At 68.5% G+C, this 53,977-nt stretch carries 57 protein-coding genes and 1 tRNA gene (1 of these 58 cut by a window edge); 33 read left to right on the top strand and 25 right to left on the bottom strand.

What is annotated here, in order from left to right; translation table 11 throughout:
• The 10 genes from glpK to rsmD form a co-directional block, all read right to left on the bottom strand.
• Positions 1–1,410, bottom strand: partial view of a glycerol kinase GlpK gene (glpK, locus tag BM172_RS16155; protein WP_026636776.1) — the 5' portion only. 90 nt of this gene lie to the left of the window's left edge; 1,410 of the gene's 1,500 nt are visible here — the first part of the coding sequence; the start codon lies at positions 1,408–1,410; the stop codon falls past the left edge of the window.
• 12 nt (positions 1,411–1,422) lie between these two features.
• Positions 1,423–2,271 (bottom strand): MIP/aquaporin family protein, encoded by an 849-nt coding sequence (locus tag BM172_RS16150; RefSeq protein ID WP_035324195.1) that lies wholly within the window; start codon positions 2,269–2,271, stop codon positions 1,423–1,425.
• A 57-nt stretch (positions 2,272–2,328) separates the two neighbouring features.
• Positions 2,329–3,828, bottom strand: a complete 1,500-nt coding sequence (gene glpD / locus BM172_RS16145; RefSeq protein WP_026636778.1) for a glycerol-3-phosphate dehydrogenase — start codon at positions 3,826–3,828, stop codon at positions 2,329–2,331.
• A gap of 43 nt (positions 3,829–3,871) precedes the next feature.
• Entirely contained in the window at positions 3,872–4,900 is a 1,029-nt protein-coding gene (locus tag BM172_RS16140; protein WP_026636779.1) for a TMEM43 family protein, read from the bottom strand.
• Positions 4,897–5,751: an MBL fold metallo-hydrolase gene (locus BM172_RS16135; protein ID WP_026636780.1), complete on the bottom strand. Its 855-nt coding sequence runs from the start codon at positions 5,749–5,751 to the stop codon at positions 4,897–4,899. The genes BM172_RS16140 and BM172_RS16135 overlap by 4 nt, the downstream gene beginning before the upstream one ends.
• A gap of 69 nt (positions 5,752–5,820) precedes the next feature.
• Positions 5,821–7,557, bottom strand: a complete 1,737-nt coding sequence (gene ggt, locus BM172_RS16130) for a gamma-glutamyltransferase (protein ID WP_035324197.1) — start codon at positions 7,555–7,557, stop codon at positions 5,821–5,823.
• Positions 7,554–7,811 (bottom strand): YfhL family 4Fe-4S dicluster ferredoxin, encoded by a 258-nt coding sequence (locus BM172_RS16125; RefSeq protein WP_026636782.1) that lies wholly within the window; start codon positions 7,809–7,811, stop codon positions 7,554–7,556. Before BM172_RS16125 ends, ggt begins: the two co-directional genes overlap by 4 nt.
• A 131-nt stretch (positions 7,812–7,942) precedes the next feature.
• Positions 7,943–8,446: a hypothetical protein gene (locus tag BM172_RS16120; RefSeq protein WP_026636783.1), complete on the bottom strand. Its 504-nt coding sequence runs from the start codon at positions 8,444–8,446 to the stop codon at positions 7,943–7,945.
• Positions 8,447–8,599: 153 nt separating this feature from the next.
• On the bottom strand, positions 8,600–9,103 hold the full coding sequence (gene coaD, locus BM172_RS16115; protein ID WP_026636784.1) for a pantetheine-phosphate adenylyltransferase: 504 nt from the start codon (positions 9,101–9,103) through the stop codon (positions 8,600–8,602).
• A 69-nt stretch (positions 9,104–9,172) separates the two neighbouring features.
• Positions 9,173–9,733 (bottom strand): 16S rRNA (guanine(966)-N(2))-methyltransferase RsmD, encoded by a 561-nt coding sequence (gene rsmD / locus BM172_RS16110; RefSeq protein WP_026636785.1) that lies wholly within the window; start codon positions 9,731–9,733, stop codon positions 9,173–9,175.
• A gap of 104 nt (positions 9,734–9,837) precedes the next feature.
• On the opposite strand from rsmD, the gene ftsY reads away from it, so the two are divergent.
• The 11 genes from ftsY (at position 9,838) to BM172_RS16055 (ending at position 18,126) form a co-directional block, all read left to right on the top strand.
• A complete protein-coding gene (ftsY, locus tag BM172_RS16105; RefSeq protein WP_081805321.1) occupies positions 9,838–10,980 on the top strand; it encodes a signal recognition particle-docking protein FtsY in 1,143 nt (380 codons plus the stop codon).
• A gap of 14 nt (positions 10,981–10,994) precedes the next feature.
• Positions 10,995–12,080, top strand: coding sequence for an AsmA family protein (locus BM172_RS16100; RefSeq protein WP_331279780.1), 1,086 nt, complete (start codon positions 10,995–10,997; stop codon positions 12,078–12,080).
• On the top strand, positions 12,077–13,123 hold the full coding sequence (mutY, locus tag BM172_RS16095; RefSeq protein ID WP_026636787.1) for an A/G-specific adenine glycosylase: 1,047 nt from the start codon (positions 12,077–12,079) through the stop codon (positions 13,121–13,123). The genes BM172_RS16100 and mutY overlap by 4 nt, the downstream gene beginning before the upstream one ends.
• 11 nt (positions 13,124–13,134) lie before the next feature.
• Positions 13,135–13,413, top strand: coding sequence for an oxidative damage protection protein (locus BM172_RS16090; protein ID WP_026636788.1), 279 nt, complete (start codon positions 13,135–13,137; stop codon positions 13,411–13,413).
• Positions 13,414–13,485: 72 nt separating this feature from the next.
• Positions 13,486–13,561, top strand: a tRNA-Phe gene (locus BM172_RS16085).
• Positions 13,562–13,955: 394 nt separating this feature from the next.
• Positions 13,956–14,132 (top strand): type II toxin-antitoxin system HicA family toxin, encoded by a 177-nt coding sequence (locus tag BM172_RS16080; protein ID WP_081805322.1) that lies wholly within the window; start codon positions 13,956–13,958, stop codon positions 14,130–14,132.
• Positions 14,133–14,150: 18 nt separating this feature from the next.
• Positions 14,151–14,579, top strand: a complete 429-nt coding sequence (locus tag BM172_RS16075) for a type II toxin-antitoxin system HicB family antitoxin (RefSeq protein ID WP_026636789.1) — start codon at positions 14,151–14,153, stop codon at positions 14,577–14,579.
• Between the two features lie 55 nt (positions 14,580–14,634).
• Positions 14,635–14,880: a hypothetical protein gene (locus BM172_RS16070; protein ID WP_035324200.1), complete on the top strand. Its 246-nt coding sequence runs from the start codon at positions 14,635–14,637 to the stop codon at positions 14,878–14,880.
• A gap of 347 nt (positions 14,881–15,227) precedes the next feature.
• Positions 15,228–15,656, top strand: a complete 429-nt coding sequence (locus BM172_RS16065) for a PepSY domain-containing protein (protein ID WP_026636790.1) — start codon at positions 15,228–15,230, stop codon at positions 15,654–15,656.
• Positions 15,657–16,046: 390 nt separating this feature from the next.
• On the top strand, positions 16,047–17,699 hold the full coding sequence (locus BM172_RS16060; protein WP_026636791.1) for a M28 family metallopeptidase: 1,653 nt from the start codon (positions 16,047–16,049) through the stop codon (positions 17,697–17,699).
• Between the two features lie 163 nt (positions 17,700–17,862).
• Positions 17,863–18,126: a hypothetical protein gene (locus BM172_RS16055; RefSeq protein ID WP_026636792.1), complete on the top strand. Its 264-nt coding sequence runs from the start codon at positions 17,863–17,865 to the stop codon at positions 18,124–18,126.
• Between the two features lie 120 nt (positions 18,127–18,246).
• Here BM172_RS16055 and ybaL read toward each other — a convergent pair whose 3' ends face one another.
• The 3 genes from ybaL to BM172_RS16040 form a co-directional block, all read right to left on the bottom strand.
• On the bottom strand, positions 18,247–19,905 hold the full coding sequence (gene ybaL / locus BM172_RS16050) for a YbaL family putative K(+) efflux transporter (RefSeq protein WP_026636793.1): 1,659 nt from the start codon (positions 19,903–19,905) through the stop codon (positions 18,247–18,249).
• Positions 19,906–20,243: 338 nt separating this feature from the next.
• Positions 20,244–22,055 (bottom strand): DNA helicase RecQ, encoded by a 1,812-nt coding sequence (gene recQ, locus BM172_RS16045; protein ID WP_026636794.1) that lies wholly within the window; start codon positions 22,053–22,055, stop codon positions 20,244–20,246.
• Between the two features lie 175 nt (positions 22,056–22,230).
• A complete protein-coding gene (locus BM172_RS16040; RefSeq protein ID WP_026636795.1) occupies positions 22,231–22,572 on the bottom strand; it encodes an MGMT family protein in 342 nt (113 codons plus the stop codon).
• 111 nt (positions 22,573–22,683) lie between these two features.
• Here BM172_RS16040 and BM172_RS16035 point away from each other — a divergent pair, with 111 nt between their 5' ends.
• Positions 22,684–23,088: a hypothetical protein gene (locus BM172_RS16035; protein ID WP_026636796.1), complete on the top strand. Its 405-nt coding sequence runs from the start codon at positions 22,684–22,686 to the stop codon at positions 23,086–23,088.
• A gap of 4 nt (positions 23,089–23,092) precedes the next feature.
• Here the strand turns inward: BM172_RS16035 and BM172_RS16030 are convergent, their stop codons facing one another.
• Both BM172_RS16030 and BM172_RS16025 read right to left on the bottom strand, forming a co-directional pair.
• Positions 23,093–24,211, bottom strand: a complete 1,119-nt coding sequence (locus BM172_RS16030; RefSeq protein ID WP_026636797.1) for an inorganic phosphate transporter — start codon at positions 24,209–24,211, stop codon at positions 23,093–23,095.
• 10 nt (positions 24,212–24,221) lie between these two features.
• Positions 24,222–24,851 (bottom strand): DUF47 domain-containing protein, encoded by a 630-nt coding sequence (locus BM172_RS16025; RefSeq protein WP_026636798.1) that lies wholly within the window; start codon positions 24,849–24,851, stop codon positions 24,222–24,224.
• Positions 24,852–25,005: 154 nt separating this feature from the next.
• Here BM172_RS16025 and BM172_RS16020 point away from each other — a divergent pair, with 154 nt between their 5' ends.
• Positions 25,006–26,328 carry a hemolysin family protein gene (locus tag BM172_RS16020; RefSeq protein ID WP_026636799.1) on the top strand — a complete coding sequence of 441 codons (1,323 nt, stop codon included), beginning with the start codon at positions 25,006–25,008 and terminating at the stop codon, positions 26,326–26,328.
• A gap of 9 nt (positions 26,329–26,337) precedes the next feature.
• Here the strand turns inward: BM172_RS16020 and BM172_RS16015 are convergent, their stop codons facing one another.
• Positions 26,338–27,099, bottom strand: a complete 762-nt coding sequence (locus tag BM172_RS16015; protein WP_026636800.1) for an RNA methyltransferase — start codon at positions 27,097–27,099, stop codon at positions 26,338–26,340.
• Positions 27,100–27,246: 147 nt separating this feature from the next.
• Between BM172_RS16015 and BM172_RS16010 the strand changes: the two genes are divergently transcribed.
• Entirely contained in the window at positions 27,247–28,050 is an 804-nt protein-coding gene (locus BM172_RS16010; RefSeq protein ID WP_026636801.1) for an inositol monophosphatase family protein, read from the top strand.
• Between the two features lie 116 nt (positions 28,051–28,166).
• Here the strand turns inward: BM172_RS16010 and hda are convergent, their stop codons facing one another.
• The 4 genes from hda to BM172_RS15990 form a co-directional block, all read right to left on the bottom strand.
• Entirely contained in the window at positions 28,167–28,877 is a 711-nt protein-coding gene (gene hda / locus BM172_RS16005; protein WP_035324202.1) for a DnaA regulatory inactivator Hda, read from the bottom strand.
• Positions 28,874–30,049: an AI-2E family transporter gene (locus BM172_RS16000; RefSeq protein WP_026636803.1), complete on the bottom strand. Its 1,176-nt coding sequence runs from the start codon at positions 30,047–30,049 to the stop codon at positions 28,874–28,876. Before BM172_RS16000 ends, hda begins: the two co-directional genes overlap by 4 nt.
• 88 nt (positions 30,050–30,137) lie before the next feature.
• Positions 30,138–30,701 (bottom strand): CDP-alcohol phosphatidyltransferase family protein, encoded by a 564-nt coding sequence (locus tag BM172_RS15995; RefSeq protein WP_026636804.1) that lies wholly within the window; start codon positions 30,699–30,701, stop codon positions 30,138–30,140.
• 26 nt (positions 30,702–30,727) lie between these two features.
• The gene (locus BM172_RS15990; protein WP_026636805.1) at positions 30,728–31,705 is read right to left on the bottom strand and encodes a DUF2066 domain-containing protein; all 978 of its coding nucleotides are present in this window, start codon (positions 31,703–31,705) and stop codon (positions 30,728–30,730) included.
• A 94-nt stretch (positions 31,706–31,799) separates the two neighbouring features.
• Between BM172_RS15990 and purM the strand changes: the two genes are divergently transcribed.
• The 3 genes from purM to BM172_RS15975 all read left to right on the top strand — a co-directional run bounded on the left by purM (position 31,800) and on the right by BM172_RS15975 (position 34,334).
• Positions 31,800–32,828 (top strand): phosphoribosylformylglycinamidine cyclo-ligase, encoded by a 1,029-nt coding sequence (gene purM, locus BM172_RS15985; protein ID WP_026636806.1) that lies wholly within the window; start codon positions 31,800–31,802, stop codon positions 32,826–32,828.
• Positions 32,829–32,906: 78 nt separating this feature from the next.
• Positions 32,907–33,572, top strand: a complete 666-nt coding sequence (gene purN, locus BM172_RS15980) for a phosphoribosylglycinamide formyltransferase (protein ID WP_026636807.1) — start codon at positions 32,907–32,909, stop codon at positions 33,570–33,572.
• 48 nt (positions 33,573–33,620) lie between these two features.
• Entirely contained in the window at positions 33,621–34,334 is a 714-nt protein-coding gene (locus tag BM172_RS15975; protein WP_026636808.1) for a DUF3108 domain-containing protein, read from the top strand.
• A gap of 75 nt (positions 34,335–34,409) precedes the next feature.
• Here BM172_RS15975 and murA read toward each other — a convergent pair whose 3' ends face one another.
• Together murA and BM172_RS15965 are read right to left on the bottom strand one after the other, a co-directional pair.
• Positions 34,410–35,669, bottom strand: coding sequence for a UDP-N-acetylglucosamine 1-carboxyvinyltransferase (gene murA, locus BM172_RS15970; protein WP_026636809.1), 1,260 nt, complete (start codon positions 35,667–35,669; stop codon positions 34,410–34,412).
• 40 nt (positions 35,670–35,709) lie between these two features.
• Complete coding sequence (locus BM172_RS15965) at positions 35,710–35,949, bottom strand: BolA family protein (protein ID WP_026636810.1); 240 nt, start codon at positions 35,947–35,949, stop codon at positions 35,710–35,712.
• 260 nt (positions 35,950–36,209) lie between these two features.
• On the opposite strand from BM172_RS15965, the gene BM172_RS15960 reads away from it, so the two are divergent.
• From BM172_RS15960 to ptsP, 12 genes are all read left to right on the top strand, one after another.
• The gene (locus tag BM172_RS15960; RefSeq protein WP_026636811.1) at positions 36,210–37,223 is read left to right on the top strand and encodes a KpsF/GutQ family sugar-phosphate isomerase; all 1,014 of its coding nucleotides are present in this window, start codon (positions 36,210–36,212) and stop codon (positions 37,221–37,223) included.
• A 112-nt stretch (positions 37,224–37,335) separates the two neighbouring features.
• Positions 37,336–37,881 carry a KdsC family phosphatase gene (locus tag BM172_RS15955; RefSeq protein WP_026636812.1) on the top strand — a complete coding sequence of 182 codons (546 nt, stop codon included), beginning with the start codon at positions 37,336–37,338 and terminating at the stop codon, positions 37,879–37,881.
• Positions 37,878–38,480 carry an LPS export ABC transporter periplasmic protein LptC gene (gene lptC / locus BM172_RS15950; protein ID WP_026636813.1) on the top strand — a complete coding sequence of 201 codons (603 nt, stop codon included), beginning with the start codon at positions 37,878–37,880 and terminating at the stop codon, positions 38,478–38,480. Before BM172_RS15955 ends, lptC begins: the two co-directional genes overlap by 4 nt.
• A 4-nt stretch (positions 38,481–38,484) precedes the next feature.
• The gene (lptA, locus tag BM172_RS15945) at positions 38,485–39,054 is read left to right on the top strand and encodes a lipopolysaccharide transport periplasmic protein LptA (RefSeq protein ID WP_231504259.1); all 570 of its coding nucleotides are present in this window, start codon (positions 38,485–38,487) and stop codon (positions 39,052–39,054) included.
• 3 nt (positions 39,055–39,057) lie between these two features.
• Positions 39,058–39,777, top strand: coding sequence for an LPS export ABC transporter ATP-binding protein (gene lptB / locus BM172_RS15940; protein ID WP_026636815.1), 720 nt, complete (start codon positions 39,058–39,060; stop codon positions 39,775–39,777).
• Positions 39,778–39,929: 152 nt separating this feature from the next.
• Complete coding sequence (locus tag BM172_RS15935) at positions 39,930–41,390, top strand: RNA polymerase factor sigma-54 (protein WP_026636816.1); 1,461 nt, start codon at positions 39,930–39,932, stop codon at positions 41,388–41,390.
• 158 nt (positions 41,391–41,548) lie between these two features.
• Entirely contained in the window at positions 41,549–41,875 is a 327-nt protein-coding gene (gene hpf, locus BM172_RS15930; RefSeq protein ID WP_026636817.1) for a ribosome hibernation-promoting factor, HPF/YfiA family, read from the top strand.
• Positions 41,876–42,029: 154 nt separating this feature from the next.
• The gene (gene hprK, locus BM172_RS15925) at positions 42,030–42,980 is read left to right on the top strand and encodes an HPr(Ser) kinase/phosphatase (protein WP_026636818.1); all 951 of its coding nucleotides are present in this window, start codon (positions 42,030–42,032) and stop codon (positions 42,978–42,980) included.
• Positions 42,981–42,985: 5 nt separating this feature from the next.
• Complete coding sequence (gene rapZ / locus BM172_RS15920; RefSeq protein ID WP_051549192.1) at positions 42,986–43,888, top strand: RNase adapter RapZ; 903 nt, start codon at positions 42,986–42,988, stop codon at positions 43,886–43,888.
• A gap of 37 nt (positions 43,889–43,925) precedes the next feature.
• The gene (locus tag BM172_RS15915; RefSeq protein WP_026636820.1) at positions 43,926–44,318 is read left to right on the top strand and encodes a PTS sugar transporter subunit IIA; all 393 of its coding nucleotides are present in this window, start codon (positions 43,926–43,928) and stop codon (positions 44,316–44,318) included.
• Positions 44,311–44,580: an HPr family phosphocarrier protein gene (locus BM172_RS15910; RefSeq protein ID WP_026636821.1), complete on the top strand. Its 270-nt coding sequence runs from the start codon at positions 44,311–44,313 to the stop codon at positions 44,578–44,580. Before BM172_RS15915 ends, BM172_RS15910 begins: the two co-directional genes overlap by 8 nt.
• Before the next feature lie 102 nt (positions 44,581–44,682).
• On the top strand, positions 44,683–46,413 hold the full coding sequence (gene ptsP / locus BM172_RS15905; RefSeq protein WP_026636822.1) for a phosphoenolpyruvate--protein phosphotransferase: 1,731 nt from the start codon (positions 44,683–44,685) through the stop codon (positions 46,411–46,413).
• Between the two features lie 150 nt (positions 46,414–46,563).
• Here the strand turns inward: ptsP and BM172_RS15900 are convergent, their stop codons facing one another.
• The gene (locus BM172_RS15900) at positions 46,564–47,445 is read right to left on the bottom strand and encodes a LysR family transcriptional regulator (RefSeq protein ID WP_026636823.1); all 882 of its coding nucleotides are present in this window, start codon (positions 47,443–47,445) and stop codon (positions 46,564–46,566) included.
• Between the two features lie 89 nt (positions 47,446–47,534).
• Between BM172_RS15900 and BM172_RS15895 the strand changes: the two genes are divergently transcribed.
• A complete protein-coding gene (locus tag BM172_RS15895) occupies positions 47,535–48,560 on the top strand; it encodes a YeiH family protein (protein WP_026636824.1) in 1,026 nt (341 codons plus the stop codon).
• 3 nt (positions 48,561–48,563) lie between these two features.
• Here BM172_RS15895 and tsaB read toward each other — a convergent pair whose 3' ends face one another.
• Entirely contained in the window at positions 48,564–49,253 is a 690-nt protein-coding gene (tsaB, locus tag BM172_RS15890; protein ID WP_026636825.1) for a tRNA (adenosine(37)-N6)-threonylcarbamoyltransferase complex dimerization subunit type 1 TsaB, read from the bottom strand.
• 227 nt (positions 49,254–49,480) lie between these two features.
• Here tsaB and BM172_RS15885 point away from each other — a divergent pair, with 227 nt between their 5' ends.
• From BM172_RS15885 to BM172_RS15875, 3 genes are all read left to right on the top strand, one after another.
• Positions 49,481–49,912, top strand: a complete 432-nt coding sequence (locus BM172_RS15885) for a YciI family protein (protein WP_026636826.1) — start codon at positions 49,481–49,483, stop codon at positions 49,910–49,912.
• Between the two features lie 29 nt (positions 49,913–49,941).
• Positions 49,942–50,364 carry a VOC family protein gene (locus BM172_RS15880; RefSeq protein ID WP_026636827.1) on the top strand — a complete coding sequence of 141 codons (423 nt, stop codon included), beginning with the start codon at positions 49,942–49,944 and terminating at the stop codon, positions 50,362–50,364.
• Between the two features lie 228 nt (positions 50,365–50,592).
• Positions 50,593–51,852, top strand: a complete 1,260-nt coding sequence (locus tag BM172_RS15875) for an RNA polymerase sigma factor (protein ID WP_026636828.1) — start codon at positions 50,593–50,595, stop codon at positions 51,850–51,852.
• Between the two features lie 66 nt (positions 51,853–51,918).
• Here the strand turns inward: BM172_RS15875 and BM172_RS15870 are convergent, their stop codons facing one another.
• Positions 51,919–53,844 (bottom strand): DNA repair helicase YoaA, encoded by a 1,926-nt coding sequence (locus BM172_RS15870; protein WP_026636829.1) that lies wholly within the window; start codon positions 53,842–53,844, stop codon positions 51,919–51,921.
• Positions 53,845–53,977: the final 133 nt, after the last annotated feature.

Raw genomic sequence — 53,977 nt, 5'->3', positions numbered from 1 at the left:
GAACTCCCGGTCCACCGCCCAGCGCCGGGCGATCTCCTCGCGGCTCTGCCAGAAGCCCACCGCCAAGCCAGCCAGATACGCCGCGCCCTGCGCGGTCGTCTCCTGCACCTTCGGCCGCAGCAGGGTCACGTCGAGGATGTCGGCCTGGAACTGCGCCATGAAATCGTTGGCGATCGCACCGCCGTCGGCGCGCAGTTCCTTCAATTCGATACCGGCGTCGTTCTGCATCGCTTCGAGCACATCGCGCGTCTGGTAAGCCATCGATTCCAGCGCGGCGCGGATGAACTGCTCTTTCGTGGTGCCGCGCGACAGGCCAAACACCGCGCCACGCACGTCGCTGCGCCAATACGGCGCGCCAAGGCCGACGAACGCCGGCACGAAGTACACGCCGTCGCTGTCGCGCGCGCGCTCGGCGTAATCCTGCGAGTCGCTGGCCTTGCCCAGCATGCGCAGGCCGTCGCGCAGCCACTGGATCACCGAGCCGGCGACGAAGATGCTGCCTTCGAGCGCGTACTCGACCTTGCCGTCGATGCCCCAGGCGATGGTGGTGAGCAGGCCGTTCTTCGACGGCACGGCTTTCTCGCCGGTGTTCATCAGCATGAAGCAGCCGGTGCCGTAGGTGTTCTTGGCCAGGCCCGGTTCGAAGCAGGCCTGGCCGAACAGCGCCGCCTGCTGGTCGCCGGCGATACCGGCGATCGGCACTTCGCGGCCGAAGAAATGCTTAGGTAACGTCTGCCCGTAGATCTCGCTGGAAGACTTCACCTCCGGCAGCATCGCGCGCGGGATGTCGAGCATCTTCAGCAGCTCGTCGTCCCATTGCTGTTTGTAGATGTCGTAGATCAGGGTGCGCGAGGCATTGGTGTAATCGGTGACATGCACCTTGCCGCCGGTGAGGTTCCAGATCAGCCAGGTATCGATGGTGCCGAACAGCAGCTCGCCGCGCTCGGCGCGTGCCTGCGCGCCGTCGACGTGGTCGAGGATCCAGCGCACCTTGGTGCCGGAAAAGTACGCATCGATCAGCAGGCCGGTCTTGCCGCGCACCAGCTCGTCGTAGCCTTCTTGCTGCAGCCGCGTGCAGATCTCGGAAGTCTGGCGCGACTGCCACACGATGGCGTTGTGGATCGGCTGGCCGGTCTCGCGGTCCCACACCACCGCGGTCTCGCGCTGGTTGGTAATGCCGATGCCGGCGATGCGCGCGGGATCCACCCCGGCCTGGTTGATCGCCTCGGTCATGGTCACCAGCACGCTGGTCATGATTTCGCGCGGGTTGTGTTCCACCCAGCCGGGCTGCGGAAATACCTGCGGGAATTCGCGCTGCGCCGTGCCGACGATATGGCCGTCATGATCGAACAGGATGGCGCGCGAGCTGGTCGTGCCCTGGTCGATCGCCAGGATGTAGGTCTTGTCCATGAAGCGCCTCGCTCAGGCCGCAGGGTTGGAAGGAGCAGCCGGCTCGCCCTTGGCCTGGGCCATGCGCGCCGCCTCCAGCTCGCGCAGGCGGGCCGGCAGGAAGGGATGCACCAGCAACTGATAGGCACCGGCACCGACCACGCCGCCGATCAGCGGACCGACGATGGGTATCCACCAGTAGTTGTCCGGACTGGGCAGGGCGGACTGGCCCCAACCGGCGAAGAAAGCGAACAGCCGCGGGCCGAAGTCGCGCGCGGGATTGATCGCCCAGGCTTCGAGATAACCCATGCAGGCGCCGATGGTGGCGACCAGCAGGCCGATCATCAGCGCACCGGAGTTGGCGCCCGGCGCCATCTCGTTGAAGCGCTCGGTGATGGCGAAGATGCCGAACAGCAGGAAGGCGGTCAGGATCACCTGGTCCAGCAGCGCATGCATCGGCGTGACCGCCAGGCCCGGATGGGTGAAGAACACGCCCGCCGCGCCGCCCGCTTCGCGAGTCAGGCCGTGGGCCTGGTTGTAGTGGTCGATCACCGGACCGAACAGCACGTAGACGATGGCCGCGCCGAGGAAGGCACCGATCACCTGCGCGACCGTGTACGGCAATACCTTCTTCCACGGAAAACCACGGAAAATCGCCAGCGCCAAGGTCACCGCCGGGTTGGCATGGGTGCCGGAGATCGAGGCCGTCGCGTAGATGGCGATCGTCACCGCCAGGCCCCAGGCGATGCACACGCCCCAGTAGGCGTTCTGGTAGGGACTGGGGTCGTACAGCACGTACATGCAGGCGACCGAGTCGCCCAGGCCGATGATGATGAACATCGCCAGCGCTTCCGAAATCAATTCACCGATCGCTTGCCGCATGCCTGCCCTCTCCTGGATGGCACCGCGGCGCCCGCGCCCGGTGCGTGTATCGAAACCTCAGTCCGCGCCGGCAGCCTTGGCGAAATAGGCCGCCAGGCGCGCCGCGCCTTCCCCGCCGATATGCAGGCCCAGCTTGGTCCGCCGCCACAGCACATCCTCGGCGCTGCCCGCCCATTCGTAGCGGCGCAGGTAATCCACTTCGCTGGCGTAGAGATCGGCGCCGAAGTGCTCGCCGAGTCCGGTCAATGAAGCAGCATCGCCGAGCACGCGCACCGACTGGCTGCCGTAGGTATGCGCCAGCCGCCACGCCATCGCCTCGCCCAGCCATGGACGCGTGGCGCGCAGCTGTTCGGCGAGCCGTCCGGGGTCCTGGATATCGCCGCCGGGCAAGGGATGGCCCTTGCCGGTCCAGGCCGGCTCCCGGTTGCCGAGCAGGGGCGCGAGCCGGTCCACTGCCTCCTCGGCCAGCTTGCGGAAGGTGGTGAGCTTGCCGCCGAACACATTGAGCAGCGGCGCGCCCCTGGCCTGTTCGAGCTCGAGCAGGTAATCGCGCGTCACTTCCGAGGCCTTGCCGCTGTCGTCGTCAAGCAAGGGGCGCACGCCGCTGTAGCTCCACACTACGTCGGCGGGCACGATACCGCGCTTGAAATAGCGATTGACGGCATCGCACAGATACGCGGTCTCCTGCGTATCGATGCGCGGATGCGCGGGGTCGCCGCGGTATTCGACGTCGGTGGTCCCGATCAGGGTGAACTCGCGCTCGTAGGGAATGGCGAACACGATGCGCCGGTCAGGTTGCTGGAAGATGTACGCATAGCGATGGTCGTACAGCCGGGGCACCACGATATGGCTGCCCTTGACCAGGCGCAGGCCGTGGTCGTGGCCTTCGGCGGCGACTTCGTCGAGGAAATCGACCGCCCACGGCCCGGTGGCATTGACCAGGGCGCGCGCCGCCACTTCGGTGACCTGGCCGTTCGAACTCTGCAGGCGAGCCAGCCAGCGCTCGCCGCTACGCCGGGCGCTGACGCAGCGCGTATGCGTCATCACGCGCGCGCCGCGCTGCACCGCGTCCATCGCGTTGAGCACTACCAGGCGCGCGTCCTGTACCCAGGCATCGGAGTAGACGAAGCCGATCGGGAACTCGTCGCGCAGCGGCTGCCCGACCGCATGCCTCGACAGGCGCACGCGGCGCGAGCCGGGCAGGCTGCGGCGGCCGCGCTGCAGATGATCGTAGAGGAACAGGCCAAGCCGGATCATCCAGGCCGGCCGCAGATGCGACTGGTGCGGCAGCACGAAGCGCAGCGGCCAGATGATGTGCGGCGCGACGCGCAGCAGGATTTCGCGCTCGGCCAGCGCCTTGCCGACCAGGGCGAACTCGAACTGCTCCAGATAGCGCAGGCCGCCGTGAATCAGCTTGGTGCTGGCGCTGGAGGTGTGCGACGCCAGGTCGTCCTGCTCGCACAGCCAGACACTGAGGCCGCGCCCCACCGCATCGCGCGCGATGCCGGTGCCGTTGATGCCGCCGCCGACCACCAGCACATCCACTTGCTCGGTCATTCCTTGATTCCCATCAGGCCTGGTTCGCGTCAGCGACTTGGGATCAGTGATGAGCCGCCCTCGCGTGCAGGCGCCACACCACCACGGCCAGCCCCGCCACCGCCAGCACGAACCAGTAGGCGCTGGCCTGCAGGTCCTTGCCCAGCCACATCACGCCGGCCACCGCGCCGGCCAGCAGCAGGCCCGCGCCCAGCGCGATCAGCGGCGCGTGGTGATCGGACATGCGGCTGCGCAGCAGCAGGAACACGCCCAGGCTCACCAGCAGCACGGCGAGCACGCGGCGCGCGACGGCGAATACCGGCGGTTCCGGCACGTCCGGCAGCACGTCGACCAGGCGGCGGTCGCCGACCTGCACGTCGTAGCCCTTGCCGTCCGCGGCATCGCTGGCGGGCACCAGCAGGTCGCCCTGCGGGCGCGCGAACACGGTGAGCACCTGCACCGGCACGGCTTCCCAGCTGACGCGCAGGTCGCCCAGGCGCGGATGTTCGGGGTTGGCGCTGGTGAGCAGGTAGTCGCCGTGGCTGGCGAAGCTGGCGGCGAGATTGGCCGGCAGCGTCTTCAGGTCCGGACCGACCAGGTCGCCGCCGGGCAAGGCATGCAGCAGCGCCGGGGCCAGCGCATAGCCGCCGATCCTCACCAGGCCGGCATCGAACTGCTTGCCCTGGATCGGAAAGGCGCCGGGATTGGCGTGGCCGGCCGGCTTCTCGAAACGGCTGGCGTCGATCGGGCGGTCCACCCAGTCCTGCTCGTAGTGCACGTCGCTGCCGACGCGCACTTCGCGCCACTGGAACATTTCCACGTGGCGGATCAGCACCGGCGTGGACATGCGCTGGTTGAACTCGGGATCCAGCGGCGCATCCACCACGTTGAGCTTGCCGCTGACGCGGACCATGTAGCGGTGCTTGCCGATGTCCGGACGCGTATCGCCCTGCACGTCCAGCACCTGCCCGCCGTGGCGCTCGGCCGCGACGTTGTGCTCGACCGCGGCCTGCTCGGTCATCGCCACCAGCCCCAGGCCGGCCAGCACCAGCACGGCGCCGGCAAGGCCGGCCAGCCACTGCCGCGCGCTCATGGCCGCACCAGCCCGGCGACGTCGCGTCGCTCGTCGGCGGTGCCGTAGCGGCCGCGCTCGTCGCGCACCACGCGCGCCAGGGCGCAGTCGTGGTCGTGGGTGAAGAACAGTTCGATGCCGCGGGCGAGCTTGTCTTCCAGGAACGTCCGCTTCTCTTCGATCAGCGCCTCGGGAAAACGGTCGTAGCCCATGGTGATCGGCAGGTGCACCCAAGAGCGCCCCGGGATCAGGTCGGCACAGAACACCACACCGCCCACTTCGGCCAGCATCAGTCCGGGCGTATGGCCGTCCGAATAGCTGAAGCGCACGGAGCGGCCCAGCGCCTTGGCGTATTCGCCGTCGACCAGTTCCAGCCGCCCGCTGTCTTCCAGCAGTGCCTGCAGCTCGGGAATGAATGAAGCGCGGTCGCGCGGATGCGGCTGCTGCGCGCGGCGCCAGTGCCCGGCGCCGACCACGTAGGTGGCCTTGGGGAACAGCAGGCCCGGCGGCTCGCCTTCTTCCCACGCGGCGAGCAGGCCGCCGGCGTGGTCGAAGTGCAGGTGCGAGAGCACCACCACGTCGATGTCCTCGTGCGAGAGACCAGCCTGCGCCAGCGACTCGAGCAGCACGTGGCGCTCTTCCACCACGCCGTAGCGTTCGCGCAGGGCGGGCTCGAAGAAGGCGCCGATGCCGGTCTCGAACAGCACGTTGCGGCCGTCGAGATCCTTGGCCAGCAGGCAGCGGCAGGCGAGCGGGATGCGGTTCTGTTCGTCTGGCGCGATCCAGCGCGACCACAATGCTTTCGGCGCGTTGCCGAACATCGCGCCGCCGTCCAGCTGCTGAGAATTACCGGTGATCGACCACAACTGCATGGGAATCCCCTGCCCTACAACTTGTCTCGTGGCGCCGGTACGCCCCCTTGCAGCGCACCGGCAATCTGCTTACTGCACCTTGCCCAACCCAGACGGGCGGCGCGGATCGCTGGCCGCGTCGAGCCTGCCGTTCTTCAGGTCCCAGGTGACCACGTTCATATAGCCCCAGGGCGAGCGCTGCTTGAGCGTATAGCCCATGCGGGCCAGCGCGTCGGTGGTGGCGGCGTCGAATGCGCCATCCTCGACGTCGACGCGGTCCGGCATGTACTGGTGGTGGAAGCGCTTCTGTCCGGCGATGCCGAGCGCGTCCTTGCCGTCGATGAAGGCCATGATGCCTTCCAGCACCTGGGTGATGATGGTGGAGCCGCCGGGCGAGCCGATCACGCCGACGCGGTCGGCGCCGAACACGATGCTGGGCGTCATCGACGACAGCATGCGCTTGCCCGGCGCCGGCGCATTCGCCGCACTGCCGAGCAGGCCATAGACATTGGGCTTGTCCGGCACCAGGGCGAAGTCGTCCATCTCGTCGTTGAGCAGCACGCCGGTGCCGTCGGCGACGAAGGTGGAACCTAGCGTGTAGTTCACCGTCAGCGTGATCGAGACGATGTTGCCCTCGCGGTCGATCACCGAGAAATGCGTGGTGTGCATGCCCGGATCGACGCCGGTGCTGGCCGGCAGCATTGCCGAGGGCGTGGCCTTGTCCGGCAGGATGGTCTGGCGCAGGCCGGCCGCGTAGTACGGCGACAGCAGCATGTCCAGCGGCATCTTCACGAAGTCCGGATCGCCAAGGTAATCGTTGTGGTCGCGGAAGGCGCGGCGCATCGCCTCGATCACCAGGTGGGTGCGGTGCGCGTCGTCCAGCTTGGTGAGGTCGAAGCCGGAAAGAATATTGAGGATCTCGGCCACGGCCACGCCGCCCGAGGACGGCGGCGGCGCGGTGACGATGCGGTAGCCGCGGTAGTCGACCACGATCGGCGCGCGCTCCTTGACCTGGTAACTCTCCAGGTCCTTGGCGGTCCAGTGGCCGCCGGCGGCCTGCACGGCGGCGACCAGCTTCTGCGCGACCTCGCCGCGATAGAAGCCGTCGTGGCCCTGCTCGCCGAGCAGCTCCAGCGTGCGGGCCTGGCCGGGATCGCGCCAGGTCTCGCCCTTGGCCGGCAGCTTGCCGCCGGGCAGGAACTTGGCCACCGAGGCGGGCCAGCGCTGGATGTCCTTCTGGCGTTCCTCGATCGCGTTGAGCAGGCGGCTGTCCGGTTCGAAGCCATCGCGCGCGATGCGCACGGCCGGGGCCAGCGACTCCTTCAGCGGCAGCTTGCCGTAGTGCTTCGCTAGCCAGGCCAGGCCGGCCGGCTCGCCGGGGATGCCGGCGGAGAGCGGACCGTTGAGCGCGGCGTCGCGGTTGGGCGAGCCGTCGGCAGCGAGATAATCCTTGGCGTTCACCGCGGCCGGCGCGGTCTCGCGCGCGTCGATGAAGATCTGCTTGCCGTCGGCGGCGCGATGCAGCACCGCCATGAAGCCGCCGCCGATGCCGGAGCTTTCCGGCTCGACCACCGACAGCGTGGCCGCCACGGCGATCGCCGCGTCGAACGCATTGCCGCCCTTGGCGATCACTTCGAGGCCGGCCTCGGTGGCGTGGAAGTTGGCGCTGGCGATGGCGGCCTTGCCCGGGCCCTTCTGGGCGGTCGCGGCCTTGGCTGCAGCGGGAACGGTACGCGGACTGTCAGCACAGGCGGCACCACTGACCAGCAGCAGGCCCAACAGCACGGCGCGGGCGCGCAGCGCCGGCAACTTCACCAAAAACCTCATGCCTGCCCCTCTTTCATCAACTGGCGGTACTTGAGTTCGAGCTGGTCGCGCGTCTCGGTGTGCTCCGGGTCGACCAGGATGCATTCGACCGGACACACTTCGATGCACTGCGGTTCGTCATGATGCCCTACGCACTCCGTGCACAACGCCGGATCGATCACGTAGTACTCCTCGCCCAGCGAGATAGCCTTGTTCGGACAGACCGGTTCGCAGACGTCGCAATTGACGCAGGTGTCGAGGATTTTCAGGGACATCGGCCGAGTTTACACGGTAACGCCGGTTGCCGCGGCGCAACAATCGGCCGCCGGCCGGCGCTTTCGCCCCATAAAAAAACCCGCGGCGCTCGCACGCCGCGGGTTCTTGCAGCGGGACGGACTGCCTTGGCTTACATCGCCACGAAGCGCAGGTTGGCGCCGGTCGGCTGCAGCGCGGTGGTCACGCGCTCCTGGTCGGCCTTGTCGCCGATGAACAGCACGATCACGTCCTTGAACGAGCCCGGCTTGGCATCCTTGAAGGCTTCGATGATCAGGTCGGCGGTCTTGGCCGACTCGGGACCGGCGAACACCAGCATGTTGCCCGGCAGCACGCCGCGGGCCACGGTGTCCTGCACGTTCGAGAGCTGGCGGTCGCGCTTGGCCTTGTCGTCGTCGCTGTCGCCGGCGTTGACCAGGTAGGGGTACGGGCGATCGGCGGTCATGCCCTGCATGTTCTTCTGCACGATCTGGCCGAGGTACGAGTTCCATGCCTTGGCGTCGTTCGGATCCGTCGGCTTGGACACCTGCGCGGCCTGCGCGGTGGCCTGGCCGGCATTTTCGTCTTCGCCCTTGTTGCAGCCGGCGAGCGCCAGCGAGCCGAGCGCGATGGCGGCAAGGAGTGCGTACTTGTACATGGTGGTCACCCTGGAAGTCTTTGGAAGTCTGGACGTGGATCCCCGCAGGACGGGACCCTCCGGCGCCGCCGACGGGAGCCGGCACGGCATGCCTGTCCTGTCCGCAGGATGGCCGGGAGCATACACGAGCGGCCCCGGCAAACTACAGCGCCCTCAGATGCGGCGCTGGCGCATCGCCTGCTGCACGGCCGGATGCACGAAGCCGGAGATGTCGCCGCCGAGGCGGCCGATCTCGCGCACCAGCGAGGAGGAGATGAAGCTGTACTGCTCGGCCGGGGTGAGGAACAGCGTTTCCACGCCGGGGATCAGGTGGCGGTTCATGCTGGCCAGCTGGAATTCGTATTCGAAATCCGACACCGCGCGCAGGCCGCGGATGATCACGCCGGCGTGGATCTCGCGCACGAAGTCCGCCAGCAGGCAGTCGAAGCCGCGCACCTCCACGTTGCGCAGGTCGGCCAGGGCCAGCCGCGCCAGCGCGATGCGTTCGTTGAGGCTGAAGCCCGGGCCTTTGCCGCCCTTGTTCTGGCTCTCGGCCACGGCCACCACCACGCGCTCGAACAGCGGCGCGGCGCGCGCGACCAGGTCGGCATGCCCGTTGGTGATCGGATCGAAGGTGCCCGGATAGACGGCGAGACGCGTATTGACCGGCGGATTCACGTGGGCTTCGGCGCTGCGGCGAAAAGGACCGGTAGCTTAGAGCCGTGCGCCGGCCACGCCTAGTCCGCGTCAGGCCACCCGGCGATGCAGCGCGTAGCGCACTTCGCCGGCCTGTCCCTCGCGGTGCAGACGCCAGGCGGGCGGCAGCGCCAGCGCCTTGCCGCGCGGCGATTCGACGTAGATCCACGCCGACGGCGCCAGCCAGCCGCCCTCTTCCAGCCGCCGTGCCAGCGCCTCCCACAGTTCGAGCGCGAACGGCGGATCGAGGAAGACCACGCCGTACGGACGCGCGGCGCCGTGCAGATAGGCGCCGGCATCCGCGGTCGCCACCTCGCCGCCGGCTGCCTTCAGCCGGACGAGGTTGTCGCGCAAGGCCTGCGCGGCACGCGGATCGCGTTCGACGAATTGCGTGCGCCCGGCGCCGCGCGAGAGCGCCTCGATGCCGAGCGCGCCGGTGCCCGCGCACAGGTCCAGGCATTGCGCGCCGGCGATCACCGGCGCCAGCCAGTTGAACAGGGTCTCGCGCACGCGCTCGGCGGTGGGGCGCAGGCCAGGCAGGTCGGGCACGTCGAGGCGCGAATTGCGCAAGGTGCCGCCGATGATGCGGATGCGCCCGGATGCGCCGCTCATATGAACCGCCGCCGCGCCAGGACCTGCCGGGCGGTGGCTGGGAGTCGGGGAGGAAAAGTCCGGGGTGGTAGCATGGGCGGCATTGTCTTCGAATCCCCAACGCAATGCTCAAGTTCTGGAAGAAGAAACCCGCCGAGACGCCACCGCAGCCGCCGGCCGGCGAGGCCGCGCCCGTTCCGGCGGAGCTCCCGGCGGCGGACATGCCGCACGACGCGGATGCCGCTTCGCTGGACAACCCCGCGCTCGGCGAAGCGCTGTCGGAAGCCTCGCCGCCGGCCGAAGCCCAGACCGAAGAGCAACCCTTTGAAGTCCCGGCCGCCGCAGCGGCCCCGGCCAGGCGCAGCTGGCGCGAGCGCCTGTCCGGCAGCTCCTTCGCGCGCGGCCTGAGCTCGCTGTTCAGCCGCAATCCCAAGCTCGACGACGCGCTGCTGGACGAGCTGGAAACCACCCTGATCACCGCCGACGTCGGCATCGAGGCCAGCACTTCGCTGGTCGAAGACCTGCGCAAGCGCATGCACAAGCGCGAGTTCGCCGACGCCGCCGCGCTGCTGGCCGCCCTGCGCAAGGAACTGGTGATGCTGCTGGCCCCCGTGCAGCGGCCGCTCGACGTCAGCGGCCGCAAGCCCTACGTCGTGCTCACCGTCGGCATCAATGGCGTGGGCAAGACCACCACCATCGGCAAGCTGGCGCGCCGCTACCGCGACGAGAACCGCGCGGTGATGCTCGCCGCCGGCGACACCTTCCGCGCAGCCGCGGTGGAACAGCTCAAGACCTGGGGCGCGCGCAACAGCGTGCCGGTGATCGCGCAGGGCCAGGACGCGGATTCGGCCAGCGTGATCTTCGACGCGCTGCAGGCGGCCCGCTCGCGCGGCGCCGACGTGCTGATCGCCGACACCGCCGGCCGCCTGCATACCCAGGGCGGCCTGATGGACGAGCTGGGCAAGATCGCCCGCGTGCTGAAGAAGATCGATGCCGAGGCGCCGCACGAAGTGTTGATGGTGATCGACGGCACCACCGGCCAGAACGCGGTCAGCCAGGTGCGCCAGTTCCGCCAGATCGTGGGCGTGACAGGACTGGTGGTGACCAAGCTGGACGGCACCGCCAAGGGCGGCGTGGTGTTCGCGCTGGCGCGCGAGTTCGGCCTGCCGATCCGCTACGTCGGCCTGGGCGAGAGCGCCACGGACCTGCGCGTGTTCGAGGCGGAGGCTTATGTGGACGGCCTGCTGCCGGCGGACATCGGAGCCTGAGGAATGTCCCGGCCATGCGACTGCGAGTGAGCCTGCCGCGCTGGCTGCGCATCGCCCTCTGGAGCATCGCAGGCGCGGCGCTCGCCGCCCTGCTCACGCTGGTGGTCTCGCTCTATCTGCTGCTGCAGCCGGACCGCTTCACCGCACTGCTGCAGCGCGAGGCCAGCAATGCCGGCCTGGTACTCAACCTGGCCAGCCCGGCCAGCCCCACCCTGTTCCCGCGCCCCGCGCTGGAGCTGCAGGGACTGACCCTCAGCGCCAAGGGCGCGGGCATGCCGATCCTGCTCGCCGCACGCGGCCGCCTGCAGCTGCCGTGGCGCGCGCTGCTGGGCAAGGAGACGGCGATTTCGCGACTGGAGATCGATTCGCCGCGCATGGACCTGGACGCCCTGGAAGCCTGGCTGGCCAGCCTGCCGCCGCGCAACGCAAGCGAGCCGCCGCAGATCCCGCGCATCGACGCCGGCGTGCGGGTTACCCGCGGCAGCCTGGTGCGCGGCAACGAACTGCTGCTGGGCGACGTCTCGCTCGACGCCGGCAGCCTGATTTCCGGCCAGCCGTTCCCGCTGTCGATTTCCGCCAAGGACGCCGCGGGCGAACCCTTGCAGCTGGATCTGTCCGCGACGCCGCGGTTGAAGGGCGACACGCTGCAGCTGGACGCCATCGGCGTGCATTTCTCGCAGGGCAGCACGCTGACCCTGCAGCTCGCCGGCGAGGCGCACTGGCACGGCGCCGCCGATGCCTCGCTGCGCCTGCGCGGCAAGCTCGACCACGCCGAGGCCGGCGTCTACGACACCTCGCTGGTGCTGACCCCGGCCAACCAGGTCGATCCGCTGCTGCTGGGGATCAAGCTCGACGGCCCGGGCAATCACGCCGATCTGCGCCTGCCGCCGCTGGCGCTGGCCGACTGGTGGTCGCAGCTCAACCATCCGCAGGATCCGCACCTCAGCGTGCCGCCCGGCACCGGCACCGCCGAGATCGCCAAGCTCGAAACCGGCGGCATCAGCATCGAAGGCCTGAGCATCAAGGCCGGCGTCGCGCCCGCGACATCCGCGGCCACGCCCGCCGACAGCAAGACCGCCACGCCCCGCGCACCGAAATGAGCCAACCCGTCAAGCACGATTTCGCCACCCGGCTGCTGGCGTGGTTCGACCGCCATGGCCGCCACGACCTGCCCTGGCAGCATCCGCGCGATGCGTACCGCGTGTGGTTGTCCGAAGTGATGCTGCAGCAGACCCAGGTGAGCACGGTGATCCCGTACTTCCAGCGCTTCGTCGGCGCGCTGCCCACGCTGCGCGACCTTGCGGCGGCCGAAGAGGACACCGTGCTCGCGCTGTGGTCCGGCCTGGGCTACTACCGCCGCGCGCGCTTCCTGCATCGGGCCGCGCAGTTGTGCGTGGAGCAGCACGGCGGCGAGCTGCCGCGCGAGTTCGAGGCGCTGGCCGCCCTGCCCGGCATCGGCCGCTCCACCGCGGGCGCGATCCTGGCGCAGGCGCATGGGCTGCGCTTGCCCATCCTCGACGGCAATGTGAAGCGCGTGCTGACGCGCCATCTCGGCATCCATGGCCATCCCGGCCAGAGTGCGATCGAGAAGGAACTGTGGCGGCATGCCGACGCCTATACGCCTACGGCGCGCGTCGCCGATTACACCCAGGCGATCATGGATCTCGGCGCCACGGTGTGCGTGCGCTCCAAGCCGAAATGCGCGGAATGCCCCGTCGCCGCGGACTGTGTCGCGCAACGCGATGGCCTCACCGCGCAACTACCCAGCGCGAAGCCCGGCAAGACCGTGCCGACGCGCTCCACCGTGATGCTGCTGCTGCGCGATACCGGCAAGCGCGTGCTGCTGGAGCGCCGTGGACCGCAAGGGGTATGGGCCGGCCTGTGGAGCCTGCCCGAAGCCACGGGCACCGAGGACGCATGGCGCAAGGCGCAGCAGCTGGCGCGCATCGACGATGCGCAGGCGCTCGTTCCGTTCGTGCATGTGTTCAGCCATTACCGCCTGCAGGTCGAGCCGCTGCTGTTCGACGGCGCGACAGCGCACCGGGCGATCGCCGATAATCCCGCGCTGCGCTGGTGCGACCCCGGCGACCTCGCCGCGCTGGGCCTGCCCGCCCCCGTGCGCACCCTGCTGCTGAGTCTCTAGAGGAATCCCGCATGAGCCGTACCGTCCGCTGCGCCAAGCTCGGCATCGAGGCCGAAGGCCTGGACTTCGCCCCCTGGCCCGGCGCGCTCGGCCAGCGCATCTACGCGGAGATTTCCAAGCCGGCCTGGCAGGAATGGCTGGCGCACCAGACCATGCTGATCAACGAATACCGGCTCAATCCGCTGGATCCGAAGGCGCGCAAGTTCCTCGGCGAGGAAATGGAGAAATTCCTGTTCGGCGGCGACGTGGCGCGGCCGGAAGGCTATGTCGCACCGGAGCAGGATTCTTGACGGCTGGTGCGAACTCCGGTTTAATGCGCGGCTCCACGCAGTACCGATGACCGTCGCGGTCATTCGCACTCTGGCCGAGTAGCTCAGTTGGTAGAGCAGGGGATTGAAAATCCCCGTGTCGGCGGTTCGATTCCGTCCTCGGCCACCATTTTCAAGCGGCTTTCCAGCGTTACGCCGAAGCAGCCGCGCTAAAAACTCCCACACTTGCTGAAAACTCGATCGCTCAATCCATGAGCGGTGTGGCATGCCTGTGTCTCGTATCCGCGCGATAACCAAGCGGTGCATTCGGCAACGCCTGGCGTCATCGCACGCTGGAACCGGAAGCCCGGTCGTCGATTTCATGGGGCGTGGGAATGCGCGGATGCCTTCGGCATATCCCAATGTCACGCCGCCATTCCTGCACGACCGCGGCCTGTTCCAGGACAACGTAAGCACAAGCCCAAAAGAACGGCTTGTGGCGCGGATCGATCGGCCCTTCCCTCTAGCCTGCTCGATCCTCGTCCCCATCCGTTGACCAATACACACTACGTGTGTATAAATCCATGAACAGTGCCGACCCGCTCAAACTCCTCAAGTCCAGAGGCTTCGCTGTCATCGGCATTCGCGGCAGTCACCATAAGCTCCGCAATGCGGCCAACATTACGGTGATCATTCCCCACCCCAAGAAGGACCTGGGCAAGGGATTGGTCGCTGCGATACTGAAACAAGCCGGATGTTGAAACCGGTAAGAGGTACCCATGCGTTATCCCGTCGTCATCGAAACCGGCAACGATAAGACCGCCTTCGGCGTCGTCGTTCCGGACTTTCCCGGCGTATTCAGCGCTGGCGACACGCTGGACGAAGCGCTGCGGAATGCCGAAGAGGCCATTCTGTTCGCGATCGAAGACATGGTGAACGAAGGAAAGGATTTTCCCGACGCGTCGAATGTTGCCGACCTGGTTTCCGGGAAGGATCCCAAAGGCGGCCCCAAGCATTTCCCGCCGGCCAGGTGGGTCTGGCACGTCATCGATGTGGATACGTCCAGGCTCACGGCGAAAGCCGTCCGCGTAAACATCACGGTGCCGGAGCCGCTGCTCAAGATGATCGACCGCTATGTCGCCGAGCATCCGGGCGAGTCGCGCAGCGGCATCCTGGTGCGCGGCGCCCAGGCCATCATCCATCGATAACATCCGCTGATGTGGCTCTTCCCTTCCCTCCCTCTCGATGAGAATTTCCGCAGCAATGCCCACTCGCATTTCTGACGACATCTGGCGTCAGTTCCAGGAAGAACTCGCAGCCGTCGACCGCAAGCCTTCGGCGCCGCTGTCGCGCGACGAACTCGCCCAGCTGAATCCGGAACAGCGCATGGCGCTGGCCAAGACCGAATTCATGGGCATCAAGCGCAAGTACGGCCTGAAGCTCGACGATGTGCTCACCTTCCTCCCGGAGGAGGACGTGGTGACGTATCTGCAGCGGCTCATGCATTGATCCGACGCTGGATTGCGGCAGGCCATCTAGGACTTATCTGATTCACCGGCGATACCTGCCCCGGCACCATGCTCACGTGCCCGCGGCGAGGTGTGTTGCACGTGCCCCCTTGCCAGCCCGACTTCGTCGCGGGCCACCTTTCCTGCCTGCCGGGGATGGCCAGTACTGGCGAGAACGCCAGCGGCGGCGAGATCGTCGGAGCGACTCGCCGCCGGGATTTTTCCTCCCGACGGATCCATGAGCGCTATTCAGCGCATCTTTCGCTTCGTGCACGCGACGTCCTCGTTCACCCCAGGTTGGGTCCGTAGAGGAAGACTCGAACGTCCCACCGCAAAGAGGAGACGTCGATGAAGCTTCATTCCGCCTCATTGGCCGCTGCACTGGGCCTCGCCCTGGCACTGACCGTTCCGGTTGCGATGGCGCAGGACGCGCTGACCGAACGGCAGGTGCAGAACCAGCTCGAGCAGCAGGGCTACAAGAAGATCCACGATCTGAAATTCCGCGACGGCATGTGGCGCGCGCAGGCGAAGAGCGCGGACGGTCGGCGCGTCACCGTCAAGGTCGATCCGCGCACCGGCGAGGCCTATCCGGACGAACAGGTCTCGCGCCTGAGCGAAACGGATGTGCGCGCCTCGCTGTCCACCGCCGGTTACACCCACGTGCACGACGTCGACTTCAAGGACGGCCTCTGGCGCGCCAAGGCGGAGAATCCGGCCGGCGCCGACGTGAAGCTGCAGATCGATCCGCATACCGGCAAGATCATCGGCACCGACTAAGCCGGCACCGATCCGGATCGCAGCTGAAAAAGAAGCGCCGGTGGCTCACGCCCCGGCGCTTCGTTTGTCTTAGGTATCCATCCCCACCAAACCATCCGCACGGATCGGCGAACGGCAAGAAGAAATAGGCGGCGCTCACGGCCTTGTGGATTGCGTCGAGCTGTTGCTTTCCATAGCCCCCTGTCGACACGCCGCGGGAAGTCGAACGTGCTCCCCGGCGCGAATGGTAGGGAGCCTGCGCACAGTCATTCTGTGATGCAGTTCCATCCGGCAGGAACTGTCCCTAGGACTCTTTGAGATTATCTCGATCCAAATGGAAACCGAGGCATCGCCGCGCTCTCCGTATCGCACGCTCTATGATTGAGTCCGTTTTCCCCACAGGTAACGCCCGTGAAACGACTCGCCCTTTCGCTCCTCGCCTTGTCCATCTCCAGCGCCGTGCTGGCAGCCGAAGCGCCGAGCTTCGATCCGCACCGCCTCTCGGCCGACGTGAAGACGCTGTCCTCCGACGCGTTCGAAGGTCGCGGCCCCGCCACCGCCGGCGAGACCAAGACCATCGACTACCTGATCGCGCAGTACAAAGCTGCCGGCCTGCAGCCGGGCGGCGACCTGAAGAACGGCAAGCGCGCCTGGACCCAGGCCGTGCCGCTGCTGCGCGCGGAGATCGCGGGCACGCCGGCGCTGTCGGTGGCAGTGGACGGTAAAGCGCAGACGCTGACCCAGGGCGAGCAGATCGCCGTGCGTGCGGCGATGGACGGCTCCAAACAGGTGTCGATCAAGGACGCGCCGCTGGTCTTCGTCGGCTACGGCGTGAAGGCGCCGGAGCGCAACTGGGACGACTTCAAGGGCGTAGACCTGCACGGCAAGATCGCCGTGGTGCTGGTCAACGATCCCGACTTCGAGACCGGCAAGGGCGACTTCGGCGGCAAGGCCATGACCTACTACGGCCGCTGGACCTACAAGTACGAAGAAGCCGCCCGCCAGGGCGCGGCCGGCGTGCTGATCGTGCACGAGACCGAGCCGGCTTCCTACGGCTGGAACACGGTGAAGAACTCCAACACCAATGCGATGTTCGACATCGTGCGCGACAAGCCCGCCGAGACGCATCCGCAGGTGGAAGCGTGGATCCAGCGCGATTTCGCCGTGGATCTGTTCAAGCGCGCCGGCCTGGATTTCGACACGCTGAAGAAGCAGGCGCAGACGCGCGAGTTCAAGCCGGTGACGCTGAAGGGCGAAAGCTTCTCCGCCAGCTACAAGGTGGACAGCAAGGTGATCACCTCGCACAACGTGGTGGGTCGCATCGACGGCGCCAAGCGTCCGGACGAGACGGTGATCTACAGCGCGCACTGGGATCACCTCGGCGTCGGCGCACCCGATGCGAAGGGCGACAAGATCTACAACGGCGCGGTGGACAACGGCACCGGCACGGCGGCGCTGGTCGAGCTGGCGCGCGCCTTCAAGAGCGCGCCCAAGCCGGAACGCTCGATCGTGTTCCTCAACGTGACGGCCGAGGAAAAGGGCCTGCTCGGCTCCGAGTACTACGCCGCCAATCCGCTCTATCCGCTGGGCAAGACGGTGGGCGTGATCAATCTCGACGCCCTGGACCCGCATGGCCCCGCGCGTAACTTCACCATCTCCGGCAGCGCCAAACTCGACCTGCTGGACGATCTGGTCGCCACCGCCAAGCGCTGGAACCTGGTCTATTCGCCGGACCCGAAGCCGGAAGCGGGCCATTTCTTCCGCTCCGATCACTTCTCCTTCGCCAAGCGCGGCGTGCCGGCGATCTCGTTCGGCTCGGGCAACGACTGGGTCGACGGCGGCCTGGCCGCGGGCAAGCAGGCCGAGGACGACTACACCGACAAGCACTACCACCAGCCATCGGACGAGTGGGAGGCGGGCTGGTCGTTCACCGGCATGGCGCGTGACCTGCAGATTCTCTACACGCTGGGCAGCGAGCTGGCCAATTCGAAGCAGTGGCCGGACTGGAGCAAGGATTCGGAGTTCCGCGCGGCACGCGACAAGACCGCGTCCGACCGCAAGTAAGCCTCGCCACCGGCAACACTCGAACGGCCCGCACCTGCGGGCCGTTTGTTTTTCGTTGACGCCGGACTCACGAAAAGCCACGAAGCCGTCTTCGTCGAATCACGATCCGGTCACAGGCGGCGCGCACGCTATGCGGACACCGTCCCCACGGCAAGACCGCTTCATGCTGGCCCAATACGTATACCCCGCCAAGGCAGGGCTGTTCCGCATCGTCCGCCACGGACGCCGCTGGCGCAGCATGTTCGACATGCAGGAAACCGGACGCCACGACAGCGCCGAAGACGCGCTCGCTGCGCTGCGCGAACAATGGCCGCAGGCACGACTGCCGGTCTCGCTCGAAGAATGGCGTTACCTGCCGCAGCTGGCTGCGCTGACGCATGGACGCGACCCGGACGAGCCGGTGGTGCGCTGGCGGATGGCAGGCTGAAAGCCGGCAAAGCCGGCGTAGGTTGGGGTGAGCGCAGCGAACCCCAACGGACGTGCGCCGCAAACGCCACGTTGGGGTTCGCTGCGCTCACCCCAACCTACGCCGGTTACGTCGATCGTGTCATGCCGGCGCCAATCCTTCGGTCATCGCCCGCGCCAGCTCCCGCTCGCCCATCACCACCAGATCCGCGCCCTGCTTCTGCAGATGCTCGCGGCACTCCTCCGAATCCGCCCGCACGATGATGCGCAGCGCCGGATTCAACTGCCGCGCCGCGCGCACCACCTCGCCGCTCTCGAACGCCTGCGGCAAGGTCACCAGCAAGGCCTTCGCTTCCGGCAGATTGGCGGCGTCCAGCACTTCATCGCTCGACGCATTGCCCACCAGCGTCTCGATGCCCTGCTGCCGCAAGGCATCGACGTGATCCTTCTCTTCTTCCAGCACCAGCAGCGGCACGCCCGTGGCATGCACCGCCTCGCCCAGCAGCTGGCCGAGACGCCCGTAGCCGGCAACCACCACATGGCCACGCAGCGCCGTGGGCTGCAGCGGCTCCGCGGCGATGCCGCCCTGCGCTTCCTCGCTCGGCGCGGCACGCGCATCCAGCCGGGCCTTGGCGCGGTCCAGCAGCTTGAACAGCAGCGGATTGATCAGGATGGACAGGATCGCCGCGGCCAGCAGCACGTCCTGCGCCTCCTTGGAGACCAGGTTCTGAGCCACGCCCACGCCGATCAGGATGAAAGAGAACTCGCCGATCTGCGCCAGGCTGGTGGCGATGGTCAGCGCGGTGGTGAGCGGCTTGCGGAAAGCCAGCACGATGCCCAGCGCCGCCACCGACTTGCCGATCACGATGATGGCCAGCGCGGCCAGCACCACCAGCGGCTCGGCCAGCAGCACCTGGTAGTTGAACAGCATGCCGATGGAGACGAAGAACAGCACCGCGAAGGCATCGCGCAGCGGCAGGGTTTCCTCCGCGGCGTCGTGCGCCAGCTTCGATTCGCCCATCATCATGCCGGCGAAGAACGCGCCCAGCTCGAACGACACGCCGAACAGGCCGGCCGCACCGAACGCCACGCCCAGCGCGATCGCCAGCACGGCGAGCCGGAACAGCTCGCGCGAACCGGTCTGCGCGATCACCTGCAGCAGCCACGGAATCAGCCGCTTGCCGACGATCAGCATCACCGCCACGAAGGCCACCACCTTGCCGATGGTCATGCCGACCGTCACGGCGATCTCGCCGAACGACATCGACTGCCCGGCATTGAGCGACGCCCCGATCGCCGGCAGCAGCACCAGCGCCAGCACCATCGCCAGGTCCTCGACGATCAGCCAGCCCACCGCGATGCGGCCGCGCTCGGTCTCCATCAGGCGGCGCTCTTCCATAGCACGCAGCAGCACCACCGTGCTGGCCACCGACAGCGCCAGGCCGAACACGAAGCTCTGCACCAGCGGCCAGTCCAGCGCCCAGCCCAGCAGCATGCCGAGCACGGTGGCCACCGCCATCTGCCCCAGCGCGCCGGGGATGGCGATGGATTTCACCGAGAGCAGATCCTTCAGCGAGAAATGCAGGCCCACGCCGAACATCAGCAGCACCACGCCGATCTCGGCGAGCTGGTGGGCGAGATGGCCGTCGGCGACGAAGCCGGGCGTGAACGGCCCGCACACCACGCCGGCGAGCAGATAGCCGGCCAGCGCTGGCAGGCGCAGCCGGTGCGCGATCGCGGCGAAGAAGAAGGCGAGCACGATGCCGCCGACGATGGTGCCGATAAGAGGGGCGTCATGCATGGCGGCGGTCCTTCCGGTGATGAGCGGATACCCGGGCGCTGCGGGAGCGCGGGGCGCCGTGGGGACAAGCGGGCTCGTCGTGGCGCGTCTATTCGTTGTAAGGGCTGGGCGGGCGCGGCACAAGCGCGGAGGCCATTTTTCAGCGGCAAACGCAATTCCGTCGCCGCCCCACATGCTCGTCATCCCGGCGCAGGCCGGGATCCAGTAGCGACGTTGTTCGGTCATGCGACAAGCCTCAGAGCAGGCTCTTCGACGCCAAGGGTTCCATGCAACATATCGCCACTGGATCCCGGCCTGCGCCGGGATGACGGAGGCGCTCGCAATCCTTCCGAGCCCCATCACTCCTGCGCGTTGATCACCGCCAGGAAATCCTGCCCATAGCGCTTGAGCTTCGCCTCGCCCACGCCGCTGATCGAAGCCATCTCCTCCTCGTTCGCCGGCAGCTCGCGCAGCATCGACAGCAACGTGGCGTCGTGGAAGATCACATAAGCGGGCACGCCATGCTGCTTGGCCAGCTTCGCGCGCAGGGCGCGCAGCGCGTCCCACATCGGCTGCTCGTAGGCCTCGATGCCCAGGCTGCTGCCGGTGACCAGCTGGCTGTCGCGGCGGCGACGCGAGCGGCGCTCGGGGCGGGTGTCCTCGCGCAGCAGCACCTGGCGGTTGCCGGTCAGTACCTCGCGACTGCTGCGGGTGAGGCGCAGCGTGCCGTACTCGCCTTCCGCTTCCAGCAGGCCGGCCGCGAGCAGCTGGCGGAACACCGAGCGCCACTGCTTCTCGTCCATGTCAGCGCCGATGCCGAAGGTGCTCAGGTGATCGTGGCGCAGCTGGCTCATGCGCTCGCTGTCGACGCCGCGCAGGATGTCGATCACATGGCCCGAGCCGAAGCGCTGCCCGCTGCGGTACACCGCCGACAGCGCCTTCTGCGAGGGCACGGTGGCGTCCCAGGTCTTCGGCGGCTCCAGGCAGTTGTCGCAGTTGCCGCAGGGGCCATGGTAGGTCTCGCCAAACGCGCCGAGCAGGCGTTCGCGCCGGCATTCGGTGGCCTCGGCGAAGGCCAGCAGGGATTCCAGCTTCTGCCGCTCGACGCGCTTGCGCTCGTCCGCCGATTCGGACTGGGCGATCATCTGGCTCATGGTGACCACGTCCGACAGGCCGTAGATCATCCAGGCCTCCGCCGGCAGGCTGTCGCGGCCGGCGCGGCCGGTCTCCTGGTAATAGCCTTCCATGCTGCGCGGCAGGTCCAGGTGCGCGACGAAGCGCACGTCCGGCTTGTCGATGCCCATGCCGAAGGCGACGGTGGCGACCATCACCACGCCGTCCTCGCGCAGGAAGCGCTGCTGGTTGGCCGCGCGCGTGGCCGCATCCAGGCCGGCGTGATAGGGCAGCGCGGCGATGCCGCTCTCGACCAGCCAGGCGGCGGTCTCGTCGACCTTGCGGCGACTCAGGCAGTACACGATGCCGGCCTCGCCGCGATGGCCTTCCAGGAAATCGGTCAGCTGCCGCTTCGCGTTGTGGCGCAGGCCGGCGCGGTAGCGGATGTTGGGCCGGTCGAAGCTCGACAGGAACTGGCGCGCGTCCTGCAGCGCCAGGCGCTCGACGATCTCCTCGCGCGTGCGCGGGTCGGCGGTGGCGGTGAGCGCGATGCGCGGCACCTGCGGGAAACGCTGGTGCAGCACCGCCAGCTCGCGGTATTCGGGGCGGAAATCGTGACCCCACTGCGACACGCAGTGCGCCTCGTCGATGGCGAACAGCGCCACCTCGGTGCGTTCCAGCAGGCCGAGGAAGCGCCCCGTGAGCAGGCGCTCCGGCGCCACGTAAAGCAGGTTCAACTCGCCCGCCAGCAGCTGCCGCTCGACCTCGCGCTGGTCCTCGGCGGACAGGCTGGAATTGAGATAGGCCGCGGCCACGCCGGCTTCGCGCAACGCGTCGACCTGGTCCTGCATCAGCGCGATCAGCGGCGACACCACGATGCCCGTGCCCTGCCGCAGCAGCGCCGGAATCTGGTAGCACAGCGACTTGCCGCCGCCGGTGGGCATCAGCACCAGGGCGTCGCCGCCCTCGGCCACCTGTTCGACGATGGCTTGCTGCTGGCCGCGGAAGCTGGTGTAGCCGAAGACGCTGTGGAGGATGTCGAGGGGGGAGGAAGGCATCCGACGAATGCTAGCAAATGCGGCCGTGGCAGCTCTCAGCCTGAGGCGTTTCGTCGTGTAAGCCTGCTCCGATATCGCCGTAGGCCTAGCTGGCGTAGGTTGGGGTGAGCACAGCGAACGCCAACGAACCTCGCACCACGAACGCCACGTTGGGGTTCGCTGCGCTCACCCCAACCTACCCGCCCGGCATGCCCCACAGCGCGCGGTCGATATCCGCATCCAGCCCGAAGCGCGACAGCGGCACCTTGCCGTTCTTCACTTCGACGCCTTCCGCACGCAGACGCTTCGACTGCTCGCGAAACCCGCGGCTGCCCGGCGGAAACGCGATCTGCCCGCTGGAGCGCAGCACGCGGAACCACGGCAGCTCCATCCCCTCCGGCACTTCGCCCAGCGCGCGGCCGACCAGGCGCGCGCGCCCCGGCAGGCCGGCGCGGGCGGCGATGGCGCCGTAGCTGGCGACGCGGCCCGGGGGAATGGCGGCAATGGCGGCGAAAATGCGGGCGTGGGCTTCGTTCATGGCGTAACCGAGGTGAGACGGCATGGCGGCCTATAGCAAGAAGTCTTAGCGCGCGCCGTCACAAAGTCGTGGCAGAGTAGCGGAACCCGTTCTTCCGCCGGGAGCCGCAGCATGCATCACTTCGAAGCCGTGCGTTCGCACATCGGCGCCAAGCATGAGCTGCGCCACAACGGGCCCTACCTGATCAGCTTCGACCTGCCGCTGCCGCGCGGTCGCCACCAGGGCATCTACCTGACTGAGCTGGAGGACGAGGCCGGACGGCGCTTCCTGCGCATCTCCACCCCGATCGGCCCGCTGGCCGGCGCCGATGCGCGCCGCTGCCTGCGCTTCAACTGGGAGCAGCGCGTCGGTTTCCTGGCGGTGGCCGACCTGGACGGCTCGCCTTTCCTGCACCTGTGCGAGAACCGGCCCTACGAGCTGCTTTCCATCGAAGAGCTGCAGCGCGTGATCCACGAGCTGGGTGCGCTGGGCGACGAACTGGAACAGGTCGTCGCCGACGGCGGCGACGACTTCTGATGCCTTAAAGCAGCGCCTGCGCCAGCCGCACCCCGCCGTAGGCCAGCAGGGCCGTGACCGGCAGGGTGAGGATCCAGGCCCACACCATCCGCTCCACCACCGACCAGCGGATCGCGTTCCAGCGCTTGGCCGCGCCGACGCCCATGATCGAGGCCGAGACGTTGTGCGTGGTCGACACCGGGACGCCCAGCACCGAGGCGGTGAGGATCACCGCGGCCGAGCTGCCCTCGGCGGCGAAGCCGTTGATCGGGTGCAGCTTGACCATCTTGTGGCCCAGCGTCTTGATGATGCGCCAGCCGCCGCCGGCGGTGCCGCCGGCCATGGTCAGCGCGCACACCACCGCCACCCAGGCCGGCACGTCGAAGCCGCCGGTGGCCGAGCCGTGGATGCGCAGGAAGCCCAGCCACGACGGCAGCCCGTCGAACTGGCCGGCCGCGGTGGCGCCGGCCAGGGCCAGGGCGATGATGCCCATGCTCTTCTGCGCGTCGTTCATGCCGTGGGCCAGGCCCATCGCGCTGGCCGAGACGATCTGCGCCTTGCCGAAGAAGCTGTTGACGAAGGGGGTGCGGCCGAAGCGGCGCAGGAAGCCCTGCCGGCCGGAGAACCAGCCCAGCAGCGCGTACAACGCGCCCATCAGCAGGAAACCGATCACGAAGCCCAGCAGCGGCGACACCACCATCGGCACCACCACCTTGGGGATCACGCCCTTGCCCTGCCACCAGTGCGCGCCGCCCTGCGACCAGATGATCGAGGCGAAGTTGTCGCCCGACGCCGCGATCGCGGCGCCGACCAGCGCGCCGACCAGGGCATGGCTGGAACTGGACGGCAGGCCCAGCCACCAGGTGATCAGGTTCCACACCGTGGCCGCGCCCAGCGCACAGATCAACAGCTGGGAACCGGCCGCCACCACGCTGGTATCGATCAGGCCCGCAGCGATCGTCTTGGCCACCGCGGTGCCCCACAGCGCGCCGATCAGATTGGTGATGGCGGCCAGGATCACCGCCTGGCCGGGGGTCAGCACCTTGGTCGCCACCACCGTGGCGATGGAGTTGGCGGTGTCGTGGAAGCCGTTGATGTAGGTGAAGACGAGTGCGATCAGCACTACCGCGAGAACCATGCTCATCGCGGGCGCCTCAGGAGTTCTTGAGCACGATGGAGTACACGATGTTGCCGACGTCGCGGCACTTGTCGATCGCCTTCTCGATCAGCTCGAACAGGTCCTTGGCCAGCATGGCGCGCATCGCGTCGTTGCCTTCCACGTACAGCGTGCGGTACGGCGACAGCAGCATGCGGTCGCCTTCGGATTCCAGCGTCTGCAGCCGGTCCTGCAGCTTCTTCACCGGGTCGATGCGCAGGCCGCGGCGCAGCTCGCCGATCATCTCCGAGACCACCGCGCTGGCCTGCTCCAGCACCTGCGCACGCTGGGCGAAATCCACGTCGGCGACGCGCGGGCCGACGATCTCGTAGCGCTCGGCGAACTTCTCCACGGTCTTGGGAATCTTGTACAGCGCCGAGTTCAGCGCCTCGATGTCCTCGCGGTCCAGCGCGGTGACGAAGGTGTTGACCAGCTCCTCGCTGATCTGCGCGGCCAGCGCCTTCTCGCGCGCCCGCGCGGAGGCGAAGGCGGCCATCACCGGCGCGCGGTCGGTATGGGTCACCAGTTCGTGCAGGGCGCGGCAGCTCTCCCGTGCCGCCTCGGCGCTTTGTTCGAGCAGGCCATAGAACTTGTCGCCTTTGCCGAAGATCGTCTGCAGTGAAAACATGCGGGGAGTGCCTGGAAGTCGATGGGAAGAAAGGAAATTTGACGGATATGTTACAGGACGCCCCCGCACGGCCGCAGCCTGCCCCCTTTTCCGTCCCGCCGCCGGCAGGCCTTACACTCCCCGGCATGCCCCGACCCGCCACCGTTTCCCCCCGATGCTGACCGAGATCGCGACCGTCTTCGTGCTCGCGCTGGCCAACGGCTTCTTCGCCCTCTCGGAAATGGCGCTGGTCGCCTCCCGCAAGAGCCGCCTCAAGCAGATGGCCAAGAGCAGCCGGCGCGCCCGCGTCGCGCTGCGCCACGCCGAGGCCCCCGAGCATTTCCTGTCCACCGTGCAGGTGGGCATGACCCTGGTGATCCTGGTCACCGGCGCCATCGCCGGCGACGCCCTGGGCGACCACATCGCCGAAGCCCTGCACGGCGGCCAGGCCGCCTGGCTGGAGCCCTACGCCAAGGTGATCGGCCTGGTGCTCGGCTTCGCCCTGATCTCCTTCATCCAGATCGTGATCGGCGAGCTGGTGCCCAAGCGCCTGGCGCTGTCGGCGCCGGAGAAGGTCTCCGGCTTCGTGGCCATGCCGATGCTGGTGCTGTCGCGCATCGCCGCGCCGTTCGTGTGGCTGTTGAACTTCTCCAGCACCCAGCTGCTGCGCCTGCTGCGCGTGGCCCAGCGCAGCCGCGATGCGGTGACCGAAGAGGAAATCCGCCTGCTGGTGGCCGAAAGCGCCGAGCAGGGCGTGCTGGACGCGGACGAGCACAACATGGTCAACCGCGTGCTGCGCCTGGGCGACCGCACGGTGGACAGCGTGATGACCCCGCGCACGCGCATCGCCTGGCTGGACATGTCCGCCGCGCCGGAAGAAAACGACGAAGTGCTGCGCGACACGCCCTACTCGCGCTATCCCGTCTACCGCGGCGACGAAAGCGACGTGGCCGGCGTGGTCGAGGTCAAGCACCTGCTGCGCAATTTCCGCCACGGCTCGCCGGACCTGTTCGGCCGCATGGCCAAGCCGCTGTTCGTGCCGGCCACGGCGCGCGCGCTGGACCTGCTGGAGGAGTTCCGCGACGCCGAGACCCAGCTGGCCCTGGTGGTGGACGAGTACGGCGACATCGAAGGCCTGGTCACGCTCAACGACCTGCTCTCGGCCGTGGTCGGCGCCAGCCAGCGCTCGAGCCAGGGCGGCGAGGAAACCGCGCCGATCGTGCCGCGCGAGGACGGCAGCTGGCTGGTCGACGGCTCGATCTCCACCGACGACCTGCGCGAACTGCTGCACGTGGACCACCTGCCCGGCGAGCAGGAGCATGAATACCGCACCGCCGCCGGCATGGTGATGGCCGTGCTCGGCCATATTCCGCAGACCGGCGAGGTATTCGCCTGGCAGGGCATCCGCTTCGAAGTGGTGGACCTGGACGGCGCGCGCATCGACAAGCTGCTGATCACGCCGGCGCGGCGCGACGAGCCGGCCGACGACGAGCAGTAACCGCGCTGCTTACTGCTTGTCCTTGTCCTGCGCGATGCGCGCCATGCGCTGCGCATCGGCGAAGATGCCGTGCAGGATGCGCAGCTCGCGCTCGTCCATCTGCGCGCGCTGGAACAGCTTGCGCAGCCTGAGCATGATGGTGGTCGGCGCGCGGCCCTTGTGGAAATCGATGTCGTCGAGCGTTTCGGACAAGTGCTCGTAGAAGCGTTCCATGCGCGCCGCGTCGGCCGGCGGCTCGGCATCGTCGCGCACCGGCGCCGCCGGCACCGTGCCGCCGAGCAGGGCCACGCGCAGCTCGTAGGCCATCACCTGCACCGCCTGCGAGAGATTCAACGAGCTGAAATCGTCCACGCTGGGAATGCGCACCATCGCGTGGCAGCGCGCCAGCTCCTCGTTCTCCAGGCCGGTGCGCTCGTTGCCGAACACCAGCGCCACCTGCTCGCCGCGGCCGGCGGCTGCCAGCACGCGTGCGGCAGCCTCGCGCGGGGACAGCTCCTCCAGATCCACGCCGCGCCGCCGCGCCGACAGGCCCAGGGCCAGGCTGCAGCCGGCCAGGCCGTCGACCAGCCCGTCGTGCACGCCGGCCTGCGCCAGCACGTCGTCGGCGCCGGCGGCCAGGGCCAAGGCGTCGGCATGCGGGAAGCGGTGCGGGGCGACCAGGGCCATCCGGCCGAAGCCCATGGTGCGCATGGCCCGCGCCGAGCTGCCGATGTTCCCGGGGTGCGAGGTACGCACCAGGACGAAGCGGACGAGGGAGGCCAGATCGGTCATGAGCGGCGGCGCGGCAGGCAGCGAAGGGGGCGCAAGGATAGCGGGAACCGGCGTTCCAGGCCGCCTGGCGCCCGCCTTCCCTGGCCGCCGTCTCGCCGCCCTGCTAGACTTCGCGGCCGCTCCCCGTTCTTTCGAAAAGCCGAAGCCATGCCCAGACCCGCCGTCAACGTCGCGGTGCGCGCCGCTCGCGCCGCTGGAAACGTGATCCTGCGCTACATGAACCGCATCGACGGCCTCAATATCGTCGAAAAGCAACGCATGGACTTCGCCTCGGAAGTCGACCGCCTGGCCGAAGCCGAGATCGTCAAGGAACTGCGCCGCGCCTACCCGAGCCACGCCATCCTCGCCGAGGAAAGCGGCGCCATGGGCAAGGGCCCGCTGACCTGGGTGATCGATCCGCTCGACGGCACGCACAACTACCTGCGCGGCATCCCGCACTTCTCCGTGTCGATCGCCCTGCTCGAGAAGGGCGAGCCGGTCTACGGCGTGGTGTTCGATCCGCTGCGCGGCGAGCTGTTCACCGCCAGCAAGGGCGACGGCGCCTATCTCAACGACCGCCGCATCCGCGTCAGCAAGCGCGAGGACCTGGGCGGCGCGATGATCGCCACCGGCTATCCGTACCGCCAGCGCCAGCACCTGGAAGCCCAGCTCAACATGACGCGCGTGCTGCTCGGCCAGGCCGAGGACATCCGCCGCTCCGGCTCGGCCGCGCTGGATCTCTCCTATGTGGCCGCCGGCCGCTACGACGGTTATTTCGAGATCGGCCTCAAGCCCTGGGACATGGCCGCCGGCGTGCTGCTGGTACGCGAGGCGGGCGGCCGCTACGGCGACTTCGCCGGCCGCGACGGCATCCCGGCCAGCGGCAACATCATCGCGGGCAACCTGCACGTGGTGCAGGCGATGACCCAGATCATCGGCGCACAGTCGACGCCGGGGCTGCTCAAGGCCTGACACCGCGGCGTAGGTTGGGGTGAGCCAAAGGCGAACCCCAACATCGTCACGTCCAAACTCACCGCAGTGTTGGGGTTCGCCTTTGGCTCACCCCAACCTACGCCGGTCGGCTCCGGTCAGCCTTGGTCCTTGAGGAAGCCGCGCAGGAACGGCACCGTGATGCGCCGCTGTGCGGCCAGCGAGGCCTGGTCCAGCTTGTCCAGCAGATCCAGCAGCGCGCCCAGGTCGCGCGCATAGCGGGCGAACAGCCAGTCCAGCACGGTGTCGTCCAGCTCGATGCCGCGGCCGGCGGCCTGGCCTTTCAGCACGGCGCGCCGCTCGGCATCGTCCAAGGGCTTGAGCACCGCCTGCTGGCAGGCGCCCAGGCGCGAACGCAGGTCCGGCAGGCCCAGCCCGAGCTGGGACGGAATCGCCTCGGCGGCGAACAGCATCGCCAGCCCTTCGGCGCGGGACTGGTTATAGACGTCGAACAGCGCGTGCTCGGCCTCGCGGTCGCCGGCGATGGCGCCCAGGTCGTCCAATGCCAGCAGCTCGCTGCCAGCGACGCCGCGGATCGCCGCCGCGCGCTGGCCGATCGCGCCCAACGGCAGGTACTGCACGGTGCGGCCGGCTGCGCTGGCGACCTGGCAGGCGGCCATCAGCAGGTGGCTCTTGCCGCTGCCGGCGGGACCGCTCAGATTGAGCCACGGCGTGCCGTGCGTCATGGCCAGTTCGCGTACCGCGGCGACCGTCGCTGCATTGGAGCCGTCGTGGAAATGCTCGAAGCGCTGGCGCCGCGGCCAGCGCAGCGCCAGGGGTAATTGAGGCACGTTCAACTGCCCAATCATGCCTGCGGGTCGTCCCGATCCTTCCGGGTGTGTTGTTTCACGTCCACCTCGATGCCGTCCTCGCCCTGCTCCACCGCCACTTCCATCTCCGCGATCACCGGGTCCTGCCGCCCTTCTTCCGTATACAGTCCGCTATGCCGGTATCGCTGGCTGAGATAGCGCAGCACCACCAGGATCACCGAGGCCGCCGGCAGCGCCAGCAGGATGCCCAGGAAGCCGAACAGGTAACCGCCGGCGAGCACCGCGAAGATCACCGCCACCGGATGCAGGCCGATCTTCTCGCCGACCAGGCGCGGCACCAGCACATAGCCTTCCAGCAGCTGGCCGATCACGAATACCACGACCACCAGGGTCAGATGGGTCCAGTCGCCGTACTGCACCAGCACCGCGATCACCGCCGAGCCGAAGCCGACGATGAAACCCAGGTATGGCACGAAGCTCAGCAGGCCGGCGACCATGCCGATCAGCGGCCCCACCGATAGCCCCAGGATCGACAGGCCCGCGCCGTAGAAGATGCCCAGCGCCAGCATCACCAGCAGCTGGCCGCGCACGAACGCGCCCAGCACCAGGTCGGACTCGCGCGCCAGGTGCGCGACGGTCGGCTCGATCGAGCGCGGCAGCATGTCGTCGATCCACGCCACCAGGCGGTCCCAGTCGCGCAGCAGGTAGAACGCCACCACCGGGATCAGCACCAGGTTGGTCATCCAGGCGATCACGCCCAGGCCCGAGCGGGTGACCTTGCCCAGCACCGTCGAGACGACGCCGCCGAGCGAGCCCAGGTGGTCCTTGATCTCGGCGACCAGGCGGTCGCTGTCGAAGGCGTTCGGATCCAGGCGCAGCTTGGCCTGCAGCCACGGCAAGGCGGTGGTGCGCACCCAGTCCACGTAGTGCGGCAGGCTCTGCACCAGGTTATCGACCTGGCGCGAGATCAGCGGGATCAGCAGCAGCAGCGCGCCGACCGTGACCAGCAGCAGCACGAAGAACACCACGCTCACCGCCACCGTGCGGCCCATCCCCAGGCGCTCCAGCCGGTCCGCCAAGGGGTCGCCCAGGTAGGCGAACATGCCGGCCACGGCGAACGGCATCAGCACCGGCGCCAGCAGCCAGAGCAGGTAGAGGATCACTGCGGTGATCGCCAGCATCTGCCAGCGGCGGGAAATGTCCTGGGTCATTCGTCGCGACTCGTCGTGGGAGGTGGCGAGGGCGGCTTGCCGGGCGGCATGGCCTCGAACGCAAGTGTGACTGATGCGCGCCGTGCTGTCAGCGCAGCGCCGCCCGGGCCCGGCGCGACCAGCGCCACACATAGTCCGCGCCGCTGGCCAGGCACAGCGCGGCGACCAGCCATGCGAGCGGGAGCATGGGCGGCACCGGCCAGCCCAGGTCGGCCGCCAGCACTCCCAGCAGGTAAAGAATCTGCAGCAGGGTGCAGGCCTTGGAGACCAGGCTGGGCTGAGGCCGCAGCGGGCCGATCAGCCAGCGCCAGGCCAGCGCGCCGAGCGCGATCACCGCATCGCGCCCGCACACCAGCGCGGCCAGCCACCACGGCGCGAGCCCGATCACGGCCAGCAGCACGAAGCAGGTCACCAGCAGCAGCTTGTCGGCGGCCGCGTCGAGGATGCCGCCGAGCCGGCTCTGCCAGCCGCAGCGCCGGGCCAGGAAACCGTCCAGGCCGTCGGTAAACCCGGCCAGTGCGATCAGGCCGAGCGCCAGCCGCGGCTCGCGCGCCAGGATGGCCCAGCCGATCGGCGGGACCAGCAGGATGCGCAGCAGCGTGATGGCGTTGGGAAGATGACGCCAGGGCGAAAGCTGCGGCTGGCCAGGCATCGCCGCGCTCCCCTGCCGCCTTCGGCTCAGTGCACCCAGCGCAGGCTGGCGTCGGCGCCGGCATGGGCATCGGCTTCGAGCAGGCGGCCGCCGGCAGTGAGGTTGCCGGCCATCACATTCAGCGGCAGGCCGGTCTTGACGGCGAACAGGATGCCGTCGTTCTGCGCGCTCAGCGTGACCACGTCGCGCACCATCGGATCGGCGCGCAGCGTGGCCAGCAGGTTGGCGTAGTCCAGCGCGGAGGCGACGCCGCTCACCCACAGCTTGCCGGCGATGTTGCCGGAGCCGATCACGTTGAGCTGCTTGCCCAGGCGGTCGGACAACGCGTTGCCGGCGTCGATCAGGGTCTGCTGGGTCGGCGCGCCGGTGCTGTTCCACTTTTGCTGCGGACCGCCGGAGACCAGGTTCCAGTCGGCGCCATCGGTGCGCAGCTGGCCGAGCAGGACCAGGCCGGTCTTGTACTGGCGGGCCAGCGCGAAGATCTGGTCGGGCTCGGCGGCAGCCACCGACGGACCATCCGTGGCCTTGGCCGGATCGGCCAGCACCACGCTGTAGCCGCGCTGCGCCACGGCCTGGGCCAGCGGCGCCAGCGCGTCCTTGTCCATCACGTTGCCGGCGGTGTCGCGCACCAGCAGCAGCACCGGCGGCTTGCCCGAGCTGCCGGCCACGCCCATCTGGGACACCGCGCGCTGCACCGCGCCCGGGTCGAAGCTGACCTGCAGCGCCAGCCCGCCCGCGGCGCGCTGGTACTGGTACTGCTGCACGATGCCGGGGGCCGACTTCAGCGCATCGTCGTAGCCGGGCTTGCCGCGCAGGTCCTGGCCGCCGGCGGTGCGCGCCAGCACCTGGCTGAGCGCGACGCTGAAGGCGTCGTCGCGCCTGGCCTCGCTGGTGTCGGTCACCGGCACGGTCACCGTATAGGGCGAGACCTGGCCCTGGGCGTGCACGGCGGGAATCAGGAGGGCCAGCAGGAGGCCGACGAACAGCAGGCGGGACAGGCGCATAAGCTCGGAAGGCCGGCGGGGAAAACGCTCCGCAGTCTGCCCAATCCGGCCCCCAGCGTCTATCATTGGGCGTTTCTCCACGCCGGTTCCTGCCATGTCCGACGCACTCACCTACCGCGCCGCCGGCGTCGATATCGACGCGGGCAATGCCGTGGTCGAACGCATCAAGCCCCTGGTCAAGCGCACCTTCCGTCCCGAAGTGATGGGCGGCCTGGGCGGCTTCGGCGGCCTGTTCGACCTGGCCGGGCGTTACAAGGAACCCGTGCTGGTCTCCGGCACCGACGGCGTCGGCACCAAGCTCAAGCTCGCCCAGCAGCTGGGCCGCCACGACAGCATCGGCATCGACCTGGTCGGCATGTGCGTCAACGACGTGCTGGTGCAGGGCGCCGAACCGCTGTTCTTCCTGGATTACTTCGCCACCGGCAAGCTCGACGTGGACACCACCGTCGCCGTGGTCGGCGGTATCGCCAAGGGCTGCGAACTGGCCGGCTGCGCGCTGATCGGCGGCGAGACCGCCGAGATGCCGGACATGTACCCGCCGGGCGAGTACGACCTGGCCGGCTTCACCGTCGGCGCGGTGGAGAAATCCGCGCTGATGAGCGGCGAGGCGATCGTGGCCGGCGACGTGATCCTGGGCGTCGCTTCGTCCGGCCCGCACTCCAACGGTTATTCGCTGATCCGCAAGATCCTCGAGCGCGCCGGCAGCCCGCTGGATCTCGACCTGGGCGGCACGACGCTGGCCGATGCGCTGATGGCGCCGACCACCATCTACGTGAAGCCGATGCTGGAACTGCTGCAGAACGCCCCCGTGCACGGCATGGCCCACATCACCGGCGGCGGCCTGAAGGAAAACATCATCCGCGTGGTGCCGGACGGGCTGGGCCTGGCGCTGGACGCCTCGGCCATCGTGCTGCCGCCGGTGTTCGACTGGCTGATGCGCGAAGGCAAGGTGGCGCGCGAGGAAATGTGGCGCACCTTCAACTGCGGCGTCGGCTTCACCGTGATCCTGCCGCGCGACGCCGTCGCCGCGGCCTCGGCGCTGCTGGCCAAGCACCACCTCGCCAGCTCGGTGATCGGCGAGGTGGTGGCCGCGCAGGGCGACGAGCGCGTGCACATCGGCTGAGCCGGTCCGCTTCCTTCTCCATCTTCATCGCCGCGCGATCCCAAGGCGATCGCGCGGCCCGAACGCCCGGGCCCGCGCATGTCCTCTCCTCTTCGCATCGCCGTCCTCGCTTCCGGACGCGGCAGCAACCTGCAGGCCCTGATCGCCGCGCGCGACGCGGGCACGCTGCCGGTGGAGTTCGTGCTGGTGGGCAGCGACAAGGCCAGCGCCGGCGCGCTGGAGCTTGCGCAGGCGGCGGGCATTCCGCGGCTGGCGCTGAATCCAAAAGCCTATCCGTCGCGCCGCGATTTCGACCTGGACCTGTTCGCGCGCATCGAAGCTACCGGCGCGGAACTGCTGGTGCTGGCCGGCTACATGCGCATCCTCGACGGCGAGGCGCTGCATCCCTGGGTCGGGCGGATGATCAATATCCATCCCTCGCTGCTGCCGAAGTACCGCGGCCTGCATACGCATCGCCGCGCGCTGGAGGCCGGCGACCTGGAGCATGGCGCCAGCGTGCACTACGTCACCGCCGAGCTGGATGGCGGGCCGGTGATTGCGCAGGCGCGGATCGGCATCGAGGCGGGCGATCATGAAGATCTGCTGGCGCAGCGGCTGCTTGCTTACGAGCACCGACTGCTGCCGGCGGTGGTGCGATTGATTGCCGCGAGCCGATTGGCTTATGCGGCGCCCGATGGCGTGGCGCTCGATGGCGAGCGACTGTCCGCGCCGTTGGAACTTCGCGGCGACGAACTCCGCCGCTAAGGCGGATCTCAACAAGGCATTCAGCCAGCGCGCGTAGACTGCCCCGCCATGGCTATCCTCCCCTCCCCCCGCAAGTTCTTCGCCGGCCTCGCGCTGGCGGTTTCCGCCGCCACTGCGTTCGCGGCCACCACACCGACGCCGTTCACCGCGACCTACCAGGTCCTGCAAGGCGACCAGGTGATCGGCGAAGCCGTGATCAGCCTCAAGTCCACCGCGCTCGGCTGGGAATACAGCAACCAGACCCGCGGCACCGGCGGTCTGGCCGCGGCGCTGGGCGCCAGCTCCAGCGAAACCACGCGCTTCCGCTGGAACAACAACGCGCCGGAGACGGTGGCCTACGACTACCGCATGAACGCGGCGATCAAGAGCAAGCAGCGCACCACCCGCGTCGACTGGAACGCCAACCAGGTCAGCGTCGACGACGGCAAGGGCGCCGAAACCTACGCCGCCACGCCGGGCCTGGTCGACCGCAACACCGCGCCTTATGCGATCGGCCTGGCCCTGCACGACGGCAAGCAGACGGTGAGCCTGCCGGTGGCGGTCAAGCGCAATGTGGAAAACCAGCAGTTCAAGGTGGCCGGCAACGACGACGTGAAAGTGCCGGCCGGCAGCTTCAAGGCGCAGCGCGTGGAGCGCACCGACAAGGACCAGAGCTTCAGCGCCTGGTATGTGCCGCAGAAATACCCGGTGCCGGTGAAGCTGACGCAGAGCGACGGCGGCGGCCTCACCCTGCAGCTGGTGAGCTACAAGACCGGCCGGTAAAAAAAAGGGAGCGCGCGGACAGCGCACTCCCTTCTGTAAAAAAAGCCGGCGTCGACGCCGGCTTTTTTCGTTCGCTCAGGACGGCAGGCGGCGAATCCTTGCGCCCAGCACGCCGAGCTTTTCCTCGATGTTCTCGTAGCCGCGATCGATGTGATACACGCGGTCCACCGTGGTGTCGCCGTCCGCGACCAGGCCGGCCAGCACCAGGCAGGCCGAAGCGCGCAGGTCGGTGGCCATGATCGGCGCGCCGCTCATCTTGTCCACGCCCTTGATGATCGCGGTGTTGCCTTCCAGGCGGATGTCCGCGCCCAGGCGCTGCAGCTCGTGCGCATGCATGAAGCGGTTCTCGAACACCGTCTCGGTGATCACGCCCACGCCCTCGGCCACGCAGTTGAGCGCGGTGAACTGCGCCTGCATGTCGGTGGGGAACGCCGGGTACGGCGCGGTGGTGATGTTGACCGCCTTCGGACGGCGGCCCTGCATGTCCAGCTCGATCCAGTCCGGGCCGGTATTGATGTGCGCGCCGGCGTCTTCCAGCTTGGCCAGCACCGCGTCGAGCGTGTTGGCGCGCGCGTTGCGGGCACGCACCTTGCCGCCGGTCATGGCCGCGCCGACCAGGAAGGTGCCGGTCTCGATGCGGTCCGGCAGCACTTCGTACTGCGCGCCGTGCAGGCGCTCGACGCCGTGGATGGTGAGGGTGGAAGTGCCGGCGCCTTCGATCTGCGCGCCCATGGCGATCAGGCAGTTGGCCAGGTCGACCACTTCCGGTTCCTGCGCGGCGTTCTCGATGATGCTGGTGCCGTTGGCCAGCGCCGCCGCCATCATGATGTTCTCGGTGCCGGTGACGGTGACCATGTCCATGGCGATGCGCGCGCCCTTCAGGCGGCTGGCCTTGGCCTTGATGTAGCCGTTCTCCACGCTGACGTCGGCGCCCAGCGCCTGCAGGCCGCGGATGTGCTGGTCCACCGGACGCGAGCCGATCGCGCAGCCGCCGGGCAGCGAGACCTCGGCCTGGCCGAAGCGCGCCACCAGCGGACCCAGCACCAGGATCGAGGCGCGCATGGTGCGCACCAGGTCGTACGGCGCCACGTGGCGGTCGGTGGAGCGCGGGTCGACGTGCATCTTCATGCGGTCGTCCAGCACCAGCTGCACGCCCATCCGGCCGAGCAGCTCGATGAAGGTGGTGACGTCGTGCAGGTGCGGCACGTTGCTGATGGTCACCGGCTCGTCGGCGAGCAGGCAGGAAGCGAGGATCGGCAGCACCGCGTTCTTGGCGCCGGAAATGCCGACCTCGCCGTTGAGCGGCACGCCGCCGCTGATCAGGATCTTGGCCATTCTTGTCCTTGGGGGTGTTCTTGAAACCGGGCGACGGCCGTCAGCGGCGCGCCGCGGCTTCCTCGGGGGTCAGGGTCTTCAGCGCCAGCGCGTGGATCGCGCCGCCCATCAGTTCGCCGAGCGTGCCGTAGACCAGCCGGTGGCGGGCCAGCGGGAGCTTGCCGGCGAACTGCGCCGCCACCACTTCCGCCTCGAAATGCACGCCATCGTCACCGGAGACTTGCGCCTGCGCACCGGGCAGGCCTTGTTCGATCATTGCCTGTATGGTGGCAGCGTCCATGGGGTTCCAGTCGGGGGTCACTCGTCGTAGACGGCGCCGAATGTTCCCGGGAATCCTCCATCAGGACCACATCGGCGTCGACCGTGACGATAAAATGCGAATATGCCATGGTAATGGAAATCCGCTGTCACAGAAACGATGCGCCGTCCGCCGGCCCGGTTTCGTCGCAGCCAAACCTTTGAATTGAACGGGAAGCCTCCAGGTCATCCCGCCCGCCGAACCGGCCAGCCCCGCCGCACGGCCCGCCAACCCGAGAACGCATGAACGTCCACGTCGCCCCGCCCGCCAAGCCCGCCCTGCTCGACGCCGATGCCCTGGTGCGCAGCGCCCGCACGGTGATCGCCACCGAGGCGGCGTCGATCCGCGCGCTGGAACCGCGCATCGGCCCCTCCTTCGTGGAGGCCTGCCGCATGATCCTGGGCTGCGCCGGGCGCGTGGTGGTCACCGGCATGGGCAAGTCCGGCCACGTGGGGCGCAAGATCGCCGCTACCCTCGCCTCCACCGGCACGCCGGCGTTCTTCGTGCACCCGGGCGAGGCCAGCCATGGCGACCTGGGCATGATCCTGCCGCAGGACATCGTGCTGGCCCTGTCCAATTCCGGCGAGACCGACGAGGTGCTGTTCATCCTGCCGGTGCTCAAGCGCCAGGGCATTCCGCTGATCGCCATAACCGGCAACGAGCGCTCCTCCCTGGCCGACCAGGCCGACGTGCACCTGGATGCAAGCATTTCGGCCGAAGCCTGCCCGCTGGGCCTGGCCCCGACCGCCAGCACCACCGCCGCGCTGGTGATGGGCGACGCGCTGGCGATCGCCCTGCTCGAAGCGCGCGGCTTCACCTCCGAGGATTTCGCCCGCTCGCACCCGGCCGGCAGCCTGGGGCGCCGCCTGCTGTTGCACATCGGCGACGTGATGCACACCGGCGAGGGCATCCCGGTGGTGGCACCGGATGCCTCGCTCACCGCGGCACTGATGGAAATGACCCGCAAGCACCTGGGCATGACCGCCGTGGTCGACGCCGAGCGCCGCCTGCTCGGCGTGTTCACCGACGGCGACCTGCGCCGCGCCCTGGACGACGAGGACGTGGACCTGCGCGGCGCCACCGTAGCCGAGCTGATGACCCGCGGTCCCAAGACCATCGGCGCCGACAAGCTGGCGATCGAGGCCGCGCAGATGATGGAGAAACACCAGATCCACGCCCTGCTGGTGGTGGACGAGCGGCAGCGGGTGGTCGGCGCGCTGAACATTCACGATCTGCTCCGTGCGCGCGTGGTGTGATGGCGGGCTGGCGCGGGCGACCGCGCCGCCGGACAACGTTTCGCCGGCTCATGCGTTCTGCCGGCCGGGCCATCGGCCCGGCCTTTCCTCAAGTCCCTGACCAGACCTCCCCGTGGCCCATTACCTCGACCATCTGCCCGCCGAACTGCTCGCCCGCGCCGCCAGGATCCGGCTCGCGGTCTTCGACGTGGATGGCACCCTGACCGACGGCCGCCTGTGGTACGGCGAGGACGGCCGCGAGACCAAGGTGTTCCATGTCCACGACGGGCTGGGCCTGAAGCTGCTGCAGTCGCACGGCGTGGAGGTGGCGCTGATCACCGCGCGCATCAGCCACCCGGTCGCGCTGCGCGCCGAGGAGCTGAAGATCGCCCACGTCTACCAGGGCCAGAGCGACAAGCTGGCCTGCTTCCGCGAACTGCTGGCCGCACTTGGCCTGGACGCCGAACAGGCCGCCTTCATCGGCGACGACCTGCCCGACCTGCCGCCGATGCGCCAGGCCGGCCTGGCCGTGGCGGTGGCCAACGCCCATCCGTGGGTCGCCGAGCAGGCACACTGGCGCACCGGCAAGACCGGCGGCCTGGGCGCCGCGCGCGAAGTGTGCGACCTGATCCTGCTGGCCCAGGGCAAGGCCGAGTCCGAACGGGGGCGCTGGCAGTGAGTCTGCGCGAGTACCTGCGCGACCGTCGGCTGACGGTCGCGATCGTCCTGGTCGGCGCCGCCGCCGTGTTCAGCCAGCTGCTGCTGTGGTGGCTGGCGCCGGCGCCCAAGGCCAACGACTTCATCGGCCCGCCCCGCTCGGGCTACACGCTGGCCGACTTCAAGGGCTACGTGTACGGCGAGGACGGCCGCCCCAGCTTCCGCGTCACCGGCCCGCGGCTGGACCGCCGCGAAGGCGACGATTCCCTCTACATCGACTCGCCCAGGTTCCAGCTGCCCGCCAAGGATCCCGGCGTGCCGGACTGGCAGGGCGAATCCCGCTACGGCTGGGTGGACAAGAGCGGCAGCCTGCTGAAGCTGCAGGGGCCGGTCTACATGCATCGTCCCGCCTACGGCGACACGCCGCAGGCCGAGCTGCACACCTCCGAGGTCACCGCCTGGCCGAAGGAGAACCGCATGGAAACGGCCGAGCCGGCACAGTTGACCCAAGGCGCAAGTAGAATGAGCGGCGTCGGCATGCGTGCCAACCTCACTGACAATCACCTGGAGCTGCTCGATGACAGCCACGGCTCGTTCCCGCCGCGCAAACGGAAGTCCTGACCTCATGGGCAGCCGCCTCCTGCTCGCGCTGGCCGCCCTCGCCCTGCTGCCGGCCGTCGCCTTCGCCAAGAAGGACGATCGCAGCAAGCCGATGGATTTCACCGCGAAGTCCACCAACGCCTACAACGCGCCCAACAGCATCACCACGCTCAGCGGCAACGTGAAGCTGACCCAGGGCACGCTGCTGATCACCGGCGCCGAGGCCAAGGTGTACCTGGACAAGGACACCCAGATCTCGCGCGTGGTGGTCACCGGCAGCCCGGCCCACATCCAGCAGCTGGACGAGAACAACAACCTGATGCAGGGCGACGCCGCCCAGCTGGATTACGACAACATCAACGGCATCGCCGTGCTCACCGGCAACGCCAAGGTGACCCAGCAGGGTCGCGGTGAATTCCACGGCGACAAGATCACCTACAACACCGATACCAGCCTGATCACCGGCGAGTCCGGCGGCGACGGCCTGGTGCACGGCACCTTCCTGCCCAAGCCGAAGCCTGCCGCCCCCGCCGAGGCTGCCAAGCCGGCCGAGGGCCAGAAGCCGGCTGAAGGCCAGAAGGTCGAGGGTAAATAATCGATGCTGTCCGCCGAAGGCCTGCAGAAACGCTTCCGCACGCGCCAGGTGGTGCGTGACTTCGCCTTTTCCATCCGCGAGGGCGAGGTGGTGGGCCTGCTCGGTCCCAACGGCGCCGGCAAGACCACCTGCTTCTACATGGTGGTGGGCCTGATCGAGGCCGACGCCGGCACGATCAAGCTCGACAAGTACGACATCACCGGCCTGCCCATGCATGCGCGCGCCAAGCTGGGCATCGGCTATCTGCCGCAGGAACCTTCGGTGTTCCGCCGCCTCACCGTGGCCGACAACATCATGGCCGTGCTGGAACTGCGCGAGAACCTCAGCGCCAAGCAGCGCGCCGGCGAGCTGGAGAGCCTGCTCGACGAGCTGAAGATCGCCCACATCGCCGACCAGCGCGGCATCAGCCTCTCCGGCGGCGAGCGCCGCCGCGTGGAGATCGCCCGCGCGCTGGCCGCCGAGCCGCGCTACATGCTGCTGGACGAGCCCTTCGCCGGCGTCGATCCGATTTCCGTCGGCGAGATCCAGCGCATCGTGCGGCATCTGAAGGAGCGCGGCATCGGTGTGCTCATCACCGATCACAACGTACGTGAGACGCTCGGCATCTGCGATCGCGCCTACATCCTCAACGACGGCGAGGTGCTCTCGCGCGGTACGCCGGCGCACATCCTGGCCGACGAGAAGGTGCGCGAAGTGTACCTGGGCCGCGAATTCCGTCTGTAAGGCATGCCCGACGGCGCGCCAGCGCGCGCGCCGTCACATTCAGCCATTCGGCCTACGCAAGGATCGGCGGCAACCTATGGCCGCCCTTCCCCCTTGGGGGTTAGGATGCCCCGAAGCTCATCCAAACCCATGAGCTCATTCGACACAGTGGCATGAAACCCGGACTGCAGTTTCGCCTTAACCAACAGCTCACCCTGACGCCGCAATTGCAGCAGGCGATCCGCCTCTTGCAGCTGTCGCAACTGGAGCTGGAGGCAGAGCTGCGCCAGATCGCCGAGAGCAACCCCCTGCTGGAGTTCTCGGAAGACGCCGCCAACGAGGGCGACGGCGAGAGCGACGGCGAAGCCGCCAGCTTCGACGCCCCCGCCGAAGCCGCCACCTCGGCGAACGACGGCGACAGCGGCGACGAGCCGGCCGACTGGAGCGAGTCCGGCGGCAGCGCCGAGGAACCCATCGATTTCTCCTCCGCCGGCGGCAGCCGCAGCAGCGGCGGCGACGAGGACCACTTCGAACCGCAGAACGCCGCGCCCGAGACCCTGCAGGAACACCTGCTGTGGCAGCTCAACCTCACCCACCTGAGCCTGCGCGAGCGCACCATCGCCGCGATCATCATCGATGCGCTCAACGCGGACGGCTACCTGGGCGAGACGCTGGAATCGGTCACCGCCGCGGTGCCGGCGGACCTCAAGGCCACGGTCGAGGAAGTCGACGCCGTGCGCCGCCAGGTACAGCGCTTCGATCCCACCGGCGTGGCCAGCCTGGACCTGCGCGACTGCCTGCGTGTGCAGCTGGAGCAGTTCGATCCCGAGCTGCCGCAGCGCGAGCTGGCCCTGCGCATCGTCGACAGCGAGCTGGAACTGCTGGCGCGCAACGACATCGTGCGCCTGTCGCGCCGCCTGCGTGCCAGCGAGGAAGAAACCCACGCCGCCACGGTGCTGATCCGCAGCCTCGACCCGCGCCCGGGCGCCGCGCTGGACGTCACCCCGGTCGAATACGTCGCGCCGGATGTCTACGCGCGCAAGGACGGCGGCCGCTGGCGCGTCAGCCTCAATCCGGACTGCCAGCCGCGGCTCGGCCTCAACCAGCACTACTGCAACCTGATCGCACAGGCCCGCGGCGAAGACGCCAGCTGGATGCGCGGCCAGCTGCAGGAGGCGCGCTGGCTGATCAAGAGCCTGGAATCGCGCGCCGAGACCCTGCTCAAGGTGGCCGAGGCGATCGTGCGCCGGCAGAGCGCCTTCCTCGACTACGGCCCGGAAGCGATGCATCCGCTGGTGCTGCGCGAAGTGGCGGAGGAAGTGGGCATGCACGAGTCCACCATTTCCCGCGTCACCACGCGCAAGTACATCCATACGCCGCGCGGCACCTTCGAACTCAAGCACTTCTTCTCCAGTGGCGTGTCCACGGAGGACGGCGGCAGCGCTTCGGCCACCGCCATCCAGGCCATGCTGCGCAAGCTCATCGACGCGGAAGACCCGCGCAAACCCCTGTCCGACCAGGCCATCGCCGAGGAATTGCACCGCAAGGGCATCCAGGTGGCGCGCCGGACCGTCGCCAAATATCGGGAGGCCATGCGAATTCCCAGCTCCAGCGAACGCCAGCGGGCCGGCTGATCCAGATCAGCCGCCGGTGGCATTTGCACCCGGGCGGGGAACTTGGCGGGACGGAAAGCGTCCCCATACCAAGAGACGACAGTGATGTGTCGGCGACCGACCGGCACCGGCGCATCGACCCACGCCGCGTCATGCGGCAGTACCAGAGGAGGCGCACCATGCAAGTCCAGCTCAGCGGCCAGAAGATCGAGATCACCCCGGCCCTTCGCGAACGCGTGAACGGCCACTGTGAGCGACTTACCCGCCTCGAAAGCAGACTCCTCGAATTGAGCGTCGTCCTCTCGGTCGACAAGCTCCAGCAACGCTGCGAAGGCACGCTCAAGGTCCCCGGCGCCGCACCGCTCCATGCGGAAGCCACCGAATCGGACATGTACGTCTCGATCGACACCATGTTCGACAAGCTCGTGGCGCAGCTGCGCAAGCACCGCGACAAGGTATGCGACAAGCACCAGCGCGAAGTGCGCGAGGAACGCCAGTACGGCTGAGCCTCGCCGGCCCGCCCCGCCTCGCCGGGGCGGGCCATCCCCGAACCGCCCGCCATGCCCTTCATATTGCGGGGCACCAAATCGCCCGAACTGGCACAATGTGCGCCAACGCCGCCGGCCCCCATCGGCCATCACGCGGTGCAAAGGACTCGGTTTGGACCGGCTTACCGCCCGACAACTCTACGATGGCGTGCACGAGCGCATGGCCTTGCGCTGGGTCGCCGGCATGCGTGGCGAATCGCGGGTGCTCGAGCGCGGGGTGACCGCCTCGCGGCGTCCCTCGCTGATCGGCTACCTCAACGTCATCTATCCGAACAAGATCCAGATCATCGGCACCGAGGAGCTGAACTACCTCGACAGCCTCGATTCCCGCCAGCGCTGGGAGGCGATCAACAAGATCGCCGCCTACCAGCCGGTGGCGATGATCGTCACCAAGGACCAGGCGATCCCGTCCGACCTGCGCGAAGTCGCCGAGGAAACCAATACCCCGCTGTGGATCAGCTCCAAGCGCGGGCATGAGCTGTTCACCTGGATGCAGTACCACCTGGCGCGCATGCTGGCGCCGAAGGTCACCCTGCACGGCGTGTTCCTGGAAGTGTTCTCGATCGGCGTGCTGATCACCGGCGAATCCGGTTCGGGCAAGAGCGAGCTGGCGCTGGAACTGATCAGCCGCGGCCACCGCCTGGTCGCCGACGACGCCACCGAATTCACCCTGATCGCGCCCGACGTGATCGACGGCACCTGCCCCGAGCTGCTGCAGGACTTGCTCGAAGTGCGCGGCCTGGGCGTGCTCAACGTGCGCGAGATGTTCGGCCACACCGCCGTCAAGCCATCCAAGTACCTGCGCCTGGTGGTGCATCTCAAGCCGATGCGCGAAGGCGAGGACACCGACGGCCTCACCCGTCTCACCGGCGACGTCGGCCACCGCGACATCTTCGAAGTGCCGGTGCCGATGATCACGATTCCCGTCGCGCCCGGCCGCAACCTCGCGGTGCTGGTGGAAGCGGCGGTACGCAACCATATGTTGAAGAGCAAGGGCATCGATCCGGCCCAGACCTTCATCGACCGGCAGGCCCATCAGATGCGCCGCCTGCCCCCGTGGTGATCCGCATGAGCAATGCTTTCCTGACCTCCGATATCCACCAGCCCGACGCGATCCACCTGATCGTGCTCACCGGCATGTCCGGCGGCGGCAAGACCGTGGCGCTGCGCGCGCTGGAAGACCTGGAGTTCTACTGCGTCGACAACCTGCCCACCGCGCTGCTGCCCGAGCTGGTCGCCGCGGTGAGCCACGGCGCGGTCGCCGGGCGTCGGCAGAACATCGCGGTGGGCGTGGACGTGCGCAACCGCGGCGAGGATTTCCTGCGCATGCCCACCGTGCTGTCCGAGCTGGCGGCGGCGGGCGTGCAGGTGCACCTGGTCTTCATCGACTGCCGCGACGAAGTGCTGATCAAGCGCTATTCGGAAACGCGCCGGCGCCATCCGCTGTCGGTGCTCGGCCTGTCGCTGTCCGATGCCATCGCCGAAGAACGCAAGCTGCTGCGCCCGCTGATCGCCATCGCCGAGAAGGTGATCGATTCCAGCGAACTGAACGTGCACCAGCTGCGCCGCCTGATCGCCACCGACTACGCGCAGGCAACCGACGGCCTCACCCTGATGTTCACCTCGTTCGCCTACCGCCGCGGCCTGCCGCTGGATGCGGACTTCGTGTTCGATGCGCGCTGCCTGCCCAATCCGCACTGGGAACCGCGCCTGCGCCCGCTCTCGGGCAAGGACGCGCCGGTGCGCGAATACCTGGAGTCGCAGCCGCTGGTCGAGGAGTACTTCGACGATACCGTGCGCTGGCTCGACGCCTGGCTGCCGCGCTTCGCCTCCGACGACCGCAGCTATGTCACCGTGGCGATCGGCTGCACCGGCGGCCGGCATCGCTCGGTCTACCTGGTGGAGCGCCTGGCCGCCCACTACCGGGCGCGGCACGAAGGCGCCCTCACCTTCCATCGCGAGCTCGAGTGATGAAGGCCTACCTTTTCCTTAGCGCAGGGATCCGGCCATGAGCGTCGGCGTGCTGCTGATGACCCACGAGGCGGTCGGCCAGGCGCTGATCTCCGCCGCCCACCACGTACTGCCCAAGCTGCCGCTGCAGGTCGAGGCGGTGGAAGTGCCGCCCTCGGCCGATCCCGACGTGATGCGCACCCTTACCGCCAAGCACGCCCGCGACCTGGACACCGGCGACGGCGTCCTGGTGCTGGCCGACCTGTACGGCGCCACGCCGTGCAACATCGGCCTGTCGCTGGGCAAGCTCGGCGTCCACCTGCGCTGCGTCTCGGGCCTCAACCTGCCGATGCTGCTGCGCGTACTCAACTATGCCGAGAAGCCGCTCGACGAACTGGCGGAAGTCGCCGCCAGCGGCGGGCGCGGAGGAATCTTCATCGACCATGCTTGAAAAAGAGATTGTCGTATCCAACAAACTGGGGCTGCACGCCCGCGCATCGGCCAAGCTGGTGCAGCTGGTGCAGGGTTTCAAATCCACCGTATGGCTGATCAGCAAGGGCCGCGAGGTCAATGCGCAAAGCATCATGGGCGTGATGATGCTGGCCGCCGGCATCGGCACGCCGCTGATGGTGCGTGTCGAAGGCGCGGACGAGCAGCAGGCGCTCGATGCGGTGGTGGATCTGTTCGACCGGAAGTTCGACGAAGGAGCCTGATGTGGAGCTGGCCATGGCACGTAGGACACGAAGCTTGAATCGCCGCACGCCGCAAGGCGCGCCGCCGGCTTCGTCGCCACGCGCCCGGCATGGAGCCCGCGCATGAGGCACGTGCTGCCCGGCTCCAACGCCTCGCGCGGCATGGCCCTGGGCCGCGCCCGCCTGGTGCAGCCGAGCCGGTACCTGGTCGACACGCGGCCGCTGGGCGAGGACGAGGTCGACGTCGAGCTGGAGAAGCTGCACCGCGCCCTCGACACCGCCCGCCAGGAACTGCGCGAACTGCGCGGCAAGCTGCACGGCGCGCTGGCGCGCGAGGTCAACGAGTTCATCGACGCGCACAGCCTGCTGCTGGACGACCAGGAACTGCTGCGCGGCCTCGACGACCTGGTGCGCATCGGCCACTACCGTCCCGGCGCGGCGCTGAAGAAACAGCGCGACCGCCTCGCCGCCGTGTTCGAGGCGATGGACGATCCCTACCTGCGCAGCCGCAAGGAAGACGTCGACCAGGTCATCAACCGCGTCATCTCCGCCCTGCAGCGCCAGACCAGCCGCGAGGAGCGCAAGCTCGCCGCGCGCGTGGGCGAGATCCTGATCGCCGACACCATCGCGCCGGCCGACATGGCGCACCTGGCCGGCAACGGCCTGCTCGGCGTGGTGGCCAGTTCCGGCAGCCCGTATTCGCACAGCGCGATCCTCGCGCGCAGCCTGGACCTGCCGATGCTGGTCGGCGTGCGCGACGCGCTCGCCACCATCCACGACGACGACCTGATCCTGCTCGACGCCGAACGCGGCGAGGCGGTGGTGCATCCCACCGCGCAGGACCTGGCGCGCTACCGCGCCTGGCAGCGCGAGGCGCAGCAGGAAGGCCGCCGCCTGGCCTCGCTGGCGAATGCGCCGACGCGCACGCGCGACGGCACCGACATCCGCCTGCTCGCCAACGCCGAGACCACCACCGACATCGCCATGGCGCGCGCCCGCGGCGCCGACGGCGTCGGCCTGTATCGCACCGAATTCCTGTTCCTGCGCCACAAGGGCCTGCCGTCCGAGGACGAGCAGTTCATCGCCTACCGCGACCTGGTGCTGGGCATGGGCGGCCTGCCGGTGACCATCCGCACGCTGGACCTGGGCGCCGACAAGGCCGACGCCGCCGGCCTGGCGCTGCGCGGCGAGGAAAACCCCGCGCTCGGCGTGCGCGGCGTGCGCCTGTCGCTGCGTTATCCGGCGGTGTTCACCACGCAGATCCGCGCCATCCTGCGCGCCGCCTGCTACGGCCCGGTGCGCGTGCTGGTGCCGATGATCACCCAGCCGGACGAGCTGATCGCGGTGCGCACGCTGTTCAAGCTGGCGCGCCAGGACCTGAAGCGCGAGAACGTCGACCTGCCGGAGAAACTGCAGCTCGGCGCGATGATCGAAGTGCCGGCGGCCGCCATCAATGTGCGCTCGCTGCTGGAACACGCCGACTTCCTCGCCATCGGCACCAACGACCTGGCGCAGTACGTGCTGGCCTCGGACCGCGGCAACGACGCGCTCGACAACATCTACAACCCGCTGCAGCCAGCCCTGCTTCGGCTGATCTCCTACGTGATCACCAGCGGCCGCCGCGCCGGCAAGCCGGTCAGCCTGTGCGGGGAGATCGGCGGCGACACCAAGTTCACCGCCCTGCTGCTGGCCCTGGGCCTGTGCGAATTCAGTATGCACTCCAGCCAGCTGCTGCACGTGCGCGACCGCATCGCCTCGCTCAATCACAAGGGACTGCGCCGGCTGGCGCCGGCGATCCTGCGGTGCCGGACGCACGAAGAGGCGGAAGATCTGCTGTCGCGCATTACCTGCTGAGCCCTCTCCGCTCAAGAGTTGAATCCTTCTCCCACCGGGAGAAGGTGGCGGCAGCCGGATGAGGGTTCGGCCGGAGCGGTGCACGTCACTCTTGCGCTCCGCCCGCACCCTCACCCCAACCCCTCTCCCGGAGGGAGAGGGGCTTACCCCTCACGCCCGCGCATTCTCCAGAAACGCATCCAGCAACGCACCGCGATACTTCTCCCGGTGCGTCAGCAGGAACAGCTTGCGGCGCAGATCCAGGAACGGCGTGTGCAGCGCTTCCAGCCGCCCGGTCGCCAAGGCATCGGTGACCGCCACCGCCGGCAGGCAGGCGATGCCCAGCCCCGCCACCACGGCCTGCTTGATCGCCTCGATCTGGTCCAGCTCCAGCGCCGTCTCGCCCGGCGGCAGCTGCGCCAGCACGCGTTCGCTGTTGGCGCGGGTGGCCGAGCCGGGTTCGCGCAGCACCCAGCGCGCGCCGGCGAAGTCCTGCGGACGCAACTGCCCACGGCGCGCCAGCGGATGGTCGGGCGAGGCGCAAACGACCAGGATGTCGTCGCGCCAGGGCTCCATCTCCAGGGCCGGATGCGCCACCGGCCCTTCCACGCAGCCCACGTCCAACTCGTGCGCCAGCAGCGCGGCGGCGATCGCATCCGTATTCGCCACGCGCAGGCGGATCGCCACCTGCGGATGGGCGCGCACGAAATCGCCCAGCAGATCGCCGACCAGGTAATTGCCGACCGTATTGCTGGCGCCGATGCGTAGCTCGCCGCCCAGCGACGCCGCGCCGCCGCGACCGAGCCGGCCGAATTCGGCGTAGCGCTCCAGCAGCTCCTGCGCCAGCGGCAGCAGTTCGCGGCCGCGCACGTTCAGGCGCAGCCGGCCCCGCTCGCGGGCGAACACCGGGGCGCCCAGCTGCCGCTCCATCTCGGCCAGGGCCATGCTCGCGGCCGGCTGGGTCAGGTGCAGGGCCTCGGCGGCGGCGCGGACGCTGCCCAGGCGGGCGATCTGCACGAAGACCTCGAGCTGCCGGGGGCTGATATTGATCATCAGTCAATCTTATGCCATCGATCAGATATTTAAAGTTTTACTGATTGACCAGCGGCCAGACAATGCGGCGTCTTCAAGGAATGCCCCGCATGAGCGCCACCACCATCCCCGCCGCCCCTTCACCCTCCTTCGGCCAGCGCACGCCCGGGCTGCTCCTGGCGGTCGTGATCGCCCTGGCGGCCCTGGGCCTGGGCCGGCTGGCGCCGCTGGTGGGCGGTCCGGTGTTCGGCATCGTGCTGGGCATCCTGGTGCGCAACCTGTTCGCGCCGGGTGGCACCTATACCCCGGGCATCCAGTTCGCCGGCAAGCAGGTGCTGCAGTGGTCGATCATCGCGCTGGGCTTCGGCCTCAGCCTGGACCAGGTCGCCCGCACCGGCCTGGAATCGCTGTCGGTCACCCTGGTCACCATCACCGTGGCCTTCCTGGCTGCCTGGGGCCTGGGCCGTGCGCTGAAGGTGCACGACAAGCTGAAGATCCTGATCGGCGTCGGCACCGCCATCTGCGGCGGCTCGGCGATTGCCGCGGTGACGCCGATCATCAAGCCCGATGAGCACGATACGGCCTTCGCCATCTCCACCATCTTCCTGTTCAACCTGGTCGCGGTGCTGCTGTTCCCGCTGCTGGGGCACGTGCTGCACCTGTCGGACCTGGGCTTCGGCCTGTGGGCCGGCACGGCGATCAACGACACCTCCTCCGTGGTCGCGGCCGGCTACAGCTTCAGTAAGGCGGCCGGCGACTACGCCACCATCGTCAAGCTGACCCGTGCGACGCTGATCATCCCGATCTGCCTGGTGCTGGCCCTGCTGGTGGCCTGGCGCGAAAAGAAACAGGGTGCGAGCGATTTCAGCCTCGCCAGGATCTTTCCGTGGTTCATCCTGTGGTTCCTGGTCGCCTCGGGCCTGCGCACCGCAGGCCTGATCCCGGCCGCGATCCAGCCGGCGATCCACATGGCTGCCGAATTCCTGATCATCGTGGCGCTGACCGCGATCGGCCTCTCGGCCAACCTGCGCCGCATGGCCTCGACCGGCGCGCGGCCGATCCTGCTGGGACTGGGCGTGTGGGCTGCGGTGTCGATCAGCAGCCTGCTGGTGCAGTTGGCGATCGGGCAGCTCTGAGGCTTACGCCTTACCCTGCTCGACCAGGGTAAGCGCGACCTTGTCGCGCAGATACACCGGCAGGGCCAGCTCCGGCGCCAGCGCATGGCCGGCCTGGAATTCACGCACCGCCAACTCCGCCACATGCTCGGCCTGTGGGAAGCAGTGGCCGCGCTCGGACAGCACCGGCCCGTCGATCCGCTCGCGCAGCACGCCGGCATAGGTCGCCCAGCCTGATCCGACCACATGCCAGCCCGCTGCGGGCGGCACGACCAGCGCGTCCGGCGCGCACACCCGCTCATCGTCCAGCGCGACCAGCTCGCCCAGGTCGTCGCGCCGATAACTGGCCGCATAGATCTCGCCCATGCGCGCGTCGATCACCGCCAGGATCGCGCCCTCGCCTTCCGGCGCCTCCAGCGCCAGCGCCGCCAGGGACGACACCGTCACCACCGGCCGGTCCAGCGCCAGCGCCATGCCCTGCGCCAGTGAAATGGCCAGGCGCACGCCGGTGAAGGCGCCCGGCCCGCGGCCGACCGCGATCGCATCCAGCGCATGGCGGGCCAGGCCGGCCTCGGCCAGCAGGCTGTCGGCCATGGGCAGCACCAGTTCGGCGTGGCGGCGGGGGGCAATCTCGCTGCGGGCGATCACCTGGTCGCCGTGGACCAGGGCGACGGAGCAGGCTTCGGTGGAGGTTTCGATGGCAAGCAGATTCATAAGACCACCATGGTAACGGCTGGCGTAGCGCCAGGTCGCCCATCACAGCGCCTGCGCGGGGCGCGCGGCGGGCGCGGCCGGGACGATTCCGGGCGTAGCGGCGGCGTCATTCGTGCGGTTCAGCATCGCAGGGCATGGCCCATGTCGATTTCCCTCTGCGTCGTTCGTCGCCTAGGCAAGAGACCCGCCGCGTGGTCTCCAGGCACACCGACACAGGAGATACCCCCATGCGTTTCATGCTGATGGTCCGCGCCACCCAGGATTCCGAAGCCGGCGTGATGCCGAGCGAAGCGATCCTCACCGCCATGGGCAAGTACAACGAGGAGCTGGTCAAGGCCGGCGTCCTGCTCGCCGGCGAAGGCCTGCACCCGAGTTCGCGCGGCGCCCGCGTGCGCTTCTCCGGCAGCCAGCGCACAGTGATCGACGGCCCGTTCGCCGAGACCAAGGAATTGATCGCCGGCTTCTGGCTGATCCAGGTGAAATCGCTGGAAGAAGCCATCGAATGGGTGAAGCGCTGCCCGAATCCGTTCGAAGGCGAATCGGACATCGAAATCCGCCGCGTCTTCGAAGCCGAGGATTTCGGCGCCGAGTTCACGCCCGAATTGCGCGAGCAGGAAGAACGCCTGCGCGCCGAAGTCGCCGCCCGCACCACGCACTGACCCTCATCCACACACCAGGAGCCATGCCCATGATCGTCCAGCCCTACCTCCATTTCGAAGGCCGTTGCGATGAAGCCATCGAGTTCTACAAGCAGGCGGTCGACGCCAAGGTCGACATGCTGATGCGCTACAAGGACAGCCCCGTGTCGCCGCAGGAAGGCTGCACGCCGGCGCCGGGCTTCGAGGACAAGGTCATGCATTCGGCCTTCCGCATCGGTGAGACCACGGTCATGGCCACCGACGGCTTCAACAGCGGCAAGACCGCCTTCAGCGGCTTCTCGCTCTCGCTCACCTGCGCCACCGACGCCGAGGCGCGCAAGCGCTTCGACGCGCTGGCCGAAGGCGGCAAGATCACCATGCCGCTGGACAAGACCTTCTTCACCTCCAGCTTCGGCATGCTCACCGACAAGTTCGGCGTGGACTGGATGATCCTGACCATGCAGCAGCAGTAACAACGCACGAGAGTGAACCCTTCTCCCTCCGGGAGCACGCGGGGAGGGCACATGGATGTGCCCTGCTTTGAGGAGCGAGGAAGGTGCCGGCAGGCGGATGAGGGTACGGGCGAAGTGGGGCGCACCACTCCGCCCGTACCCTCACCCCACCCCCTCTCCCGGAGGGAGAGGGGCTTCACCTGCCGGCGTCTTGCGTCCTGAGACGCCAGGGTGCTCTGATCGCCCCCCATGACCGCCTCCCACATCCACCGCACCATCGACGCCGTCTGGCGCATCGAATCGGCCAAGCTCATCGCCGGCCTCGCCCGCATGGTGCGCGACGTCGGCCTGGCCGAGGAACTGGCCCAGGACGCGCTGGTGGCGGCGCTGGAGCAATGGCCCACGGGCGGCGTGCCGGACAACCCCGGCGCCTGGCTGATGACCACCGCCAAGCATCGCGCGATCGACCGCCTGCGCCGGCACAAGCTGCAGGAGCGCAAACACGAGGAGATCGGCCGCGACCTGGAGCTGGACCAGGAGCCGGCCTATTCGGAAGTGGAACTGGCTGCCGACGACCATATCGGCGACGACATGCTGCGGCTGGTGTTCACCGCCTGCCATCCGGTGCTGTCGATGGACGCGCGCGTCGCGCTCACCCTGCGCCTGCTCGGCGGCCTCACCACCGACGAAATCGCGCGCGCCTTCCTGGTGCCCGAGGCCACCGTGGCCCAGCGCATCGTGCGCGCCAAGCGCACGCTGGCCGAGGCCAAGGTGCCGTTCGAAGTGCCGCGCGGCGAGGAACTGCACGAACGGCTGGGCTCGGTGCTCGGCGTCATCTACCTGATCTTCAACGAAGGCTATTCGGCCACCGCCGGCGACGACTGGATGCGCCCCGCCCTGTGCGACGAAGCCCTGCGCCTGGGCCGCGTGCTGGCCGAACTCGCGCCGCGCGAGCCGGAAGTCCACGGCCTGGCCGCGCTGATGGAAATCCAGGCCTCGCGCGCCAAGGCCCGCACCGGCCCGACCGGCGAACCGATCCTGCTGCTGGAGCAGAACCGCGCGCAGTGGGACCGCCTGCTGATCCGCCGCGGCCTCGCCTCGCTGGAACGCGCCGAACGCCTGTCGGAACAGCGCGGCATCTACACCAGCCAAGCCGCGATCGCCGCCTGCCACGCCCGCGCCCGCACCGCCGAAGCCACCGACTGGCGCCGCATCGCCACGCTGTACGCCGAGCTGGCGCAGATCGCGCCGTCGCCGGTGGTCGAGCTCAACCGCGCGGTAGCCGTTTCGATGGCCGCAGGTCCGGCGGCCGCACTGGCGATCGTCGAGGGGCTGGTCAGCGAGCCCTCGCTGAAGAACTACCACCTGTTGCCCAGCGTACGCGGCGACCTGCTGCGCAAGCTGGGCCGTACGGAAGAAGCGAAGCGCGAGTTCGAACGCGCCGCATCGCTGACGCGCAATGCGCGCGAGAAAGACCTTCTGTTGGAACGGGCCAGAGCCTGCGAGTAGGTCGGGGTGACAACCCCAACATTCGGCCCGATGGGCGCCACGCGATGTTGGGGTTATCACCCCAACCTACATCGTCGTTGTCTCGGCAAAGAACGCCTGCACGTCGCCCAATTCCTTGGTCCGCGGCATCGGCGGCAGACTCGCCAGAAACAGACGTCCGTAACCCTTCGTACTCAAGCGCGGATCGCACAGCACCAGCACGCCGCGATCGTGCACGTCGCGGATCAGCCGCCCCACGCCCTGCTTCAGCGCGATCACCGCGCTCGGCACCTGCCAGCCCATGAACGGATTGATGCCCGCCTGCTCCAGCGCATCCAGCCGCGCCTGCAGCACCGGGTCGTCCGGCGCGGCGAACGGCAGCTTGTCGATCACCACCACGCTCAGCGCCTCGCCGGCCACGTCCACGCCTTCCCAGAAACTGGCCGCGCCGAGCAGCACGCCATGCCCGCTGGCGCGGAAATCCTCCAGCAGGCGATGCCGCGGCGCGGTGCCCTGCACGAACAGCGGCCACGGCACGCGCCCTTCCAGCAGCTCCGCCGCGCGGCGCAGGGCGCGATGCGAGGTGAACAGCAGGAAGGCGCGGCCGTTGGAGGCGTGCAGCACCGGCAGCACCGCGTCGACCACGCGTTCGGTGTAGTCGCGGGCGGAGGGATCCGGCAGCGCCGGCGGCAGATAGCACAGCGCCTGGCGTGCGTAGTCGAACGGGCTCTCAAGGCTCAGCGTCACCGGATCGTCCAGCCCCAGCTGCCGCGCGAAATGCCCGAACTGCCCTGCCACCGACAGCGTCGCCGAGGTATGGATCCACGCCGCCTGCGCACGCTCGCGCAGCGCGCGCATCGGCGCGGCCAGATCCAGCGGCGTGGCGTGCAGGGCGAAGCCGCGCGGAAACAGCTCGTACCAGCGCACGTCCTGCTCGTTCGCCTGCTCGACGATGCGATCCAGCCGTTCGCTGTATAGCGCCGCGCGCTCGTGCGCATTGGCGAAGCCGCGCGAGCGTTCGGCCTGCGAGGCGAGCACGTCGGTCAGCGCGGCGAGCAGTTCACGCACATCGTGCAATGCCTCGCGCACCGTCGAGGACTGTTCCAGCAGATGGAACGGCCCACGCTCCGGCAAGGCATCCAGCGCCAGGCGCAGCTTGCGCACCGCCTCGCGCAGCGACTCCACTGGCTCCAGCACCAGCCCGATCGCGCCGGTGATGCCGTTGCACTCGCCCAGCGCGTCCTGCGCCAGCTCGGTCAGCTGCCGCGCGCTGATGCTCTGCGAAAAGAACTGCCCCGCCAGCTCCGGCACCTGGTGCGCCTCGTCCAGGATGAAGGCCTGCGCGCCCGGCAGGATCTCGCCGAAGCCTTCCTGCTTCAGCGCCAGGTCGGCGAACAGCAAATGATGATTCACCACCACCAGGTCCGCTTCCTGCGCCTCGCGCCGCGCCTTCACCACGTGGCAGTCGTCGAAGAACGGGCATTCCACGCCTAGGCAGTTTTCCGGCGTCGAGGTGACGCGCGGCCACATCGGCGATTCCTCCGGCACCTCCGCCAGCTCCATGCGATCGCCTTGCTTCGTACGCGCCGACCAGGCGCGAATCGCCGCCAGCTGCGAAGCCTGCAGGCGATCGAAGCTCGCCCCCTCGCGCACGGTCTGGTCGAGTCGATAAAGACAGAGGTAATTGGCTCGCCCCTTCAACAGCGCCGTCTTCAGCCGCGCACCGAGCACCGAACGCACCTTCGGCAGATCGCGGAAATACAGCTGATCCTGCAGCGCCTTGGTACCCGTCGAAACAATCACCCGCTCGCCCGACAACAGCGCCGGCACCAGGTACGCATAGGTCTTGCCGGTGCCCGTGCCTGCCTCCGCGATCAACGTCTCGCGCTCGGCAATCGCATGCTCCACCGCCCGCGCCATCGCCTGCTGGGCGGCACGAGGAGCGAAATTCGGCAGTTCACGGGCGAAGGGGCCATCCGCGCCGAGCAGCGCAGATATGTCGGAATCGGTCATGCCGGCAAGTATCGCTGATCGTCGTAGGTTGGGGTGCGCCGCAGGCGACTGCGAAGGCAGGATGCCGTAGCGAACATCCGCGTAGCGGATGGCCCGAAGGGCGGGCTGCCGATGCAGCCCGTAACCCCAACAT

Source organism: Dyella marensis (genome assembly GCF_900112865.1).
GTDB classification, from domain to species: domain Bacteria; phylum Pseudomonadota; class Gammaproteobacteria; order Xanthomonadales; family Rhodanobacteraceae; genus Dyella_D; species Dyella_D marensis_A.
The sequence above is the reverse complement of the archived record's forward strand: the minus strand, read 5'-3'. Positions and strand labels throughout refer to the sequence as shown.

What these genes read in the sequence shown, in the direction of transcription:
- BM172_RS16150 (WP_035324195.1), bottom strand. Translation starts at nt 2,271, where the DNA reads ATGCGGCAAGCGATCGGTGAATTGATTTCGGAAGCGCTGGCGATGTTC.
- glpD (WP_026636778.1), bottom strand. Translation starts at nt 3,828, where the DNA reads ATGACCGAGCAAGTGGATGTGCTGGTGGTCGGCGGCGGCATCAACGGC.
- BM172_RS16140 (WP_026636779.1), bottom strand. Translation starts at nt 4,900, where the DNA reads ATGAGCGCGCGGCAGTGGCTGGCCGGCCTTGCCGGCGCCGTGCTGGTG.
- BM172_RS16135 (WP_026636780.1), bottom strand. Translation starts at nt 5,751, where the DNA reads ATGCAGTTGTGGTCGATCACCGGTAATTCTCAGCAGCTGGACGGCGGC.
- ggt (WP_035324197.1), bottom strand. Translation starts at nt 7,557, where the DNA reads ATGAGGTTTTTGGTGAAGTTGCCGGCGCTGCGCGCCCGCGCCGTGCTG.
- BM172_RS16125 (WP_026636782.1), bottom strand. Translation starts at nt 7,811, where the DNA reads ATGTCCCTGAAAATCCTCGACACCTGCGTCAATTGCGACGTCTGCGAA.
- BM172_RS16120 (WP_026636783.1), bottom strand. Translation starts at nt 8,446, where the DNA reads ATGTACAAGTACGCACTCCTTGCCGCCATCGCGCTCGGCTCGCTGGCG.
- rsmD (WP_026636785.1), bottom strand. Translation starts at nt 9,733, where the DNA reads ATGAGCGGCGCATCCGGGCGCATCCGCATCATCGGCGGCACCTTGCGC.
- ftsY (WP_081805321.1), top strand. Translation starts at nt 9,838, where the DNA reads ATGCTCAAGTTCTGGAAGAAGAAACCCGCCGAGACGCCACCGCAGCCG.
- BM172_RS16100 (WP_331279780.1), top strand. Translation starts at nt 10,995, where the DNA reads ATGCGACTGCGAGTGAGCCTGCCGCGCTGGCTGCGCATCGCCCTCTGG.
- mutY (WP_026636787.1), top strand. Translation starts at nt 12,077, where the DNA reads ATGAGCCAACCCGTCAAGCACGATTTCGCCACCCGGCTGCTGGCGTGG.
- BM172_RS16090 (WP_026636788.1), top strand. Translation starts at nt 13,135, where the DNA reads ATGAGCCGTACCGTCCGCTGCGCCAAGCTCGGCATCGAGGCCGAAGGC.
- BM172_RS16080 (WP_081805322.1), top strand. Translation starts at nt 13,956, where the DNA reads ATGAACAGTGCCGACCCGCTCAAACTCCTCAAGTCCAGAGGCTTCGCT.
- BM172_RS16075 (WP_026636789.1), top strand. Translation starts at nt 14,151, where the DNA reads ATGCGTTATCCCGTCGTCATCGAAACCGGCAACGATAAGACCGCCTTC.
- BM172_RS16070 (WP_035324200.1), top strand. Translation starts at nt 14,635, where the DNA reads ATGCCCACTCGCATTTCTGACGACATCTGGCGTCAGTTCCAGGAAGAA.
- BM172_RS16065 (WP_026636790.1), top strand. Translation starts at nt 15,228, where the DNA reads ATGAAGCTTCATTCCGCCTCATTGGCCGCTGCACTGGGCCTCGCCCTG.
- BM172_RS16055 (WP_026636792.1), top strand. Translation starts at nt 17,863, where the DNA reads ATGCTGGCCCAATACGTATACCCCGCCAAGGCAGGGCTGTTCCGCATC.
- ybaL (WP_026636793.1), bottom strand. Translation starts at nt 19,905, where the DNA reads ATGCATGACGCCCCTCTTATCGGCACCATCGTCGGCGGCATCGTGCTC.
- recQ (WP_026636794.1), bottom strand. Translation starts at nt 22,055, where the DNA reads ATGCCTTCCTCCCCCCTCGACATCCTCCACAGCGTCTTCGGCTACACC.
- BM172_RS16040 (WP_026636795.1), bottom strand. Translation starts at nt 22,572, where the DNA reads ATGAACGAAGCCCACGCCCGCATTTTCGCCGCCATTGCCGCCATTCCC.
- BM172_RS16035 (WP_026636796.1), top strand. Translation starts at nt 22,684, where the DNA reads ATGCATCACTTCGAAGCCGTGCGTTCGCACATCGGCGCCAAGCATGAG.
- BM172_RS16030 (WP_026636797.1), bottom strand. Translation starts at nt 24,211, where the DNA reads ATGAGCATGGTTCTCGCGGTAGTGCTGATCGCACTCGTCTTCACCTAC.
- BM172_RS16025 (WP_026636798.1), bottom strand. Translation starts at nt 24,851, where the DNA reads ATGTTTTCACTGCAGACGATCTTCGGCAAAGGCGACAAGTTCTATGGC.
- BM172_RS16020 (WP_026636799.1), top strand. Translation starts at nt 25,006, where the DNA reads ATGCTGACCGAGATCGCGACCGTCTTCGTGCTCGCGCTGGCCAACGGC.
- BM172_RS16015 (WP_026636800.1), bottom strand. Translation starts at nt 27,099, where the DNA reads ATGACCGATCTGGCCTCCCTCGTCCGCTTCGTCCTGGTGCGTACCTCG.
- BM172_RS16010 (WP_026636801.1), top strand. Translation starts at nt 27,247, where the DNA reads ATGCCCAGACCCGCCGTCAACGTCGCGGTGCGCGCCGCTCGCGCCGCT.
- hda (WP_035324202.1), bottom strand. Translation starts at nt 28,877, where the DNA reads ATGATTGGGCAGTTGAACGTGCCTCAATTACCCCTGGCGCTGCGCTGG.
- BM172_RS16000 (WP_026636803.1), bottom strand. Translation starts at nt 30,049, where the DNA reads ATGACCCAGGACATTTCCCGCCGCTGGCAGATGCTGGCGATCACCGCA.
- BM172_RS15995 (WP_026636804.1), bottom strand. Translation starts at nt 30,701, where the DNA reads ATGCCTGGCCAGCCGCAGCTTTCGCCCTGGCGTCATCTTCCCAACGCC.
- BM172_RS15990 (WP_026636805.1), bottom strand. Translation starts at nt 31,705, where the DNA reads ATGCGCCTGTCCCGCCTGCTGTTCGTCGGCCTCCTGCTGGCCCTCCTG.
- purM (WP_026636806.1), top strand. Translation starts at nt 31,800, where the DNA reads ATGTCCGACGCACTCACCTACCGCGCCGCCGGCGTCGATATCGACGCG.
- purN (WP_026636807.1), top strand. Translation starts at nt 32,907, where the DNA reads ATGTCCTCTCCTCTTCGCATCGCCGTCCTCGCTTCCGGACGCGGCAGC.
- BM172_RS15975 (WP_026636808.1), top strand. Translation starts at nt 33,621, where the DNA reads ATGGCTATCCTCCCCTCCCCCCGCAAGTTCTTCGCCGGCCTCGCGCTG.
- murA (WP_026636809.1), bottom strand. Translation starts at nt 35,669, where the DNA reads ATGGCCAAGATCCTGATCAGCGGCGGCGTGCCGCTCAACGGCGAGGTC.
- BM172_RS15965 (WP_026636810.1), bottom strand. Translation starts at nt 35,949, where the DNA reads ATGGACGCTGCCACCATACAGGCAATGATCGAACAAGGCCTGCCCGGT.
- BM172_RS15960 (WP_026636811.1), top strand. Translation starts at nt 36,210, where the DNA reads ATGAACGTCCACGTCGCCCCGCCCGCCAAGCCCGCCCTGCTCGACGCC.
- lptA (WP_231504259.1), top strand. Translation starts at nt 38,485, where the DNA reads ATGGGCAGCCGCCTCCTGCTCGCGCTGGCCGCCCTCGCCCTGCTGCCG.
- lptB (WP_026636815.1), top strand. Translation starts at nt 39,058, where the DNA reads ATGCTGTCCGCCGAAGGCCTGCAGAAACGCTTCCGCACGCGCCAGGTG.
- BM172_RS15935 (WP_026636816.1), top strand. Translation starts at nt 39,930, where the DNA reads ATGAAACCCGGACTGCAGTTTCGCCTTAACCAACAGCTCACCCTGACG.
- hpf (WP_026636817.1), top strand. Translation starts at nt 41,549, where the DNA reads ATGCAAGTCCAGCTCAGCGGCCAGAAGATCGAGATCACCCCGGCCCTT.
- rapZ (WP_051549192.1), top strand. Translation starts at nt 42,986, where the DNA reads ATGAGCAATGCTTTCCTGACCTCCGATATCCACCAGCCCGACGCGATC.
- BM172_RS15915 (WP_026636820.1), top strand. Translation starts at nt 43,926, where the DNA reads ATGAGCGTCGGCGTGCTGCTGATGACCCACGAGGCGGTCGGCCAGGCG.
- BM172_RS15910 (WP_026636821.1), top strand. Translation starts at nt 44,311, where the DNA reads ATGCTTGAAAAAGAGATTGTCGTATCCAACAAACTGGGGCTGCACGCC.
- ptsP (WP_026636822.1), top strand. Translation starts at nt 44,683, where the DNA reads ATGAGGCACGTGCTGCCCGGCTCCAACGCCTCGCGCGGCATGGCCCTG.
- BM172_RS15900 (WP_026636823.1), bottom strand. Translation starts at nt 47,445, where the DNA reads ATGATCAATATCAGCCCCCGGCAGCTCGAGGTCTTCGTGCAGATCGCC.
- BM172_RS15895 (WP_026636824.1), top strand. Translation starts at nt 47,535, where the DNA reads ATGAGCGCCACCACCATCCCCGCCGCCCCTTCACCCTCCTTCGGCCAG.
- tsaB (WP_026636825.1), bottom strand. Translation starts at nt 49,253, where the DNA reads ATGAATCTGCTTGCCATCGAAACCTCCACCGAAGCCTGCTCCGTCGCC.
- BM172_RS15885 (WP_026636826.1), top strand. Translation starts at nt 49,481, where the DNA reads ATGCGTTTCATGCTGATGGTCCGCGCCACCCAGGATTCCGAAGCCGGC.
- BM172_RS15880 (WP_026636827.1), top strand. Translation starts at nt 49,942, where the DNA reads ATGATCGTCCAGCCCTACCTCCATTTCGAAGGCCGTTGCGATGAAGCC.
- BM172_RS15875 (WP_026636828.1), top strand. Translation starts at nt 50,593, where the DNA reads ATGACCGCCTCCCACATCCACCGCACCATCGACGCCGTCTGGCGCATC.
- BM172_RS15870 (WP_026636829.1), bottom strand. Translation starts at nt 53,844, where the DNA reads ATGACCGATTCCGACATATCTGCGCTGCTCGGCGCGGATGGCCCCTTC.